The sequence below is a fragment of the Asaia platycodi JCM 25414 genome (assembly GCF_000614545.1).
GTDB lineage: Bacteria > Pseudomonadota > Alphaproteobacteria > Acetobacterales > Acetobacteraceae > Asaia > Asaia platycodi.
The window spans coordinates 1-57,671 of the sequence record NZ_BAKW01000015.1; the positions used below are offsets into that span (position 1 = coordinate 1).

At 59.1% G+C, this 57,671-nt stretch carries 38 protein-coding genes, 1 tRNA gene and 15 pseudogenes (1 of these 54 running past the window's edge); 23 read left to right on the top strand and 31 right to left on the bottom strand.

From position 1 onward, the window contains the following. Positions 1 to 112 precede the first annotated feature (112 nt). Positions 113 to 787: a TetR/AcrR family transcriptional regulator gene (locus JCM25414_RS11185; RefSeq protein ID WP_025841698.1), complete on the top strand. Its 675-nt coding sequence runs from the start codon at positions 113 to 115 to the stop codon at positions 785 to 787. 224 nt (positions 788 to 1,011) lie between these two features. Here the strand turns inward: JCM25414_RS11185 and JCM25414_RS26655 are convergent, their stop codons facing one another. Both JCM25414_RS26655 and JCM25414_RS26660 read right to left on the bottom strand, forming a co-directional pair. Next, positions 1,012 to 1,284, bottom strand: coding sequence for a discoidin domain-containing protein (locus tag JCM25414_RS26655; RefSeq protein ID WP_081775901.1), 273 nt, complete (start codon positions 1,282 to 1,284; stop codon positions 1,012 to 1,014). Between the two features lie 782 nt (positions 1,285 to 2,066). Next, positions 2,067 to 2,525, bottom strand: a pseudogene (locus JCM25414_RS26660) (glycosyltransferase family 2 protein); the annotation flags it as partial. A 407-nt stretch (positions 2,526 to 2,932) separates the two neighbouring features. On the opposite strand from JCM25414_RS26660, the gene JCM25414_RS11195 reads away from it, so the two are divergent. After that, a complete protein-coding gene (locus tag JCM25414_RS11195; protein ID WP_025841700.1) occupies positions 2,933 to 3,208 on the top strand; it encodes a hypothetical protein in 276 nt (91 codons plus the stop codon). 19 nt (positions 3,209 to 3,227) lie between these two features. On the opposite strand, the gene JCM25414_RS11200 is transcribed toward JCM25414_RS11195, so the two are convergent. The 4 genes and pseudogenes from JCM25414_RS11200 to JCM25414_RS19540 form a co-directional block, all read right to left on the bottom strand. Continuing rightward, entirely contained in the window at positions 3,228 to 3,473 is a 246-nt protein-coding gene (locus JCM25414_RS11200) for a thioredoxin domain-containing protein (RefSeq protein WP_159101756.1), read from the bottom strand. Positions 3,474 to 3,550: 77 nt separating this feature from the next. Further along, positions 3,551 to 4,327 carry a TlpA family protein disulfide reductase gene (locus JCM25414_RS21860; RefSeq protein ID WP_051535846.1) on the bottom strand — a complete coding sequence of 259 codons (777 nt, stop codon included), beginning with the start codon at positions 4,325 to 4,327 and terminating at the stop codon, positions 3,551 to 3,553. A 30-nt stretch (positions 4,328 to 4,357) separates the two neighbouring features. After that, positions 4,358 to 5,981, bottom strand: a pseudogene (locus JCM25414_RS19535) (ABC-F family ATP-binding cassette domain-containing protein). Continuing rightward, positions 5,978 to 6,439, bottom strand: a complete 462-nt coding sequence (locus tag JCM25414_RS19540; RefSeq protein WP_035443287.1) for a hypothetical protein — start codon at positions 6,437 to 6,439, stop codon at positions 5,978 to 5,980. Before JCM25414_RS19540 ends, JCM25414_RS19535 begins: the two are co-directional and overlap by 4 nt. Positions 6,440 to 6,474: 35 nt before the next feature. Here JCM25414_RS19540 and JCM25414_RS19545 point away from each other — a divergent pair, with 35 nt between their 5' ends. Both JCM25414_RS19545 and JCM25414_RS11220 read left to right on the top strand, forming a co-directional pair. Then, a complete protein-coding gene (locus JCM25414_RS19545; RefSeq protein ID WP_051535847.1) occupies positions 6,475 to 7,209 on the top strand; it encodes a zinc ribbon domain-containing protein in 735 nt (244 codons plus the stop codon). Between the two features lie 12 nt (positions 7,210 to 7,221). Next, positions 7,222 to 7,683: a GNAT family N-acetyltransferase gene (locus JCM25414_RS11220; protein WP_081775902.1), complete on the top strand. Its 462-nt coding sequence runs from the start codon at positions 7,222 to 7,224 to the stop codon at positions 7,681 to 7,683. Between the two features lie 6 nt (positions 7,684 to 7,689). On the opposite strand, the gene JCM25414_RS11225 is transcribed toward JCM25414_RS11220, so the two are convergent. The 9 genes and pseudogenes from JCM25414_RS11225 to JCM25414_RS19565 form a co-directional block, all read right to left on the bottom strand. Then, complete coding sequence (locus JCM25414_RS11225) at positions 7,690 to 8,178, bottom strand: YagU family protein (RefSeq protein ID WP_199897630.1); 489 nt, start codon at positions 8,176 to 8,178, stop codon at positions 7,690 to 7,692. A gap of 29 nt (positions 8,179 to 8,207) precedes the next feature. Next, positions 8,208 to 9,359 carry an L-dopachrome tautomerase-related protein gene (locus JCM25414_RS11230; protein ID WP_025841705.1) on the bottom strand — a complete coding sequence of 384 codons (1,152 nt, stop codon included), beginning with the start codon at positions 9,357 to 9,359 and terminating at the stop codon, positions 8,208 to 8,210. Next, the gene (locus JCM25414_RS11235) at positions 9,356 to 10,585 is read right to left on the bottom strand and encodes an SMP-30/gluconolactonase/LRE family protein (protein ID WP_025841706.1); all 1,230 of its coding nucleotides are present in this window, start codon (positions 10,583 to 10,585) and stop codon (positions 9,356 to 9,358) included. The genes JCM25414_RS11230 and JCM25414_RS11235 overlap by 4 nt, the downstream gene beginning before the upstream one ends. Before the next feature lie 749 nt (positions 10,586 to 11,334). Continuing rightward, positions 11,335 to 12,192: a zinc-dependent alcohol dehydrogenase family protein gene (locus JCM25414_RS19550; protein WP_242403531.1), complete on the bottom strand. Its 858-nt coding sequence runs from the start codon at positions 12,190 to 12,192 to the stop codon at positions 11,335 to 11,337. Positions 12,193 to 12,197: 5 nt separating this feature from the next. Then, entirely contained in the window at positions 12,198 to 12,341 is a 144-nt protein-coding gene (locus JCM25414_RS25170; RefSeq protein ID WP_242403532.1) for a hypothetical protein, read from the bottom strand. 355 nt (positions 12,342 to 12,696) lie between these two features. Continuing rightward, a pseudogene (gene glpK / locus JCM25414_RS19555) lies at positions 12,697 to 14,192 on the bottom strand (glycerol kinase GlpK). A 72-nt stretch (positions 14,193 to 14,264) separates the two neighbouring features. Beyond that, positions 14,265 to 15,161, bottom strand: coding sequence for an MIP/aquaporin family protein (locus JCM25414_RS11255; RefSeq protein ID WP_025841707.1), 897 nt, complete (start codon positions 15,159 to 15,161; stop codon positions 14,265 to 14,267). 48 nt (positions 15,162 to 15,209) lie between these two features. Then, a pseudogene (glpD, locus tag JCM25414_RS26665) lies at positions 15,210 to 16,775 on the bottom strand (glycerol-3-phosphate dehydrogenase). A 108-nt stretch (positions 16,776 to 16,883) separates the two neighbouring features. Beyond that, a pseudogene (locus JCM25414_RS19565) lies at positions 16,884 to 17,662 on the bottom strand (DeoR/GlpR family DNA-binding transcription regulator). A gap of 79 nt (positions 17,663 to 17,741) precedes the next feature. Here JCM25414_RS19565 and uvrB point away from each other — a divergent pair. From uvrB to gshB, 4 genes and pseudogenes are all read left to right on the top strand, one after another. After that, positions 17,742 to 19,959 (top strand): annotated as a pseudogene (gene uvrB, locus JCM25414_RS19570) (excinuclease ABC subunit UvrB). Continuing rightward, positions 19,956 to 20,849 (top strand): aldose 1-epimerase, encoded by an 894-nt coding sequence (locus JCM25414_RS11275; protein WP_025841708.1) that lies wholly within the window; start codon positions 19,956 to 19,958, stop codon positions 20,847 to 20,849. Before uvrB ends, JCM25414_RS11275 begins: the two are co-directional and overlap by 4 nt. Continuing rightward, positions 20,842 to 21,333: pseudogene (greB, locus tag JCM25414_RS19575) on the top strand (transcription elongation factor GreB). Before JCM25414_RS11275 ends, greB begins: the two are co-directional and overlap by 8 nt. 164 nt (positions 21,334 to 21,497) lie before the next feature. Then, positions 21,498 to 22,471 (top strand): annotated as a pseudogene (gene gshB / locus JCM25414_RS19580) (glutathione synthase). 29 nt (positions 22,472 to 22,500) lie between these two features. Here the strand turns inward: gshB and JCM25414_RS11290 are convergent. Beyond that, entirely contained in the window at positions 22,501 to 22,722 is a 222-nt protein-coding gene (locus tag JCM25414_RS11290) for a hypothetical protein (RefSeq protein WP_025841709.1), read from the bottom strand. 253 nt (positions 22,723 to 22,975) lie between these two features. On the opposite strand from JCM25414_RS11290, the gene JCM25414_RS11295 reads away from it, so the two are divergent. The 4 genes and pseudogenes from JCM25414_RS11295 to JCM25414_RS19585 all read left to right on the top strand — a co-directional run. Beyond that, positions 22,976 to 23,698 (top strand): class I SAM-dependent methyltransferase, encoded by a 723-nt coding sequence (locus JCM25414_RS11295; protein ID WP_242403533.1) that lies wholly within the window; start codon positions 22,976 to 22,978, stop codon positions 23,696 to 23,698. 34 nt (positions 23,699 to 23,732) lie between these two features. Next, entirely contained in the window at positions 23,733 to 24,047 is a 315-nt protein-coding gene (locus JCM25414_RS11300; protein ID WP_148301065.1) for a hypothetical protein, read from the top strand. Further along, entirely contained in the window at positions 24,047 to 25,006 is a 960-nt protein-coding gene (locus tag JCM25414_RS11305) for a hypothetical protein (RefSeq protein ID WP_025841712.1), read from the top strand. The genes JCM25414_RS11300 and JCM25414_RS11305 overlap by 1 nt, the downstream gene beginning before the upstream one ends. Beyond that, positions 25,003 to 25,914, top strand: a pseudogene (locus JCM25414_RS19585) (heme o synthase); the annotation flags it as partial. The gene JCM25414_RS11305 and the pseudogene JCM25414_RS19585, both read left to right, overlap by 4 nt. A 549-nt stretch (positions 25,915 to 26,463) precedes the next feature. Here the strand turns inward: JCM25414_RS19585 and JCM25414_RS19590 are convergent. The 5 genes and pseudogenes from JCM25414_RS19590 to JCM25414_RS21865 all read right to left on the bottom strand — a co-directional run bounded on the left by JCM25414_RS19590 (position 26,464) and on the right by JCM25414_RS21865 (position 32,648). Beyond that, positions 26,464 to 27,370, bottom strand: a pseudogene (locus JCM25414_RS19590) (Tim44 domain-containing protein). Positions 27,371 to 27,428: 58 nt separating this feature from the next. Continuing rightward, positions 27,429 to 28,769 (bottom strand): TldD/PmbA family protein, encoded by a 1,341-nt coding sequence (locus JCM25414_RS11325; RefSeq protein WP_025841713.1) that lies wholly within the window; start codon positions 28,767 to 28,769, stop codon positions 27,429 to 27,431. Further along, positions 28,766 to 30,029 (bottom strand): annotated as a pseudogene (locus JCM25414_RS19595) (M16 family metallopeptidase). Before JCM25414_RS19595 ends, JCM25414_RS11325 begins: the two are co-directional and overlap by 4 nt. Before the next feature lie 68 nt (positions 30,030 to 30,097). After that, positions 30,098 to 31,529: pseudogene (gene thrC, locus JCM25414_RS19600) on the bottom strand (threonine synthase). A gap of 81 nt (positions 31,530 to 31,610) precedes the next feature. Then, positions 31,611 to 32,648, bottom strand: coding sequence for an L-dopachrome tautomerase-related protein (locus JCM25414_RS21865; protein ID WP_206777959.1), 1,038 nt, complete (start codon positions 32,646 to 32,648; stop codon positions 31,611 to 31,613). A gap of 173 nt (positions 32,649 to 32,821) precedes the next feature. Between JCM25414_RS21865 and JCM25414_RS11355 the strand changes: the two genes are divergently transcribed. Beyond that, positions 32,822 to 33,172, top strand: coding sequence for a DUF3147 family protein (locus JCM25414_RS11355; protein ID WP_025841718.1), 351 nt, complete (start codon positions 32,822 to 32,824; stop codon positions 33,170 to 33,172). A 57-nt stretch (positions 33,173 to 33,229) separates the two neighbouring features. Next, complete coding sequence (locus JCM25414_RS11360; RefSeq protein ID WP_025841719.1) at positions 33,230 to 34,924, top strand: tetratricopeptide repeat protein; 1,695 nt, start codon at positions 33,230 to 33,232, stop codon at positions 34,922 to 34,924. Here the strand turns inward: JCM25414_RS11360 and JCM25414_RS11365 are convergent. From JCM25414_RS11365 to murJ, 3 genes and pseudogenes are all read right to left on the bottom strand, one after another. Then, positions 34,904 to 37,711 carry a [protein-PII] uridylyltransferase gene (locus JCM25414_RS11365; RefSeq protein ID WP_148301067.1) on the bottom strand — a complete coding sequence of 936 codons (2,808 nt, stop codon included), beginning with the start codon at positions 37,709 to 37,711 and terminating at the stop codon, positions 34,904 to 34,906. The genes JCM25414_RS11360 and JCM25414_RS11365 overlap by 21 nt on opposite strands. A 49-nt stretch (positions 37,712 to 37,760) precedes the next feature. Beyond that, the gene (mutS, locus tag JCM25414_RS11370; protein WP_025841721.1) at positions 37,761 to 40,406 is read right to left on the bottom strand and encodes a DNA mismatch repair protein MutS; all 2,646 of its coding nucleotides are present in this window, start codon (positions 40,404 to 40,406) and stop codon (positions 37,761 to 37,763) included. Between the two features lie 153 nt (positions 40,407 to 40,559). Continuing rightward, positions 40,560 to 42,118 (bottom strand): annotated as a pseudogene (gene murJ / locus JCM25414_RS19610) (murein biosynthesis integral membrane protein MurJ). 523 nt (positions 42,119 to 42,641) lie between these two features. Here murJ and JCM25414_RS11380 point away from each other — a divergent pair. Further along, positions 42,642 to 43,256, top strand: coding sequence for a LysE family translocator (locus JCM25414_RS11380; RefSeq protein WP_025841722.1), 615 nt, complete (start codon positions 42,642 to 42,644; stop codon positions 43,254 to 43,256). On the opposite strand, the gene JCM25414_RS11385 is transcribed toward JCM25414_RS11380, so the two are convergent. Then, a complete protein-coding gene (locus tag JCM25414_RS11385; protein ID WP_025841723.1) occupies positions 43,240 to 43,728 on the bottom strand; it encodes a glutathione peroxidase in 489 nt (162 codons plus the stop codon). The two genes, JCM25414_RS11380 and JCM25414_RS11385, sit on opposite strands and share 17 nt — an antisense overlap. 212 nt (positions 43,729 to 43,940) lie before the next feature. Between JCM25414_RS11385 and JCM25414_RS19615 the strand changes: the two are divergent. Both JCM25414_RS19615 and JCM25414_RS11395 read left to right on the top strand, forming a co-directional pair. Further along, positions 43,941 to 45,181 (top strand): annotated as a pseudogene (locus tag JCM25414_RS19615) (NupC/NupG family nucleoside CNT transporter). A gap of 84 nt (positions 45,182 to 45,265) precedes the next feature. Beyond that, positions 45,266 to 46,165 (top strand): MIP/aquaporin family protein, encoded by a 900-nt coding sequence (locus tag JCM25414_RS11395; RefSeq protein WP_025841724.1) that lies wholly within the window; start codon positions 45,266 to 45,268, stop codon positions 46,163 to 46,165. Between the two features lie 67 nt (positions 46,166 to 46,232). Here JCM25414_RS11395 and JCM25414_RS11400 read toward each other — a convergent pair whose 3' ends face one another. The 5 genes and pseudogenes from JCM25414_RS11400 to hemC all read right to left on the bottom strand — a co-directional run bounded on the left by JCM25414_RS11400 (position 46,233) and on the right by hemC (position 50,622). Next, positions 46,233 to 46,946, bottom strand: coding sequence for a TylF/MycF/NovP-related O-methyltransferase (locus JCM25414_RS11400; protein ID WP_025841725.1), 714 nt, complete (start codon positions 46,944 to 46,946; stop codon positions 46,233 to 46,235). A gap of 24 nt (positions 46,947 to 46,970) precedes the next feature. Further along, positions 46,971 to 47,935 (bottom strand): annotated as a pseudogene (locus JCM25414_RS19620) (NAD(P)H-dependent glycerol-3-phosphate dehydrogenase). After that, positions 47,935 to 48,768, bottom strand: coding sequence for a 23S rRNA (adenine(2030)-N(6))-methyltransferase RlmJ (locus JCM25414_RS11410; protein WP_025841726.1), 834 nt, complete (start codon positions 48,766 to 48,768; stop codon positions 47,935 to 47,937). The pseudogene JCM25414_RS19620 and the gene JCM25414_RS11410 overlap by 1 nt, the downstream one beginning before the upstream one ends. Next, complete coding sequence (locus tag JCM25414_RS11415) at positions 48,765 to 49,511, bottom strand: uroporphyrinogen-III synthase (protein ID WP_025841727.1); 747 nt, start codon at positions 49,509 to 49,511, stop codon at positions 48,765 to 48,767. The genes JCM25414_RS11410 and JCM25414_RS11415 overlap by 4 nt, the downstream gene beginning before the upstream one ends. Beyond that, positions 49,504 to 50,622 carry a hydroxymethylbilane synthase gene (gene hemC, locus JCM25414_RS11420; RefSeq protein ID WP_408734890.1) on the bottom strand — a complete coding sequence of 373 codons (1,119 nt, stop codon included), beginning with the start codon at positions 50,620 to 50,622 and terminating at the stop codon, positions 49,504 to 49,506. The genes JCM25414_RS11415 and hemC overlap by 8 nt, the downstream gene beginning before the upstream one ends. Positions 50,623 to 50,701: 79 nt before the next feature. On the opposite strand from hemC, the gene tsaD reads away from it, so the two are divergent. The 5 genes from tsaD (at position 50,702) to JCM25414_RS23055 (ending at position 53,640) form a co-directional block, all read left to right on the top strand. Then, on the top strand, positions 50,702 to 51,826 hold the full coding sequence (tsaD, locus tag JCM25414_RS11425) for a tRNA (adenosine(37)-N6)-threonylcarbamoyltransferase complex transferase subunit TsaD (protein WP_025841729.1): 1,125 nt from the start codon (positions 50,702 to 50,704) through the stop codon (positions 51,824 to 51,826). A gap of 45 nt (positions 51,827 to 51,871) precedes the next feature. Further along, positions 51,872 to 52,066, top strand: coding sequence for a hypothetical protein (locus JCM25414_RS23885; protein WP_025841730.1), 195 nt, complete (start codon positions 51,872 to 51,874; stop codon positions 52,064 to 52,066). Positions 52,067 to 52,179: 113 nt separating this feature from the next. After that, a tRNA-Ser gene (locus JCM25414_RS11435) sits at positions 52,180 to 52,269 on the top strand. Positions 52,270 to 52,841: 572 nt separating this feature from the next. Next, positions 52,842 to 53,096: a hypothetical protein gene (locus JCM25414_RS23050; protein ID WP_148301069.1), complete on the top strand. Its 255-nt coding sequence runs from the start codon at positions 52,842 to 52,844 to the stop codon at positions 53,094 to 53,096. Further along, positions 53,077 to 53,640 carry a hypothetical protein gene (locus JCM25414_RS23055; RefSeq protein ID WP_148301070.1) on the top strand — a complete coding sequence of 188 codons (564 nt, stop codon included), beginning with the start codon at positions 53,077 to 53,079 and terminating at the stop codon, positions 53,638 to 53,640. Before JCM25414_RS23050 ends, JCM25414_RS23055 begins: the two co-directional genes overlap by 20 nt. Positions 53,641 to 54,996: 1,356 nt before the next feature. Here JCM25414_RS23055 and JCM25414_RS19630 read toward each other — a convergent pair. Then, positions 54,997 to 56,247: a sulfatase-like hydrolase/transferase gene (locus tag JCM25414_RS19630; RefSeq protein WP_148301071.1), complete on the bottom strand. Its 1,251-nt coding sequence runs from the start codon at positions 56,245 to 56,247 to the stop codon at positions 54,997 to 54,999. A gap of 277 nt (positions 56,248 to 56,524) precedes the next feature. Between JCM25414_RS19630 and JCM25414_RS19635 the strand changes: the two genes are divergently transcribed. Beyond that, positions 56,525 to 57,671, top strand: partial view of a capsular polysaccharide export protein, LipB/KpsS family gene (locus tag JCM25414_RS19635; protein ID WP_159101757.1) — the 5' portion only. The gene runs 506 nt beyond the window's last position; the window shows 1,147 of its 1,653 coding nt (coding positions 1-1,147); its start codon is at positions 56,525 to 56,527; the stop codon falls past the right edge of the window.

The following is a 57,671-nucleotide window of genomic DNA, read 5'->3' on the forward strand; positions in this document are numbered from 1 at the left end:
AAGGCAGGGTGGCGAACTTGTTCAGGAGGGCTGACATCGCGGGGGAACTCCGATATCTAAGGTCAACACCTTAAGTTATATAAGGTGAATACCTTAGATTGCGAGTGTGAACATGCCCCGACCCGACTCAACCCGATCACGAATCCTTGATCAGGCGCGGCTTTTCGCGAACGAAGTAGGATTTGACCGTCTGACCACACGTGAGCTGGCCGCGCGTTGCGAGATCAACGAGGGCAATCTTTATTATTACTTCAAGACCAAGGCTCAACTGATCGAAGCGCTGTTTGCCCAGTTTGCTGAAGCTGCCCAGACGCTCTTCGTCGAGTTGCCAGAGGCAGAGACAATCGCGCCGCGAACCGAGCTGGTGGGTGGCGTGGCGCAAGGCGTATCGCTTTTGCGTGACTGGTGCGGTTTGAGCTGGCATTACCGTGCGCTGCTGCGCGATGGAAATGCGCTGTTTCGTCTCGCTCCTGCGCTGCAACCTCAGGCTATGAACCTTAACCTGGTTCTCTCGGCCCGGGTGACTGCACTGATCAAGCAAATGAAACGCATAAGAGCGCTGACCATCGGCGATGAGGCGATACCGGGTCTGGTTGCCAATATCTTCATCGTATCGACGCACTGGCTTGGCTATGTGATCCATCAGCGAGGCGTCAGCGATCCTGATGAAAAAGATCTGGAATGGGGTTTTGGCCAGATCCTCTCTCTCGTAGCCCCGTATCGTACCTGGCTGACCCGCCTTGCCATGCGTCTTCACCCACAGGCATTCGGATTTCACTACCGGTAAAGCCCCTCTGTCTTGATGAGCGGCCGACGGAAAGTGAATCCTGCCCGATCCGAAGCCATTGTCGGTAGCAGCGCGCAGAAACACGAGCTACCGAGCTGGTCTAGACTGCGGATTTGAGTGTTTGGGATCATGAGGTGGCACTGATGATCCGTGAACCCCGCATGCAGTGACCGACCGCCGACGACAGGACGATCGATCACCAGAGAAAAGCTGCTGCATTGGACTTAGCGTGGTCTGTAGACTTCGACCCGATCAAAATGGATGTAACCAGGTTCGTCCAGCTGGAAGCGTACATAACGACAATTTGCCTTGAGACCGTCGAGTATCAATGGACGGCCATCGATACCGCCGAAAGGGGCGTTCTTGCCCTGAACGATACTGTGCCAATCGGCACCGTTTCTTGAGTAGCTGATCGTGTAATTCTTGAGTTCGTGTTCCCGTTCGAGTCTGTGATAAAACCTGATCTCACTGACGGGTTCCTGTTGTCCCAGATCGATCTGCCACCATGGCTGCTCTTCATGATCCGTATGGTTTTTATGTTGCCCATTTGCGGTAGATCGACCACATTGGAGGCGTCATGCTCGGCGTCTCCGCCCCGTGACCAGTCAGATGTTGAACTCTGCGTGCAATGGCAGGCTTCGGATATGAGAAGATCTCTACTCGGGCGGATGAAGTACTCTTCGGGCCGGGGAACGAAGAATCCTTGCCACCGATCTCTGAGTGTGAAGTCTTCAACGGCATTGAACTTCTCGAGAAACGCCCCGATGCCGCCCTTTGACCCGGTTCTGGATGACCAGTCGCTCTGATTCGAGAAATTGCCCGATGTGCCTCTCTGGATACGCCTCTCGGCGTCAGCTTCCGATTTCATGAAAAAGTGGGAAACATAGGCCGTGTTGAAGACCTTGGCCTCCAGTTCACGAATTTCTGGTGAGCTTTCATCGGCGTGATGTAACCCCCACCATGATTCATAGAAAGTCGGGAAGTCGCTGCCAAAAGAGGTGACATTCTTGAGATTGTAATTGAATACATTGTAAGTGTTGGAACTGAGTCCATGCCAGAATGGACATGGATTTTTCTTCATGAAGTCAACATTTATAGAATCAGATCTGACAATAACTTTGGTAAGATGCGAAATATTTTCTGATCTCTTTGTATAGAGATCCAGAACGTTACCTGCCTGTCGTTCCTTCAGTCCATTATTGCCAAAATTGACCCAGTTGAAAAATATAACGTCCCAATCGGACTTATTCATGTCATGAATATAGTCGTTTATATTATGATGTTTTTTTATTGTTACGAATTCATCGACATCGAGAAAGCATAGGTTCTCGCTGTTCCCCTTAAAATTCTCGAGGAAATGGATGTACATTTTCCACTGTTCGCCCTGAAATGGGTAATGAAGAAAAGTTACCTTCGGATTCGCCTCCCGGCAGAAAATAGCTACCTCTTTGTACATGTCTTTTGGATCATCGTCATTGCAATAGAGGTATATATGATCAAATCCCAGGAACAGATGATACATCACCCATTCCTGTATATGGTCCGACTCCCATCTGGCACAGGCTACAATCGATGTTCTGTTCATTTTGTTTCGGTACACGATCATGTTCCTGAAGAGTTCTGTTAAAATAGTGATAACCCATGTTCTATATAAATAAAATATCTTATTGTTTTCTATTTTTCTTATAAATAATGATAAATATGTGATATTATACCGAAATATTCCGTGTATAATCATAAAAGTATAAATATTGTAGTGATTTATCCTATAAGTCTTTGAACTTTATCATTCTTTTCTACCGCTCTCATCACCCGGAGGGTCTCGCTCAACATTGTCGGGCATGTGCTCGGAGAACGTGTCAGCCAGGCCCGGTTGCTGCATACGGCCAACTCCTCAAAAAGACGGCCATCGCTACTGCACATAGAAAAAGTCAGACTTAACTCGACAAGAAATGCTTCATGCAAAATTGAACAGAAATCGAATTTTAGAATCGCCTATTGTTGCAAGCGCCTTACTCAGAGGTGCGATTTTGCGATGGCGGCTACCTTCCGCGATGATTACGTTCGTTCCATCAGAAAGTGCAGAACTGCATAAGGCGAAAGTTGTCTGAGGTTGGGCCCAATGGATCGACAAAGAGAAGACGCATGAACGATGATCGTGACGCGCCCTGGTTCAGGGCCAAGCGCTACGGCTATGGCGCCGGGCTTCCGATTGCATGGCAGGGGTGGTTCGCGCTCGGATTACTGCTTTTCGTGCTGATAGCACCGGGCTTCTGTGTTCCCTTATTCGCGCCGTCTTACAGGGTCATGGCAATGATCGTTTCACTACTCATCGATTTATGCGCGGCCGCTATTTTCCTTGCCCTGTGCAGGGCCCGTACAGAAGGCGGTTTCCGGTGGCGCTGGGGTGACCAAGACTAAGCCTTGGTCACCCTTCGGGTCAGGGCGCTTTTGCGAAGGCCGTTATCTTCTCTTCCACATGCGTGTCATCCGCGCCGATCATCTCGCGCAGATGACCGCTTGAATCGATCAGGGCGATAGCGGGGATCTGCCTTACGCCGAAACGCGAGAAGATCGAGGCATTTTTGTCCAGAGCTAGTCCGATATCGGGGCCGAGCAGTTTCTGGAAAGGCGGAAGATCGCTGTCTTCGGTCCAGAGGCGGCTCGCCATGGCGGTCCACTGCATCGCGTAGGTCGAGGCGCTGCGCTGGGCGATGGCGCGAAAGGCGGCACAGTTCCGGGCCGTGTGTGGCTCAAGATCTTTCAGATAGGATTCGCACCACGCGCCGTAAAAAGAACAGCCTGTTTGAGATGAGCCCGTACGGGGGGCAGAGGGCCGGAAGCCGTGGTCTCTGCGAAAGATGGAATGCTTTCGCCGATCTTGAGCGCGGTCTGCTGTTTGGGATCCGAGGGAGCAATGTGCCCGGTTGTTGGTGCAGACTGTGTGAGGCGGTCGAGCGCCGCATGCAGGGCAGGCCCGTCCTGATGCCCTGCATACGCGACGCGGCCCTCGCGATCGATCAGCACATGCAAAGGGGTGGCCTTGATCTGCAACCAGTTGCTCAGCCGTCCATCATCGATCACGACTGGCATGGTCAACCCGGCGCGCGTAACGAATGAAGCAACTTTCTCCTGCTTTTCGCCAAAGCCGATATCGACAGCCACGAAGGCAATGCGTTCGCCGTATTTCCGGTAAAGTGCCTCATAACCGGGCATCTGGGTGCGACAGGGAATGCAATAGGTCGCCCATAGCTTCAGATAGACCGGCTTGTGGCCGTATAGCGCGCCGAGGTCGATCGGATGCCCGTCGAGTGTTGTGAACCGCAATCCGGGGGCAGCACGACCGATCAATGCCGCAAGTGCAGGATCTTCGGCGACGAAGGCGGGGCTGTCAGAGGCGGGCTGCGCCGGCGATGGTCCGGAAGCGAGAGCCTGCGAGACAGCTAAAAACACGGTGCTGGTGGCAAAGAGCCCGGAGAACAAACGGTGCAAGAGAACCCCCATCGCAAGAAGGGTGGAGAGACCCGGCCTGTGTGCCATGGGGCATCGCAGCAGGCCGGAGAGATGAGATCAAACGTGCAGGCCGGGGGCTTCCTGACCCGTGGCAGCCACATATTCGTGATAGCCGCCCTCGTAGCGATGCAGGCCCTCCGGCGTGACTTCAAGCACGCGGTTCGAGAGCGCGCCTAGGAAGTGACGATCATGCGAGACGAAAAGCATGGTGCCCTCGTAGTCGGCGAGGGCACGAATGAGCATCTCTTTCGTGTCGATATCCAGATGGTTGGTCGGCTCGTCGAGAACCAGGAAATTCGGCGGATTATAGAGCATCAGTGCCATGACCAGACGCGCTTTTTCGCCGCCTGAGAGCACGCTGACATATTTATCGACGTCATCGCCCGAGAAGCCGAAGCCACCGGCCAGCGCACGAAGCGATCCTTGAGCAGCAAGCGGGAATTCGTGCTCCAGCGTTTCGAAAATCGTGCGGTTGCCATCCAGAAGATCCATGGCATGCTGGGCAAAATAGCCCATTTTCACACTGGCACCGATGGTGACACTGCCCGTGTCCGGCTCGCTCACTCCGGCGATCAGCTTGAGCAGGGTGGATTTGCCAGCGCCGTTGACGCCCAGAATGCAGCAACGCTCCTGTCGACGGATCTGCAGATCGAGGCCGTCATAGATGGTGCGCGATCCATAAGCTTTGCTGACCTGCTTGAGCAGCGCCACGGAATCGCCGGAGCGCGGTGCCGGAGCGAAATCGAAAGACAAGGTCTGACGGCGACGCGGCGGCTCGACACGGTCGATCTTGTCGAGTTTCTTCACGCGGCTCTGCACTTGAGCTGCGTGTGACGCGCGTGCCTTGAAGCGTTCGATAAAGGCGATTTCCTTCGCCAGCATCGCCTGTTGACGGTCGAATTGCGCCTGCTGCTGCTTCTCGTTCAGCGCGCGCTGCTGCTCGTAGAATTCATAATCGCCCGAGAAGCTCGTCAGCGTTCCACCGTCGATTTCCAGTATCTTGTTGACCACGCGATTCATGAAAGCGCGATCATGCGACGTCATGAGCAGGGCGCCGTCGTAATTCCGCAGAAACTGTTCCAGCCAGATCAGACTTTCGAGATCGAGATGGTTGCTCGGCTCATCGAGCAGCATGACGTCGGGTTGCATGAGCAGGATGCGTGCCAGAGCCACGCGCATTTTCCACCCGCCCGAGAGAAGCCCGACATCGCCCGACATCATTTCCTGTGAAAAGCCCAGCCCGTGCAGCACCTCACGCGCTTTGCTGTCCAGCCCATAGCCACCAAGCTCTTCGAAACGCGCCTGAACGTCGCCGAAGCGTTCGAGAATGGCCCTCCATCTGATCCATCTTGTCAGGGTCGCAGAGATCGGCCTCCAACTGGGCGAGTTCGCTGGCAATTTCGGCGACTGCACCTGCACCGTCCATGACTTCCGCCACGACGGAGCGTCCGTTCATCTCGCCGACATCCTGGCTGAAAAAACCGATGGTGATGCCACGATCCTGAAAAACCTGGCCCTCGTCAGGGGTTTCCTGCTTGGTGATCAGCCGGAAAAGTGTCGTCTTGCCCGCGCCATTAGGGCCGACGAGACCGATCTTTTCGCCTTTCTGGATGGCCGCGCTCGTCTCGATAAAAATGACGCGCTGGCCGTTCTGCTTGCTGATCGAATCAAGACGGATCATGGAACCTCTGGAACATCGGGAGAAGGAGGCGTTGATACGGGCTCGTTGGGCGTTGTGCAATTGCGATCACGAGGCTGCAATTTGACGCAATGCGTCGATCGCGCTTCCCTCAGATGACGCGGCTCGCCCGTATCAGTATCTTTGCGCGGGATTTCATAATGAAAAAAGGAAACAGATTGCCCGAGCGCCTCTACGCGCTGGCGATGTGGGGCGTGTCGGCAGTCTTTGCTGTATTCCTCGTTGGGCTGGGCGGGCTGGTTATCGACGATTTGCCTCGCAATAACGAGCAGGTGGCTTATGAGCCGACTTATCCTGCCGATATGCAGCGGCGAAAAGCCGCGCTTCTGAACACGCAGCGGGCAATCGAAGCCGAGCGTGACATCGACAAGATCAGGCTCGATGCTGCACGCAGTGCGGCCAGCAACGCCAAAGACAGTTTCCAGGCCTGGTCGATACACGCAGGGCTACCACCGATCCGCGTCAGGACAGCGAGTTGCTGGCCCGCACCCAGGCACTGGAGAGTCTCCAGAATGCGGCCCATGAAGCAGAACAGCGTGTCGAGGATCTCGACCGACGGCAGGTCGATAACGACCATGCGCGCAGCGCGCTCAATGATGAGCGTGAGGCGGCCAGAGACTCCTATCGTCCGATCTATGAGCGCCTCGTGTTCAAGGCGCAGCTCCATGTGTTCCTGCTGCGTCTGGCGTTCACGCTGCCGCTTTTGCTGATTTCTGCCTGGCTTGTCCTGCGTCAGCGCCAGACGGCTTACTGGCCGCTCTATCGTGGATTTGTCCTTGCCTCGCTCTATGCATTCTTCGTTGAGCTTGTGCCTTATCTGCCGAGTTATGGTGGCTATATCCGGTACGGGGTCGGCGCACTGCTGACCATTCTGGTCTGTGTGGTGCTGATCCGGAACATGCAGGCTTATCTGGCCCGCAGACGACTTGCTGAAGCGGAATCGGAAAAGGAGCGGCGCCAGCGGGTAAATCGTGAGCAGGCCTATGCCAGGATCGACCGTAAATTCTGCCCTGATTGCGATCGCCCGCTCGTTCTGGCCGAGGGGCTGGAGACAAATTTCTGCGTTCATTGCGGCCTGACACTCTACGAGCATTGCGGAATCTGTCAGACGCGCAATCTCGCATTCAATCGGTTCTGCATGAGCTGCGGCAGTGAAGGCATGGGCCACGCAGAAGGCGCATCACAAGCCCCTTCGATTGCTGCGAGTTGAGGAGAGAGCATCATGATAGAGCACATCCATATCGCGCGGATCACGACCGAAGCCTGTCTTCCGTTGCGTCGTGAAATTCTCTGGCCCAGCCTGACAGAAGAGGAATGCCGAGTGCCCCAGGACCCAGAAGCGACCCATCTGGGCGCGTTTCGGGGCGAAACGCTGGTTGGCTGCCTCTCACTCTGCCCGATTGATCCTGGTCTGATTCAGCTGCGTAAATTTGCCGTGGCGGCAGAGTGGCAGGGGAATGGGATCGGGGCGCAACTGATGCGTGAGGCGATAGAGACCTGTCGCGCGCTCGGGGGGCAACGTCTGGAACTCGACGCCCGAAGCAGCGCGCTTGGCTTTTACAGCAAGTTCGGGATGAGCCTGTGGGGGCCGTTTTCTTCAAGGGCCCCATCGAGCATCAACGCATGGGTCTCGTGCTTTAAGTTGCGAGCCCCAAGAACCGCCCGGCTTCGAGCGGGCGGATGACGGCTATCAGATTGATGCAGGTCTGAGCTGCGTTGCGGGTTTAGGCATCAACTCGCGACGCATAAGCTCGATGACCCAGGCCCACAGCATATGGCCGATCGTCTCGGAGAAAATCTCGGCGCGCGGGAGGTTCCACAAGGCCGGTGCCCAGTGCCCCGCCGGTAGCACCATACCGTGGAATACGACCGTCACGATCAGACCGAATACTACGCCCTGTCCCATCGAGATGCGCGGGAAACGTATCCAGAGTAAGCAATACATCAGGGCGAAAAAGATCGAAAACAGATGATGCACCATCAGGACGCCGCCCGGTACGATATGACCGGAATAGACATAGGCGAAATGGTCGACATTGATCCCGAAATCGCGAAGCATCTGTGCCGGCGGGCTGACGCGATCTGGCGTGCGGGGCGGCAAGGGAACTTCTGTGCCCCATTTGACGAAGCTGGAAAGATTTCCTCCGATAAATCCCGCCCAGAGGGCGGGAAGGAGCAAGGCCTTGTCCGTTTTGTTCTTGATGAATGTCATTTTTTCTTGGTCGGGCAGGGTGGAAGAGAAAGGCGATAGATCGTGGTCGTGCCGCGCAGAGGCCGGCTGTTTTTGAACACGATCTCGTCGAGACGTGAATCGGAGATGTAGAGCCAGTTATTGGCAATCGCGAAGCCATCTGCCCAGTCAAGCACATCAGGATTGTAGTAAACCTTCTGTGTCTCGGGTGTCTTCGCGCCTTCGGGAAAAGTCAGGGCATAGAGCCCGTGATTTTCGATATCACCGACCCAGAGCCGGTTGCAGGCATCCATTTCGATCCCGCCGCTCATGACAGACTGGCCGAGATACTGCGCCTTCTTGTCCAGCTCGGCGTCGGTCAGATGGGCATTGAGCAGATCGGCGGTTGCGATGCGCCAGTAATGATGGTCGGTAAGCGGGCGATAATACAGCCATGCACGGTCGGGGGAGAGGGCTATGCCGTCATCCTGCGTGACGGGCAGGCTGCCATCTTTCTTGCGGGCGAGTTCGCCATAGATATGCAGATGCTGGTCCGGGTCTGCCACGCCGGAACGTGTGTTGGCCAGCACCAGACGATAGGCGCCCGTATCGAGATCCATCACCACAAGGCCGCCGCGGCCCCACTCATTCGTAATATAGGCGGTACGCGTGCGCGTATCGACGCGCACATCATTGAGGGAGTCGGCGGGGGTGATATCCGGCCCGAAATGATAGATCTGGATCAGCCGTCCCGTTTCCGCGTCGAATTCGGCAAGTTTTGGCGGCAGTACCTTCTGATCGACCAAGGGGAGAGAAGAATCCAGCACCCAGAGATGATTCTGATCATCGACCCAGAGCGCAGGAACCGATACCCAGAGTTCGCGATCGGTCGGATTATTCTCGAAGCGATTCCAGTTCTTGTCGGGGAAGGGGATCAGTGCGCCGGTTTTCGGGTCGATGCGCACTACGCTGGCGCTATAGCGCTTCATCGTCGCCGGTGCCGAGGCATAGACGATGCCCGAACGGGAGACGCCGACGCCGATCATGTTGAAATCTGCCGGGAAGCGTTTGACGACTTCGAGCGTGGGCTGCGTCGTAATCGCAGTGGAGACAGGCTGGGGCGGTGCAGCCGCAAAAGCCGGAGCGGCAAGGCTCGCAGAGGCAAGAAGAGCAGTAAGCAGCTTTTTCATGATAGTCCGGCCCCTTGTGTCGCGACATCGAGAGTGAAGATCGTATTTTCGGCGCACATGAAAAGGCGATCGCGCTGCGTGCCGCCAAAAGTCAGATTGGACACGCTGCGTGGCAGGCGCAGCCGCCCGATCATCTTGCCTGCCGGATTGTAGACGAACACCCCGCAGAGCCCTAGTGGACCATTGGCGGCCACCCAGAGATTGCCAAGCCTGTCTGCCTTGATCCCATCGGGCATGAGTTTGTGACCGCCGAGCATCATGTCGGCAAAGACCCGCTGGTTCGTCAGCGCACCATTCTGCACGTCAAACGCGTAGATATTGCGGAACCCGCCGCCCTTGGGGCTGGCGGCGCCCTTTTCGCTCGAAACGATGTAAAGCGTCTTCTGATCGGGCGAGAAACACAGCCCGTTCGGGCCTGCCAGATCGGCACCGGTCAGAACGCTGGTGAGTTTCAGCGTCTGCGGGTCGAGATGGAAAACATGCGTCTGCTGATTATGCAGCCCGCCAATCTGCTCCGTGGCTTCGAGGTCGAGATTCCACGTCAGATTGCCTTTGCCGGGATTGCCATCGACCGGCGCATCGGGGTGCCCCTCCCAGAGACGGTCACCGTAAGGCGGGTCGGTAAACCAGATGCCGCCCTGCGCATCGACCACGATATCGTTGGGTGAGTTCAGACGCTTACCCTCGAAGCTTTCGGCGAGGATCGTGCAACGCCCGTCATGCTCCCATCGGATCACGCGTCGCATACCGTGTTCGCAGGTGATGAGGCGTCCGTCATGATCAAAGGTGTTGCCGTTGGAGTGATAGCTCTCCTTGCGGAACACACTCATCGAGCGCTCTTCCGGCAGATAGCGATATTGCGTGCTGCCCATCACGTCGCTGACGATCAGAAAACGTCCATCGCTCGACCAGGCAGGGCCTTCGAACCACAGCGTACGGCCTTTCCAGGCCTGAACCAGCGGGGCATTATCGAGAATGACGGTCGAGAATGACGGGTCGTAGAAAATGATATCCGGGTCCGGCGTGAAGGCGACGGGCGCATCCGGACCCCAGACACGAGCAGGCGTGCTGACGACGCTGGGCGGGGCAATGGCCTCGTCCTGACCAGCGGCTCGGGCCCCGGCTGAGGCAAGAACCGCGCCTCCCATGGCGGCTAAACCGATACCGAGCGCCGAGCGGCGCGAAAGGGGCGAAGGGCGGGCGCCTGGGGCGTCTGTCTGACTCATGGGCTAGGCTCGTCTCACTGTTCGTCTGGATGAGCCGCGCCAATTCCATCGGCAGTATTGCCTGGGAACCGCCGGCGCAAAACCAGAAATCGCACGCGAAAAGTAGTTGATGATAATGAGGCGGCGTCATGGGTCGCCTCATTAAAAAAATGTAACCAGAGTTATCGTGCGTTGTGAACTGCTAAAACGGCATCCCCCGATCAACAAAACCAATCGGCTGACCATACTATTTACACGGTCGATTTAACATCGATGGTGATTGTTGCAGTCACAGGCAATTGATCATTTCGGAAAGAAGCGACGAATGCGGTGATGCGCGAAGTTTTCAGGTGTTTCTCTACACCGGGTAGGCGGCATTTCTTTTGCAACCTCGCAGGGCGAGCGCGTTAAAACATGCAGGAGCGCGTAAGAAACAGCGCGACCGTCGCACCGACCCTGCTTTGCCTGTGCGGTAGAAACGCCAGCATCTTTCAAGCAGGACCTGTTCGGTAGCGAGGCCTGGGTCTTTCGAATACGCACCAAATTGCAATCTTCGCCCCTGCTCGCCTCCCGTGCCCCGTATAATCGCCGTATATAGCCCCCCCTCGCGCTTTAGCCTCGTGAGCCACTTATGTGGCGGCGCAGCGAAGAGGTGCACCCTATGACAAGGCGACCCGACCGGATCTGACTTTATCAGGCGACACAGGGGGGGGCTGCTGGGTCAGCGCAGAGAATCTGCCCAGCGATCTTTTCGAGGTTCGAGAAGAGGGTCAGAATTCGAGGCAGATCTTGCCGAAATGCCGGTTGCTTTCCTGATGGCGGAACGCCTCGACGATTTCTTCCAGCCCGAAAGAGCGATCGAGAACCGGGCGCATGCTGCTGGCATTCATCGCGCGTACCATATCGATCTGGTTCTCCCGGCTGCCAACCAGCACGCCTTGCAGGCGGAACTGCTTGAGCAGCATGGGCACGAGTTCGAGCTGCGCCGAGACGCCGCTTAGAATGCCTATCGTGGCGATATGACCGCCGACGCGCACCGCTTCCATCGACTGGGCGAGCGATGCGGCGCCGCCGACCTCGATGATATGATCGACACCACGCCCGTCGGTGATGTCCCAGGCGGTGCGGCCCCATTCCGGGTTGCTGCGGTAATTGATCAGATGATCGGCGCCGAGGTCGCGCAGCCGTGCCAGTTTTTCGTCGCTGGACGATGTTGCAATAACCGTCGCACCGGCCATCTTGGCGAATTGCAGGGCAAAAATCGACACGCCACCGGTGCCCTGCACCAGAACCGTGCTGGACGGGGTGATATGATCGTCCACAAACAACGAGCGCCAGGCTGTCAAACCCGCCGTGGTCAGCGTTGCGGCCTCTGCATGGGTCCAGTTCCTGGGTGCCAGGGTGAACGATGTTGCTGCCGTCGTGATTTCTTCACGGGCATACCCATCAACACCGTCGCCCGGGACGGTTGCAAAGCCGATGACTTCGGACCGCCCCGAGAGCCAGCTCGGAAAAAAAGTGCTGACGACGTGGTCGCCTGCTTTGAATTCGGTTACATTCGACCCGGTCTCAACGACTTCCCCGGCACCATCTGCCATGGGGATACGCGGCGAAGAGGGCCCCCACATGCCGCTCACGACCGCATAATCGTGATAATTGAGCGATGAGGCATGAAGCGAACCCGGATCTCGTCTGGACCCGGCGAGCGTGTCTCGAGCTGAGTGACAGAGACCCGATCGAAGCCGCCCGGCGGTGCCAAGAGAATTGCGCGTGTCATGATGGGGAATCCTTTTCTTATTTCGATTAATATCGAAATAAGAAAATCCGTTGCCTATTTCAAGGCCGGGATGCCCGAACTTCGACAATTCTGCTGTCTGACCGAGCCGCCGTAACTAGCGCTCTCCGTTCAGAGCTATGAAGACAGACGGGGATTTGACCGCGAGTTCTCGCTTCGCATTGACCTCCCTCGTAAGCGGAAATGACGCTTCAAACTGGGAAGTGAATGGTTTTTTCGAGCTGCGTGATCCTGTAACTGCTTCGCAATAATTGCGGGCATAGAAGGCAGCCGTTTCTGCCCCGATGATAGCGAACCCCCACGGCGCCAGAAAAATGTCCTTCTGACGCCGGCTTGGTTAGTTTGTTTGAGGTGTCAGCGTGCGCCGCACCGCGTCCTGCCAACCGCGCAGGAGTTCGAGGCGAAGTGTCGGCTCGATTTTTGGTTCGAAAAGCCGTTCCTGCTTCCAGATCGTGGCGATCTCATCGAGCGAGTTCCAGACACCCGTTGCCAGACCGGCCAGGAAGGCGGCGCCTAGAGCCGTGGTCTCGAGGTCGGACGGGCGCTGCACCTGGGTGTCGAGGATATTGGCCAGGAACTGGGAGAACCAGTCATTGGCCGACATGCCCCCATCGATACGCAGGGTCTGGGCTTGCATCGCCCCATCTTCACGCATGGCATGAGCCAGATCGAAGGTCTGATAGGCGACGGATTCCAGCGCGGCTCTGGCGATATGCGCTTCAGTCGAACCCAGAGTAAGACCGCAGATCAACCCACGGGCCTCAGGGTCCCAATGCGGCGCGCCAAGGCCCACAAAGCCTGGCACCATATAGACACCGTGACTGTCGGGTACGCGTGTCGCCATGTCATCGGTCTGCGAGGCGTGGGTGATGAGATGCAGCCCGTCGCGAAGCCATTTGATGGCGGCACCCGCCACGAAAATGGAGCCTCGAGCGCATAGATCGTCTTGCCGTTGATGCGATAGCCGATGGTCGTGAGCAGGCGATGATGCGAGGTGACAGGCTTGTCTCCGGTGTTGAGGAGCATGAAGCAACCGGTTCCATAGGTTGCTTTTGCCATGCCAGGTTCGAAGCAGGCCTGCCCGACGAGGGCTGCGTGTTGATCGCCTGCCATGCCGCCAATGGGAATGGACACGCCGAAAAGCTCTGGCGCCGTCATGCCGAGTTGCCCACTATTATCGCAAAGCTTCGGCAGCAGGGCCGCCGGGACGCGGAACAGCGCGAGAAGATCGGCGTCCCATTCCTGGGTATGGATGTTGAACAGGGCCGTGCGGCTGGCATTGGTGACATCGGTTGCATGAACCTTGCCGCCGGTGAGGCGCCAGAGCAGGAAGCTGTCGATCGTGCCCATGGCCAGCTCACCCGCTTCGGCACGGTCGCGGAGCCCGGTGACGTTATCGAGCAGCCATGTGATCTTGCTGGCAGAGAAATAGGGGTCGAGCAGCAGGCCGGTCTTGGCGCGAAGGATTTCTTCGGCACCATCGCGTTTGAGTTCGGCGCAGAAAGGGGCCGTACGACGGTCCTGCCAGACGATGGCGCGATGCACCGGCTTGCCGGTGGCGCGCTCCCACAGCACGACGGTTTCGCGTTGGCTCGTGATGCCGAGGCCTGCGATTTTCTCTATGCCGCCAGATTCAGCAATGGCTTCACGTGCCGTTTCGAGGGCGTCGCGCCAGATATCCTCGACATCATGCTCGACCCAACCCGGAGCCGGATAATGCTGGGTAAATTCGCGTCGCGACAGGGAAAGGGATTTTGCCTTGTTGTCGAAAACGATGCTGCGTGTCGAGGTCGTGCCCTGATCGATGGCGAGGATATGGGTTTTCTGGGTCATCTGTTGAAACTCCACCCGGCATCCGTGGGATGCGCAGGGATAATGAAACGGTATGGTGATCCGTCGGTGGATTCAGGGCGTGGGGGTGGCGCTGTTTGCGGCCATGTAGATCGGCTCGGCGCCTGGCTGGACTGAAGAGACTGGCGACCGTTCCGGGACGGGGGAGACAGGTAGGTCTGCAGTATAATTCGGCATGAAGGGGCGCAGCGTGAATTGATAGATGCCTGCACCGATCACGCCACCCACCAGCGGGCCTGCAATCGGCACCCACCAGTAATGCTGCGGGGACGGAAAGGCCGAGGCGCCCCAACCAGCGAAAAACGCGAAGGTACGCGGGCCGAAATCGCGCGCCGGATTGATGGCCCAGGCATCCAGAAAGCCGGATGACGCGCCGATAGCAGCGACAAGAAGCCCGATGATGAGAGCGCCGGAATTCGCCTGCGGGGCCATGGTGTTATACTGGCAGGTAATGGCGAAAATGCCGAAGACCAGCACACCTGTCAGCACGATCTGCACCACGAAGGAATGCATGGCCGTCACGGCAAGGCCCGGATGGGTGAAGAACACACCCGCCGCGCCGCCATCGCCCGCACGGGTGAAGTGATGGATCAGGTTGTAATGGTCGATGACGGGGTGAAAATTGAGATAGACCACCGCCGCCCCGGCAATGCCGCCCAGAACCTGAGCCGCGCAGTAAGGCAGAACCTTCTTCCATGAGAACCCGCGATAAAGCGCGAGAGCCAGGGTGACCGCTGGGTTGGCGTGGGTGCCGCTGACCGCCCCCGTGGCATAGATGGCGAATGTAACGCCAAGCCCCCAGACAATGGCCACGCCCCAATAGGCGTTCTGATAAGGGTTGGGATCGTAAAGGACGATCATCGCCGCGACGCTGTCGCCGAAAATGATGATGATCATGACGGCGATGAATTCGGCAATCAGCTCGCCGAGATAGCGTTTTCTTTCTGACATGAGAGTTTGTCCGTCAGCCAGAGTTGAAGGGGGAGGGGGCGGGTGAGGTCAGGCGACCTCTTTGTCGTCGGTTTTTTGGCCTGAGGCGTTCTTCTGAAGGCGGCGAGCCATGTAATCCTGCAATTTTGCTAGTGCTTCAGGACCAAAGCGCAGGCCGAGTTTTGAGCGGCGCCATAAAATATCGTCGGCGCTCCGGGCCCATTCATGCGCCATGAGGTAATCGACCTCACCTTCATGAAGATCGGCACCGATGAGTGCGCCCAGCGGGGCACCTTCGCTTTCTTTCGACAGCATGAGCGTCTCGACCAGCGTGCCGTAATTGCGCACCAGGCGTGTGGCCGTCTGTTGCGAGAGGCCCGCCACGCGGCGCTGGAGCGCTCCGACGCGTTTGTCGAAATCGGAGCGTTTGAAATCACCGCCCGGCAGCGGCGCCTCAGCCGTCCATGAGGTCGTTTTCAGCCCCTTGAGATGAGGCGCGAGTTTTTCGAGGGCGTGCTCTGCCAGTTTACGATAAGTCGTGATCTTGCCGCCGAAGACAGACAATACGGGAGCCGCGCTGTGGTCGATATCGAGGCGGTAATCGCGTGTGACCGCAGACGCACTGCCTGAATGATCGTCATAGAGCGGGCGGACGCTGCATAGCTCCAGACGACATCTTCCGGGGTGATCGAGCGTTTGAAATAGCGGTTCACGCTTTCGCAGAGATAGGTAATTTCGTCAGGCTGATGCTTACCGAACCGGGGTCCTGATCCCACGGAATATCCGTCGTGCCGATGAGGGTGAACTCTTTCTCGTAGGGAATGGCAAAGACGATACGTCTGTCGGGATTTTGCAGGATATAGGCCTGCTCGGTATCGAATTGCTCGGCACGACGATATGGCTGCCTTTCACGAGCCGCACATGATTGCGGCTGTCGATCGACAGTCTGTCTTTCAGTAATTCTGCCACCCAAGGACCCGCAGCATTGATCAAGGCGCGTGCGGTAACCTGTCGTGCTTCGCCGGTCTGGGTGTCTTCCAGAGTTGCCACCCAGTGGTCGGGGTGGCGTTCGGCACTCGTCAGTCTGGTGCGTGTGCAGATTGCCGCGCCGCGACGGGCGGCATCCTGTGCGTTCAGCACGACAAGGCGGCTGTCCTGTACCCAGCCGTCGGAATATTCGAAGCCTCGCACGTAGTCGGGGCGCAGTACGCGGCCCGCGGCTTCGTTTTGCAGGCGCAGGCTGCGCGTTTTGGGCAGTGTCATCGTCCGGCAGAGATTGTCGTAGAGAAAGAGTCCGGTGCGCAGGAGCCAGGCGGGGCGGAGAATGGCTGAGTGCGGCAGAATGAAGCGCATCGGCCAGATGATGTGCGGCGCAATTTTCATGAGGCGTTCGCGTTCGTTCAGTGCCTCACGCACGAGACGAAACTCGTAATATTCGAGATAGCGCAGCCCGCCATGGATGAGCTTGGTGCTGGCAGACGAGGTGTGGCTGGCGAGATCGTCTTTCTCTACCAGAAGAACCTTGAGACCGCGTCCTGACGCATCGCGGGCAATGCCTGCTCCGTTGATACCACCGCCTACGATCAGGAGATCGTAAGCGCCTTCGGCCTGATTTGAATCTGCGGGAGCCGTCATGAAAAGAGACCTTCGGTAAAAGCGACTACGAAGATCTTGGTAGAACAAAAACGAAAGAAAACGAACATAAAACGTTATTGATAACGTCCTTGTGTTAAATGTTGCCTGTTATGTGTTTTCTATCACATGCAGCGTCACATTGGCGCTGCTGAGCTGTGTTCGAAATTCTGCGGATGGCATCCGATCTGTGACGAAATCGTCGATCATGGTCAGGTCGCCGACACGCCCTACGGGCTTGCGAGTGAATTTGGTATGATCTGCCAGAAGAATGACCCGTCTAGCGTGACGCATGATCGCCCGTGCGCACTGGATTTCGTCGAGATCGAAATCGAGCAGCGTGCCATCTTCTTCCACACCGCTGATGCCGATCACACCGAAATCTGCGCGAAAGCCGGAGAGGGATTCCGTGGCGCCGGCGCCGATAATGCCTCCGTCCTGAGGGCGCACCAGCCCCCCGGCCAGAACAGTGCGAAAATCGCGTCTTGGCGACAGAGCGACGGCGACATGCAGATTATTGGTGATGACATGCAGATCGCGATGGCCGGTCAGAGCGCGGGCGAAGGCTTCGGTGGTGGTGCCGATATTGATGAAAAGAGAGCTGCCATCGGGAATGAGTGCCGCAGCGCAGGCGCCAATGGCGTCTTTGGCGCGGGAATGCAGCGTCTGTCGCTCACCATAGGCGATATTCTCCGTCGATGAAGTCGGGCTGGCGCCACCGTGATAGCGGGCGACATGACCGCTCTCAGCGAGGGCGTTGAGGTCACGCCGTATCGTCTGCACCGTGACGCCAAGCGCTGGGCAAGATCCTCGTTGGACATGAAACCATGCGCCTGAACTAGCGCGACGATCTGGCGGTGGCGGGGCGAGTTGAGCGCGACATGCATCATGAACCCCTGTCTGTCATGCTGCGTTGAAGCCTACAATCCTGCACTTGCGACGACGCTCTTGAAAGCCCATTTCCCAGCCATGGCGACAGCATCACGATCCACAATGGAAGCAATCCCCGAACACAGGCTCGTAGGGTTCAGGCCCGAGCGTCAGCCGGTCAAGGAGAAGCTGCGCCGCATGGTGGTCAAGTCTGATTACGATCCGGCAGGCGATCAGCCGACTGCTATTGCCGAACTGGTGCGCGGTGTCGGCGATGGCGAGGTCGATCAGGTGCTGCTTGGTGTGACTGGCTCGGGCAAGACCTTCACCATGGCAAAAGTCATCGAGGCAACGCAGAAGCCTACCTTGATTCTTGCGCCCAACAAGACGCTTGCCGCTCAGCTCTACGGAGAAATGAAGCAGTTCTTTCCCGATAACGCGGTGGAATATTTCGTATCCTACTACGATTATTACCAGCCGAGGCCTATGTCCCGCGTTCTGATACCTATATTGAAAAAGACAGTCAGATCAACGAGCAGATCGATCGCATGCGTCACTCGGCGACGCAGGCTTTGCTTGAGCGCAATGACGTCATCATCGTCGCGTCGGTATCGTGTATTTACGGTATCGGCTCGGTCGAAACCTATTCGCGCATGGTGGTCAGGCTCGAGACCGGAGGTAGCATCGATCGCGATCGACTCATTAAGGCGCTAGTCGAATTGCAATATCGCCGCAATGACGCAGCGTTCGAGCGCGGCACCTTCCGGGTGCGCGGCGAGCAGATCGATATCTTCCCGGTTCAGAACGAGGATCGTGCCTGGCGCGTCTCGCTCTTCGGCGACGAGATCGAGGCGATCATCGAGTTCGATCCGCTCACCGGCAACAAGACGGCCGAGCTGTCCGAGATCAGCGTTTACGCCAACTCGCATTACGTGACGCCGCGTCCGACGCTCAATCAGGCGATGATCGGCATCAAGGCGGAGCTGCGTCAGCGTTTGGATGAGCTGAATGCTGCAGGAAAGTTGCTCGAAGCCGAACGGCTCCAGCAGCGCACCATTTTCGATCTGGAGATGATCGAGACCACGGGCGCCTGCAAGGGAATCGAGAACTATTCGCGCTATCTTTCCGGTCGCGGGCCGGGCGATCCGCCGCCGACCCTATTCGAATATCTGCCTGAAGATGCCTTGCTGATCGTCGATGAAAGTCATGTCACCGTGCCGCAGATCGGCGGCATGGCGCGTGGTGACCATGCGCGCAAGTCAGTGCTGTCGGAATATGGCTTCCGTCTGCCCTCCTGTCTCGATAACCGCCCCCTGAAGTTCGAGGAATGGGAGGCGCTGCGCCCGCAGAGCGTGTTTGTCTCAGCAACGCCGGGGCCATGGGAGATGGCGCGTACGAGCGGCGTGTTCGCCGAGCAGATCATCCGTCCGACGGGGTTGATCGATCCTGTGACCATCGTGCGCCCGGTCGAAGGCAGGTGGACGATCTTCTTGCAGAGGCGCGCGATACGATTGCTGCCGGGGGGCGTGTTCTGGTGACGACGCTCACCAAACGTATGGCCGAAGATCTCACAGAATATCTCGGCGAGGCCGGAATCAAGGTGCGCTATCTGCATTCTGACGTCGATACACTCGAGCGCATCGAGATCATCCGCGATCTGCGTCTCGGCGCTTTCGATGTGCTGGTGGGCATCAACCTGCTGCGTGAGGGGCTTGATATTCCGGAATGCGCGCTAGTTGCCATTCTCGACGCCGATAAGGAAGGCTTCCTGCGTAGTCGCACCTCGCTCATCCAGACGATCGGGCGCGCAGCGCGTAACGTCGATGGGCGTGTGATGCTCTATGCCGATAAAATGACCGGCTCGCTCGAATTCGCCATTGACGAGACGGCCCGTCGCCGCGCCCGTCAGATTGCCTTCAACGAAGCCCATGGCATCACGCCGCAGACGGTGCGTTCGCGTATCGGCGATGCACTCTCTTCGGTGTTCGAGCAGGATTACGTGACCGTCGGGCCGGATGCAGCGGGTGACACCCAGGAATTCGTCGGCAAATCGCTCGGCGCCTCGATTCAGGATCTGGAGAAGCGGATGCGTGCTGCAGCTGCCGATCTCGATTTCGAGCAGGCAGCGCGACTGCGCGATGAGATCAAGCGTCTTGAGGCGATCGATCTTGGGCTTGAGCCCCCGCCCTTGCCGAGTTCGACGGCGGGGCGTAGCTCTTTCAAAAGCAAGGACAAGACGCCACGACCGCTCGGGCCGGGCGGTGGTGGCTACGACCCGGCGAAAAAGCGGGGCGGCGGCAGGAGGAAAGCAGGATGATCGACCTCAAGCTGGGCGAGGCCCATCTCGGATTGCTGCCAGCCCTTGGCGCTAGTGTCGCTTTCTGGCGGCTGCGCGGGCGCGATCTACTGGTGCCGACTGCCGACCCCAATCTGGCGGCGCAGAAGAACACGCCGGTTGCGGGATATCCTCTGGTGCCGTTCTCGAACCGTATCGGTGGGGGACGATTTTCCTTCGAGGGGGTCGATTACACTCTGGCGCAGAATTTCGGCGCCGAGCCCAATGCGATTCATGGCAATGGCTGGGAACGCGAATGGCAGGTTGCCCAGCACGATGCCGAACGTGCCGTCGTCTATCTCGATCATGATCCGGCCAAGGCTGACGATCCGGCTCAATGGCCGTTCGCCTATCGTGCCGTTCTGTCTTTCGTGCTGCACCGGGATGGGTTGAGCGTGGAGATGCTTATCGCCAATCGCGACATTCGCGCTCAGCCGGTAGGGATGGGTTTTCACCCGTTCTTTGCCAGAAGCGACGACATGACCATGCAGTTTGCGGCCAATTCCGTTTGGGAGAACGGATCTGATATGCTGCCGACTAGCCAGACGCCCTGCGAGGGTGGCTGGAGTTTTGCCGAGGCCCGTCGCGTCGGGGAGACGCGTCTCGATAACTGTTTTGCCGGATGGGGCGGAAAGGCGAGGCTGGCGTATCCGTCAGCGGGCTATGAAATGACGATAGAGGCGAATCCAGTATTCCAGCATCTTGTGGTCTTCACGGCGCCCGAGAAGCCTTTTGTGGCGGTCGAGGCAGTCAGTAACATGAATAACGGCGTCAATCATCCGGCTTTGCTGGAGAATGGTGTGCATGTGTTGGCGCCCGGCGCGAACATCTCGGGCATTATCCATTACAGATTGCGAGAATTGCGTGGCTGAGTCGCCCCAGACGTCGCTAGCGCTTTATCTTACCCCCCAAGGCGCTCGCGCATGCGCGAGGAATTGCGTGAGCTGATGCAGGTGGAGCGACCAAAGATTGTCGAGATCGTCTCATGGGCAGCGGGCAATGGCGATCGATCGGAAAATGGCGATTATCTCTATGGCAAGCGTCGCTGCGTGAGATCGATCGGCGGGCGCGTTTTCTCAGCAAGCGTCTCGAACATGCGTTGGTGATCGACCCCGCCGCCCAGACGACACGCGACCGTGTGTTTTTCGGTGCAAGCGTTTCCTATGTCGATGAGGACGACCTGACGCACGAGATCACTATTGTCGGTTGCGATGAGGCTGATCTGACACGCCGTGAAATCAGTCTGGTCTCACCGGTGGCGCGGGCGCTCATGCGTAGTCGGGTAGGTGATGAGTCAGTCTGCAAACGCCGAGCGGGCCGGTGATGCTGGAAGTGCTTTCCATTACCTACCCCTAGCCAGTCTCGCTGGCGCGACGGAAGCATTGCGGGGCCGATCCGACATAGGAAACACACGGGGGCTCTGCTAGAGCTTGAGCCTTGGATTGCCCAGATCATGGGATGTCGGGGCGGAATGCCGAGACGCCTCAGACAAGATTTTCAGGACCGAAAGGACAAAGTTGATGGCGCTCAGAATTGCCGTTCAGATGGACCCGCTCGAACACGTCAATATCAACGGAGATTCGACTTTCGCCTGATGCTTGAGGCGCAGCGCCGCGGACATGAGCTTTTCGTTTATCCGGTCGAGTCTCTCTGTCTGGGCGAGGGCGGTGCCGAAATGGGCGTGGGCCGCCTCTCCGCGCGGGCGCGTTCGGTCAAGGTGCGTCGCGTCCAGGGAGGGCATGCAAGCTTTGGTGAAGAGGCGCGTCTTGATCTTGGTACGACTGATGCTGTGCTGATGCGTCAGGATCCGCCTTTCGACATGGGCTATATCACGGCCACCCATATGCTCGAGCATGTGCATGGTGTCGGACCCGGCAAATCTCTGGTGGTCAACGACCCCAAATCGGTGCGTGACGCGCCGGAAAAGCTTCTGGTCACGCATTATCCTGATCTGATGCCCCCCACCCTCGTTACCTGGGATCGTGAGGCACTGGCTGAATTCCGTGTCCGCCATGGAGATGTCATTCTCAAGCCACTTTATGGCAATGGCGGCGCCGGGATCTTTCGCATCCGCGAGGGAGATGAGAATTTCGCCTCGCTTCTCGAACTGCATTTCAGCCGTTCGCGTGAGCCGCTCATGATCCAGCGTTACGAACCGCTGGTACGGAAGGGCGACAAGCGTATCATCCTCGTCGATGGGAAACCGGTCGGCGCCATCAATCGCGTGCCTGCAACAGGTGAGGCACGTTCGAACATGCATGTAGGCGGCAGGGCCGAGGCCGTGGCGTTGACGAAGCGCGATGAAGATATCTGCGAGCGTATAGGGTCACATCTGCGTGACAACGGACTGATCTTCGTCGGTATCGACGTGATCGGCGACTGGCTCACCGAAATCAACGTCACGTCACCCACCGGGCTTCAGGAGCTGGATCGCTTCAATGACATGAACAGCGCCGGGCTGGTCTGGGATGCGATTGAAGAGCGGATCGGCTGAGGTGACTAAGCGCAAGTCACTGCGCAGCATCAGTCTTTCTGGACCTCTGCTTCGTCTGCGGGCGGGGCAGGGGGCTCGTAACGAAAGGGGAGTGGCACGTCAGGTAAGCCGGTTTCGGGGACTTTGGGTGGCTGCTCGGGGCCGTAACGGTTCACATACCATTCACGTATGTCCCCTTTGAAGCGCACGAGGAAAATCGACGCCCACAGACCGAAAGCCAGAATGAAGAGGCTTATATTCATGAGCGACATTTTGCGCCTCCCTCCATATATATCTGCTTGAGCAGCTTTTCTGTATCTGCTCCATTTGCCTCGTGACATGACGAAATGCAAACCGCCCCTCGCCAGTCTTGGCGAGATGGGCTAAGAGCGATTGAGCAAGACGATGCCTGTCATGCTGTCTGATCATCAGGCGAGATGTCGAATGCCCTGGCCGAAAGCACGGGTTTCAAGCAGGTATCAGGACGGAACTTATGATTTTGCGCGACCAGACGAACGAAGCCTGATGACACGACCGGACCCCTTGATCGACCCTATCGCCTCCATGGATGACACCCATCCCCGGCCACGTTCCGCTCTCGATGCCGACGCGGTGCGCGCGGCCTATCGGCGCTGGGCGAGGGTTTACGACTCCGTATTCGGCGGAATCTCGGCCTTCGGCCGTCGTCGTGCCGTAGCGGCCGTCAATGCCCTGCCGGGTCAGCGCGTTCTTGAGGTTGGTGTCGGCACCGGTCTTGCGCTGCCGCATTATAACCGTGACAAGCATATCACGGGGATCGACCTGTCCGAGGCGATGCTCGAACGTGCCCGTCATCGCGTGATCAACCAGCAGCTCGGCAATGTCGATGATTTGCTGGAAATGGATGCCGAGGCGACGAGCTTCGAGGCCGGCAGCTTCGATATTGCGGTCGCGATGTTCGTGGCTTCCGTCGTGCCGAGCCCCCGCCGCCTGCTTGGCGAACTCAAGCGCGTGGTCAAGCCTGGCGGTCATATCCTGTTCGTCAATCATTTTCTGGCTACGGGCGGCGTGCGTCTGGCCGTCGAACGCGGTATGGCACGGGCCTCGCGTTCGCTGGGCTGGCACCCCGATTTCGCCATGGAATCGCTGCTTCCTCCCGAAGATCTCAGCCGTGCCCTGATCACGCCCGTGCCTCCCGCAGGGCTGTTTACACTCGTGACATTGCCGCTCGAGAGGGATAGTAAGGAAGAGACGGCCCTGGTTGCCTGACACGTACGTGCCGACAGTTCACACCAGACTGGCCTTGACGACGGGGTCCCCCGAGACCGTTTTGCGGTCGGGGCCTTCAGGACTGCATGAGGAACCGGGCTTGTTACACCAGTCGATCACCAGAGGCTCTCACGGCGTAAAGTTTCGCGCCGACGGCGCCGCCTTTCTCGGCCTCTCTCTTCTCTGCGGGCTTGCCGGCGGATTTCTGGGGGTTGTGTCGCAAAACGCAGGCCCTTTCCACGCTCTGAGTCACGGCCTGCTTCTCGATCTTTTCGTGCTCATTCCCGCTTTTCTAGGCGGGATGGGTCGCCTGGTTCTTCCCGGCGAATTGACGACCTGCCGGGCCTGATGGTGCGCTTCGATCGTCTTGCTTTCCTGATGCTTTTTGTCGGCGCGCTCAGTGCCATTTGCGGGGCGCGTGAGTCAGTCGCCTTTGTCACGGCGCTCACTTTGTGGGGCTTGGGCACGACGCTCCTGGCCCTTTCCACCATTGTCAAATGCCTCGAATGCCGTGTTGTGCGCTTTCGGGATCTCTCTCCTTTCGCGTGGTCGCAGCTTCTGGCGTCTCTCGGCCTGATTGTCGTGGCGCCTGTCTTCATGGCAGGGCTTCTTCACGACCTGGTTGCGGGCCATGCGTCTTTTGCCAGTGTGCAATACTGGCTTTCCAAATTGCAGGTGCCTGTGCTCGCGCTGGTGGTGCAGCTCGCTCTTGGGGCCATCGCCAATCTGGTCGCGTTTCACTCCACGCGCCTCAAGATCACGCTGCCCGCGCTGATGGCCGTACCTGGTCTGGTGGTGCCGATTGTCTGGGCGCATGGCATTACCGTGCCAGGTCTTTCCGATGACTGGCTGCTGGGCATCGGCGTGGCGCTGCCATCTTTCGGTATCATGGCGCTGATCTGTGCCTCGCTGTGGCGTCGCAGTTTCGCCCTGACGGCCGCTCTCTCCTGGAGCTTCCCGGCCTTGCTAATGCTCTCTGCCGGCTGGGTTCTGAGTCTCTTTCCTACACGGCCCGAGGCCTTCCATTCGGCGATGCTGTTTGGTGCCGTTTTCGCACTCTTCGGCTGCTATTATCGCTGGCAGGAGCAGATTCCGTCGATAGCTGCGCCGCATTGGCTCGGTCGTGTGCATCTGGTTGCCATGGGTGTATCGGCTTTGGCCATGATGCCCCTTTTGCCCTCGCTTCAGCGCTGCGGTGAGATCGGCATGATCGTTTCGCTCTTCTGTGTCGCAGCCCTCGGCGCACGGGCGCTTATGCCACGGCAGGCTCTGTCTGAGGCGTCAGTCGTCAAGGCCGATTTCTCATGAGCGCCACTCAGAGCCTTTCTGACACGCAGCGCAGTTTCGACAAGGAAGAAGGCGCCACGCTCAAGGACTGGCTTGCCCTGCTCAAGCCGCGTGTTATTTCGCTGGTGGTGTTCACCGGCGTGGCCGGTATGGCAGTGGCCCCTGTGTGGCCTTCCGTTCCGCTCGGGCTGATCGATATGCTCTGCATTTGCGTCGGGGCCGGGGCGGCTGGTGCCATCAATATGTGGTATGACCGCGATATCGACGCGATCATGAAGCGCACAGCCGTGCGGCCCATTCCTGACTCGCGTATGGATGCCGATGGTGCGCTGATCTATGGCATCGTGTTGTCGCTGGCTTCGGTCGCGTTGCTTTGGCTCGCCAGCAATGCATTGGCTGCCGGGATTCTGGCATTTTCGATTTTCTTTTACGCCGTGATCTACACCATGTGGCTCAAGCGCAGCACGCCGCAGAACATTGTGATCGGCGGGGCGGCTGGCGCCTTCCCGCCCATGATCGGCTGGGCCGCAGCGACTGGGTCGATGAGCGTTCTGCCCGTTGTCATGTTCGCGATCGTATTTCTCTGGACACCCCCGCATTTCTGGTCGCTCTCGCTCTACGCCTGCAAGGATTACACCAAGGCAGGCATTCCCATGCTGCCTGTGGTCAAGGGCGCGCGTCATACGCGTTGGAATGTTGTCGTCTACACGTTTATTCTGATGGCAGTCTCACTGGTGCCGTCCTTTCTGCATCTTTGCGGCATGATCTACACGGTCAGCGCCACGCTGCTCGGACTGGGGTTCATCTATTTCGCTCTGCGCGTGCTTTTGGACAAACAGGATGCGCAGGGTGTCAGTCTCACCGCGGACAAGCCGGCGCGTTACGCTTTTCGGTATTCCCTGGCTTATCTGTTCTTCCTGTTTTCAGCTGCTGATCGACCGGGTGCTTTTCCCATGAACAATCAAGAGGTCGCTTCGAAGCGTCAGGGGCGCATTCTGGGTTTGCTCGGCGGGCTCTCTCTGGTGATGATCTCGCTCTTCGCCCTGACCTATCTGCGTCTGTAACCGGGTGATCGGTCTGTAAGGTACACCGATTAGAGCGTCTTGATGGTGGATCATTGACGGGGCTTAGGTAAGTCTGTGCGTCGTTGCTGCCTGGCCTGCGGTTTGAACCTTTCGTGCAGGCCCCTATTTTTCCGCTAAAGCGCATACCCGAGCCACAATATCCCCGTGCCGTGTTTTGTCTTGGAACAAGAGACAGGACGGGCCACCGCACGGCCGCCGCACTGCCTAACCGTTTCACGTCTGTCTGGGGTGGAAACCATGATCGCCGCTGGGGCATTCGTACAAAAACTGCCCGTAGCGGAAAGGCCCATGATAGCCGCACCAAGCAGGGGTGCGGACAAATAGTCAGCTTGCATGACGAAGATGCGAGCCGGAACTAAAGGGGGCGGGCGTCAGGCCTCGCCCCGCCTGATATCAGCCGACCTGCTGGATGGCAGACAGGATCCAGTTGCCGCGACCGTCGGCGCGTACGAACGTCCAGAGTTCGGTGACAGCCTGACGTTCGGTCTTGCTGCCATCGATGACGTTGCCAAAGGAGTCAGTCGTCACGTCGTACAGCGAGTACTGCATGGCGACTGTGGCGTAGGTCATGTTGCCTTCTCGCCAGGCTTCAGACAGGTCCCCACGCATGAACTGCACGTCAGAGACGATATTGCGTGCGCCACGGCTGGCATAATCGGCCAGCTGTTCGTTGAAGTAAGACACCATCTCAGGCGTGGCCATGGTGGCCAGCGCGCGCATGTTCTGTGCGCTCCAGGCCGCCTGGATATCCAGCAACAGTTGCTGGAAATTCTGATAATCGCTGTTGTTCAGCGTTACGGCAGGCGTTCCGGCACCGCCTGAGAAGCCCGGGCGCTGTGGTGCTCCGGACGCACCGTTACGACGATTACCAAGCCAGCGCAGAACCATGACGATCAGGAAGCCGAAAATCGCGATCTGAAACAGCAATCCGATGAAGGACAGGAAGCCGCCGCCACCGCCGCCGAAGAAACCATGGCCGGACAGCATCCCGAACAGACCAGCCCCGATCAGGCCGCCCATGAAGCCGGTCATGAAAGGCCGACGCTGGGCAAAGCCGGGCTGCCCCATCGGGCGTGAAAACGGCGCATTCATCCCCGGCGAAGGCGTCGTCGGGGCGTAACTGCGCTCCATCGGGCGCGCAGCATAAGGTGCGGTCTGCGTCATGGGCGGGGGTGAATAGGGTGCGGCTGCCTCGGCTCCCCATGGAGCGTCCGCCGCCTGGCCGTGCGTCGGCAGGGGCTGCCAGAAGCGGGGCCAGAGCCAGGAGCAGGAGGGAGGCACGGAAAATGGGGCGGGACATGAAAACTCCTTGTGAGCCCATTGCGGGTTCAGTCCGTTGTGGCCGAACCGGAAACGTTTCAGCTTCCTGCAACGCTCATTGTGTCAATTCTGAGTGTCGGGGCGTCAACGCCGTGGCGGAATTCAAGATCATCCGCCGCGCGCAGCGAGGCGAACATATCGACGAGATTACCCGCAATGGTCAGCTCTGCGACGGCTTCGGCAAGTCGACCGTTGCGGATCATGTAGCCGGAGGCACCCCGACTGTAATCGCCGGTCAGCCCGTTGATGGATGAACCCATCATCTCGGTAACATAGATGCCTTCGACAATATCGGAGAGCAGAGCTTCACGAGACCCTGTACCACCGGTGAGAAAGAAATTGCTGACCGAGGGAGAGGGTGGCCCGCCAACGCCTCGCGAAGCTCTTCCGTTATTGGTCAGGCCAAGCTGCATTGCCGAGCGGCTATCGAGTATCCAGTCCTGCAGCATGCCGTCCTGAACGAACGCAAACGGGGCAGTCAGAAAGCCCTCAGCGTCGAAAGGCTTCGAACGTAGACCGCGCGGGCGCGTAGGGTCGTCGATGACGCTCAGAGTCTCGGGCAGGATACGCTTGCCGCGATGAGCGGAGAGAAAAGACGTGCCTCGAGCGATAGAGGCGCCATTGATGGCCCCCGCGAGATGACCTAGCAGGCTCGCCGATACGCGACGGTCGAATACGACCGGAAATGCACCCGTGCGTGGTTTGGTGGGATTCATGCGGGCCAGAGCGCGCTGTGCGGCCTCGCGGCCAAGATTTCCGGCTGACTCAAGATCGATCAGATGTCGGGTGCTGTGACCGGCATAATCGCGTTGCATGCTCGGCCCGTCGCCTGCCAGTACGCTGATGCCATTACTATGGCTGGTCTGAGCGTATCGGCCGGAGAAACCGCCGCTTTCGGCTAGTGCTATCTCGACGCGACCATAGCCTGCCGAGGCACCGTTGCTATTGGTGATGCCGGGAAAAGCCAGCGCAATATCCTCGGCTTCGCGCGCCCTTGCAAGGAGCGTTTCGAGGTTAGGGGCTTCTCCAGGATCGACAAGGTCGAGCGAGCCGATGTCGTAGATGCCCTGCTGGTCCGGCTCGACAAGGCTCGTATGGGCGTCTTCCGGGACGACGCGTGCCATGGCGACAGCTTGTTCAGCCAGCGCGCCGAAACGGCTCGGGTCAAGTGCCGTAGCGGAAACATTCGCCGCACGCTTGCCTATAAATACGCGTAGACCGAGCTGAATGGTCTCAGAATGCTCCAGCCCTTCGGGTACGCCACGGCGGCACATGGCCGACACCGAGCGCGAGGCTACCAGAAGCGCATCGGCCCGATCGGCCCCGGCGCGTTTTGCTGCGTCGAGCAGTTGGGAAAGGCGCTCCTGATTCTTGCTCATGCAACAAGCCTCTGGCTGATGGCGTCGAAAGACGGAATGGCGCCGACCGGGCCTATCGTGGCCAGGGTCGGGCGGGCGCGGAACAGGGTTTCGGCAGCGCGGATCATGGCAGCTTCATCGACAGCGTCGATCTTGGCGACCGTTTCGCTGGTGTCGATAATGCGCCCGAAAAGCTGCATCTGGCGGGCGATCTGCTCGCAGCGGCTGCCAGTGCTTTCCAGCGACATCAGCAATGACGATTTCACCTGCGCACGGCACGGGCGATTTCCTCGGCGCTGATGCCGTCGGACAGGCGCCGAAGTTCGTCGAGCATGACCGGAACCAGCTCGGCGGCTTCCTGCTCGCCTGTGCCAGCGTAGATACCGAACAGGCCGCTATCGAGGAAAGGCAGCGCGAAGGAATAGACCGAATAGACCAGACCGCGCTTCTCGCGAATTTCCTGGAACAGCGCGATGACATGCCGCCCCCCAACACGGTCGAAAGCAGCATGACCGCATGATAGGCCGGGTCGTTATAACTGACCGACGGGAAGCCGAGCACCAGATGGGCCTGATCGAGATCGCGGGATTCGCGATGTTCACCGCCAAGATAGGTGCAGCCTTCGCGTTCGGGCTGCTGATGGTCTGGCAGATCGCGGAAATGATCCTGCACAAGGTCGAGCACCTGCTCGTGATGCAGATTGCCAGCAGCAGCGATTACCATGTTGCGCGTAGTATAATGCGTCTGCATGTAACGCATCATGGTTTCGCGCTTCATCGTTGCGATGAGGCCCTCGGTGCCCAGTGTCGGGCGGCCCATGGGCTGATCGCGAAACGCCGTTTCCTGAAAATTATCGAAAATGATGTCGTCAGGCGTGTCATTGGCCTGACCGATTTCCTGCAGGATCACGCCGCGCTCACGCTCGACTTCCTGTTCCAGAAACGTGCTGTGGGTCAGGATATCGCCGATGATATCGATGCCCAGCGGCAGGTCTTCCTTCAGCAATTTGACGTAATAGGCCGTCTGCTCACGCGCCGTATAGGCGTTGATGTGGCCGCCGACATTCTCGATTTCTTCCGCGATGCGCGCCGCGCTGCGGCGCTTCGTGCCCTTGAAGGCCATATGTTCGAGAAAATGCGAAACGCCGTTTTCTTCGGCGGTTTCATTACGCGTGCCGGTGGCGACATAGGCGCCGAAGGAAACGGTTTCGACGCGTTCCATCCTTTCGGTCACGACGGTAAGGCCATTGGGAAGGGTGGTAACGGTGATCGGATCGGTCATCGAGCGGTGATGGTCCTGAAAACAGAAAGCGGGATCTGACCAGAGATGGCGTGTCGAGGGGGAGAATCCTAGCCCCCTCCCACGATTTGGTCGGGTTCAGGCGGTGCGCGTATGAGCTTGATGTGGCGGCGCACGGCGTCTTCAATGATGTTCAGCTCATTGGCGAGCGTCTCGTAGCGCTCTTCGCGCGAGAACAGATCGGCCAGATGGGGCGGCAATGCAGGGTCGATGCTGGTCGCCTTGCGCACGGCATCGGGGAATTTGGCCGGGTGCGCTGTGGCAGCGACGATCATTGGAATGCCCGGCTCCTGAGCCTTGCGCCCCGCAGCGAGGCCGATGGCTGTATGCGGGTCGGCAAGATAGCCAGAATTGTCATGGAGCGACTTCATTTCGGCCAGCGTCGCCTCATCATCGAGCATCAGGGCGCCAAAGCAGTCATTGGCGCGTGTCCAGACCGCCGGAGCGACGCTCATGCGCCCTGTCTGGCGGAAGCCGAGCATCGTATCGCGACAGGCTTGCGGGTCACGGTCGAGCATTTCGAAAAGCAGACGCTCGAAATTCGACGAAACCTGAATATCCATCGACGGTGACAGGCTGGGCTCTACGGCGCGCATCGACATGTCATTGCTGGTCAGAAAGCGCGTAAGGATATCGTTGCGGTTCGAGCCGATGCACAGGCGACGCACCGGAAGGCCCATCTGGCTGGCGGCCCAAGCGGCAAGCACATTGCCGAAATTGCCTGTCGGCACGGCAAAGGAAATTTCGCGGTCGGGTGCGCCCATCATCAGGGCGGCGCGCACGTAATAGGGGATCTGCGCTGCGATGCGGGCCCAGTTGATGGAATTGACCGCCGAAAGTCCGATTTCATCGCGGAAGGGCGTATCGGCGAACATCGCCTTCACCATGTCCTGACAATCGTCGAACGTGCCTTCGACGGCGATGTTCAGGATGTTGTCATCCTTGACCGTCGTCATCTGGCGACGCTGCACGTCTGAAGTGCGTCCCATCGGATGCAGGATCGCCACCGAAAGATGCGGGCTGCCACGGAAGGCCTCGATTGCCGCAGAGCCCGTATCGCCCGAGGTCGCGCCGACAATGGTGACGCGCTGGTTGCGTTCGGTCAGCACATGCTCGAAGAGCTGGCCCAGCAACTGCATCGCCATGTCCTTGAAGGCGAGCGTTGGGCCGTGGAACAGTTCCATCGAGAACAGTCCATTTTCGACCTCGACCAGCGGCGCGATGGCTGCGTGGGAAAACCCTGCATAGGCCTTGGCGCAAAGCCGTTGCAGTTGGCAGATCGATGCTGCCTGCTGCGAAGACCGACAGGATTTTCGCAGCCAGATCGGGGTAGGAGAGGCTGCGCATGGCGCGCCATTCATCGGGGGTGAAGCGCGGCCAGGTTTCAGGCATGTACAGCCCACCATCTTCCGCCAGACCGGCCAGCAGAATGTCCGAGAAGGAGCGCGGGCGCGCATCGCCGCGAGTGGAACGGTACAGCATGTTAGCCTTCATGGTTCAGAAACACGAATGGGAAGAATGACGCGATAGGGCGGGAAAGGCGAGGGGTGTCATGGGCGCAGCTCAGGGCAGGTCGATACGCAGAAGCGTATGACCTGCCGGCACCCAGATCTGCCCGGACCTGTCATTGTGACCGGCAGATCTTGCCCAGCCCGGACTGCCTGCCTGAACGAGTTGGGGAGCAACCAGCAGGATATGGGGGTGACGCGCCGTGTCGAAGCTCAGAAGCCTGCCATTATCGATATCTGTCAGATAGAGCGTCGCTTTGTCATCCAGCGTCATACCGCCCACGGTCGGTGTGCCGCGCCATTGCGTCACGCCTTCCATCTGTTCCGAAGGGGTGACCGAGGGGTCGGTCAGCAGGTCGGTAGAGAGGCGATAGATCGGACCGGTCGGAGCCTGCTCGTAAAGCCACTTGCCGTTGGTTTCGAGCGCAAGATAGGCGATATCGCGTGTAAGAGGATGGCCATCAGCACCCATGACCGCGTGATGGTCGATCGAGAGCGGTAGATGACCGCGTGACGTCGGGTAGCCTGCGAAGAAGCGTGTGGCCTGATGGCGCGCCATATCGATCATGGTGAGCGCTACCCCGCCCTCATCGGCCAGATAGGCTGTCTGGGCATGAACGGCGAGAGCGGTGAAAGCGGTGGTTTTCGTAATGCCCTCGGGGGGCAGGTTCTGCTCTGAGAGAACCTTGCCCGAAACCGGGTCGAGGTGGATCAGGCGAGGCGGGAACCCGGATGTGGCCCGATCGATCATCCAAAGGGCGCCATTTTCATCGCAGGCAAGGGCGGAGGGCGCGAAACCGGCTGAACCGCGCGTCTTGTCGGCTGTATCGCTCCAGACCGGTACGAGCGGCGTGGTCGTGCTGGCGTCAGGTGCCAGTCGAGCCAGAAACGGGGCGTTGTCGTCCGCGCCGGGCTCGCGCAAGAGTATCACGCTGCTATCGGCCAACGGCAGTGCCTGACGCCAGAAAGCCTTGCCCGGCAGATTTATGGTCCGAGCGATCCGTGCCGCGTCGGTGTCGGCAAGCCATGGGCGTTCATGGGCAGCCTGCGCGGGGGCAGGGCGCAATGTCATGGCGACTGCAAGCGCCATCATGCTGCAGGCGGACCAACGCAGCTTGGGAAAAAAAGCGACCATGCCTCCTTGTAAGCCCATTCGGACCCCGTGCAAGATTGACCGCACTTCCCGGTGCTGTTTTTGAACGCTTTGCCGATCCTTGCGTGGGGGGCGGGGCCGTTTCCTCTCTTCTCCCTCATGCGAGGTCCGCCATGCTCGCCCTTGTTTTCAAATCGGCCGTCTCGGGGGTGATGATCGCAGTCGCCTCTACATTGGCGCGTCGGTATCCGGGTTTCGGCGCGTTGATTGCGTCGCTGCCGCTGGTATCGGTTATGGGCATGATCTGGCTCTGGGCTGAAAAGCCTGACGCGGAAAACATGGCCAATCATGCCGGGGCGACGTTCTGGTATGTGCTGCCTTCACTACCGATGTTTCTGCTCATTCCGGCATTGCTGCGCCTTGGCGTTGGCTTCTGGCCCGCATTGGGGCTGGGCTGTCTGCTGACAATTGCACTCTACCTGATCGTCACATGGATCGGCCCCCGCTTTGGTCTGGTTCTTTGAATACGGGCGAGATCCCGCTCGGTTGATAGCTGCTCCGCGAGCCGTCATGATTGGCAGATGACCGTCTACACCTCGCGCATCGATACCGCTCTGGCCTATCTCGCAGGAGGCGACTCCGTGAGGGCGGAGGCTCTCTTCAGGGCCGTGCTGGCTGAGGCGCCCCATTGCGGGGCGGCCTGGCACGGTCTGGCTTGCGTCGCCCGCCATACGGATCAACCACGCCTCGCCATTGCTTCCGTGGCGCAGGCACTCACCCTTGCCGCAGATGATCGCGAAAAGGCCCAGTTTCATCTGACGCTTGCGGCAGCTCTCGATGAAGCCGGGCATCTGCGTGAGGCGATAGCAGCCTGTCGCGTCGTGCTGCTGCTCGAACCCCGCGAGTTCAGGGCCAAGGCGTTTCTCTCCGAACTGCTTTACCGAAGCGATCTGGAGAAGGAGGCAGCCTCTGTCTTTGCCGAAGCCCTGTCACTCGCAGCAGAGCCGGTGCCGCTTCTGATGCGTCATGGCACGTTTCTGATGACAGAGCGCCGCTTCGCTGCCGCGGTCGAAACCTTCGAAGTTCTTGCAGCGCTCTGTCCTCGTGACGCGATGGCTTACGCCAATCTCGGTGCTGCCCATTTCGAAAAGGGAGATATGGGGGCCGCTCATGATGCTCTCGAACGGGCCGCGGCTCTGGCCAGCCCGAGCGCGCAGACACTCAATAATCTTGGATTGGTATGTCAGGCACTGGGTCTTTTTGCCGAGGCCGACACGGCTTTTGCCCAAGCGGTCGCGCATGCGCCGGACGATCACGTTATAGCGGTCAACCGGGCGACGCTTCTGGCCGAGAGCGGCAGACAGGAAGAGGCAAAAACCGTGTTTCTCAGCGCGATGCAGTGTGGTGGCGCGCTGGCGGCGCAGGCGCGCTTCAATCTTTCCATGATCGATCTTGCTTCAGGTAATTTTGCCGAAGGTTTCAAGCATTTCGAATCGCGCCGAGAGGTGCTGGGCCTGAAGCCCTTCGCGACACCCTGGCAGGGCGAGGTTACGGAACTGCGCGTGCGGGTCGAGGCGGAGCAGGGGCTGGGCGACATGATCCAGTTTCTGCGTTTCGTACCGGAGGCCGCACGGCGTGCCCCGCTAGTGCTCGCGCTGCCCGAACAGATCAGGCCGCTGCTTGATTTCATGCCTTCAATGACGCCGTTGCTGCAATCGCAAAGGGTGCGGCTCGAGGGCGAGGCTCAGCTCGGTTGCTCACTGCTCAGCCTGCCCGCGCTTCTGGGCGTGACGCGGATCGATCCTGCGTCTTATCTCGATTTTGGCGGCGTCCGGGAGCCCGGACGGATCGGAATTTTCCGCGCGGGCAGCGCGAGCTATCGCTTCGATGCAAGGCGGTCTCTCACGCACGATTGTCTTGCGCCGCTCCTGACTGTGCCAGGTCTGGATTTTGTCAATTTTCAGCAAGGCGATGCCCCTGAGGGGATGGCGCAGGGGGTGGGGGCAACACTCATCGACACGGCGCGCGCCATGTCACGCTGTGAGATCGTGATAGGTGTCGACACGATGCTGGCCCATCTGGCAGGCGCGATGGGCGTGCCGCTGTGGTTGCTCGACCGTGAGGGCGGCGACTGGCGCTGGCAGGGGCCTGACTGGTATCGAACAATGCGTGTCTTCAGGCCAGAGGGGCTCTTACCTCCGGCTCAGGCATGGCCCCCTGTTATCGCCCGCGTCGCAGAGGCGTTGCACGCAAGATCAGGCTGCGACGGGCTTTGACGGGTGGTTGGTGTCGCCCCCGCTCAGCGTGGCAATGAGTGCGGTACGGATTTCGGCCATGCGGCTCTCTGATGTTACCTTCAGCCCAACCAGATCGCGCACATAAAAGACGTCGACGGCGCGCATGCCATAGGTGGTGATATGCGCTGAAGAGATCTGCAATGACTGCTCGCTGATGGTGCGGGTAATGTCATAAAGCAGACCAGGACGATCGCGCCCGTTGATCTCAATGATTGTGTGCCGCTCGGAGGCGCGATTATCGATGACAACTCGCGATGGCACGTGAATGGCACGCATGCGCCGCGCCGTGCGCTGATCTGACAGGCGGTCCAGTTCTTCGCCGATGGCGAGGCGGCTCAAGAGAGCTTGCTCGATCAGACTGTTGAGGCGGGCAAGCTGCAACGGCGTCTCGAAAGCGCGGCCATTACCGTCCTGCACCCAGAACGTGTCGAGAGCCATGCCGTCGCTGAGCGTGTGGATGCGCGCATCCACAATGGAAGCGCCAGCGACGGCGAGCCCGCCGGCGATCTGGGAGAAAAGTCCGGAATGATCGGCGCTGAAAATCGTGATCTCTGTCACGTCGCGCTGAGGGATGGGCGTGGCCTCGATCGTCAGCGGGGCCGAATGCACTTCGGAATCCAGCACCAGGCGCGCGTGGCGGATATGGGTGTCGGCGTCGAAGCCGAGCCAGTACCCCGCATAGCCGAGCGACAGAAAATGATCGGCCTGTTCGTCTGCAACACCTTGCTGCACGAGACCGTCGCGCACCAGCTCCTTGGCGTGGCTGACGCGCTCGTCGCGTTCGGTTGCCGCAAGGCCGCCTTCGAGCACTTCGGCCACGCGGGAATAGAGTTCACGCAGCAGCGTTGCTTTCCAGGCATTCCAGACATTGGGGCTGACTGCCCGCATATCGGCAATGGTCAGCAGCAGGAGCAGGCGCAGGCGCTCCGGCGACTGGATGATATCGGCAAGGTCGAGAATGGTGCGAGGATCGTCGATATCACGGCGGAAGGCCGTCTGGCTGAGCAGAAGGTGATGCAGGATAAGCCAGGAAACCGTCTCGGTTTCTTCGGCATCCAGACCGAGTTGCGGGCAGACCTGCTGGGCGACTTCGGCACCCAAAACAGAGTGATCGCCCCCGCGCCCCTTGGCGATGTCATGAAGCAGTGTCGCGACATACATGGCGCGGCGCGATTGCATGTCGCGTGCCAGTTCATAGACGAGCGGGATCTCATCGGCCATCGCGCCGGCCTCGATCCAGCCCAGCATTCGCACAGCCTCGATATTGTGCTCGTCGACCGTATAGATATGATAGGTGTCGAACTGCATCTGGCCGACGATGCGTGACCAGTCTGGCAACAGCGCGCCCAGGAAACCGGCATCGTTGAGAATGGTCAGCCAATCCGCCCCACTCGGGCGCGCATGCTCGCGGTTCATTTCCGTGGGCTGCATCAGCAGGGCGAGAAAGACCTGCATAGTGAGCGGGTCATCGCGCAGCGAGGCGATGCGGCGCTCGTTGCGAATGAGTTGCTGGATGGCTGTCGGGTGCAGCACCAGATTTTCGCGAAAAGCGACATCGAGCATCTTCACCATCAGGCGCGGCTCGCTGTCGAAGCACGCCGTATCGGCGGGGGCAATCTGCTCGTTGATCAGGCGAAAGTGACGCGCATCGTCGGTGCTCAGACCGGGGCCACGATAGGCGGCTTCGCGAATGGGGCCCTGCAGGCGCTGCATGATGCTGGGCTCGAGGATGCGGCTCAGGCGCATCACCTCACGCGTGGTGAGGAAATAATGGCGCATGAAGCGTTCGACGCCCTGCTGGCGCCCATGTCCCGCATAGCCCATGCGACCGCCGATGACGGGTTGCACGTCAAAGGCGAGGCGCTCATCGGCGCGACCAGCGATGTAATGAAGATGGAGCCTGATGGTCCAGAGGAAGTTCCAGGCGCGTCTGGCGCGGTTGGCTTCCTGTTCGGTCAGGAGACCGAGCGTGGTAAAGGCAGGTTCGTGGGGTTTGAGTGTCGAGGCCGGATTGAGGCCGTCATTGTCTTGCAGAACCCTGGTCATCCAGTTCAGGGTCTGGAGGTCGCGCAGGCCGCCGCGCCCTTCCTTGATATTCGGCTCGACCATATAAGGATTGTCGCCGAAACGTTTGTGACGTTTCTCACGCTCATCGATCTTGTCATGGATGAACGAGAGAGCCCCTTCCTCCCGTTTGCTGAACCGGATGCCGAAATCGCCAAAGAGCGTGTTATCGCCCACGATACGTCGCGCATCGAGCAGCGTGGTGCGAATGGTCAGGTCTTCTCGCGAAGCTTCCAGACAGTCGTCGATCGACCTTGTGGCATGGCCCACCCTCACGCCCAGATCCCACAGGAAATAGAGCATGTATTCCACCTGCGCGGTGGTCTCCGGAGCCGGGCTCTCGCTGGTCAGAAACAGGAGATCGATATCACTGTATGGGGCCAGCAGCCCTGCCCCGAATCCTCCGGTGGCGCAAAGACACAGCCCTGCTTCCGGCGCCCCGGTCATGATGCGTGCCAGAGAGAACAGGCTCGCTATGGCGCCGTCCATCAACTGCGCCAGCGTCGAGGCTGCCGCGATGCCCTTGAGCTGGCGCCCCTCGAACAGACGACGGATCTCGCCCTGGTGACGCCCGATATGGCGGCGGAAAAGACTGACGGCATCCTCGCGCGAAACAGTGCCATCTGCCTGACGTGCCCGGTCGAGGGCTTTGGCAAGGGCGGCCTGCATGTCGGTTTCTTGGAGGGAGATCGGGTCGCGCATTAAGATCCGTAACTATGGGGGCGTTGCAGAAAACCGGGAATGACCATCATCAGGTCAAATCGTTCTTTGTTTCAAGCGCAAGTTTACGCAGCGTATAAAGTGCTTCGAGCGCTGCCTTGGGCGAGAGTGAGTCAGGGTCGATCGCTTCGAGTGCCTCGCGCAGCTTGTCAGGCTCGTCACATTCGGGCGCGGCGGTTTTGAACAGAGGCAGTTGCGGCACGCTGCGGCCCTGATCGCGTTCGAGCGCTGCAAGCAGACGCGTCGCACGCTGTACGACCTGCATGGGCACACCGGCAAGCTGGGCGACATGCACGCCCCAGCTCTTCCTGGCCGAGCCCTTGCGGACCTCGTGCTGGAAAACGACATCACCCTGCCATTCGCGCACGGCCATCGTGTAGGGCGTCAGGCGCGGCATCGAATCAGACAGGCTGCAGAGTTCATGAAAATGGGTCGCAAAGATTGTTCGCGACCCGAGCTGGGAGTGCAATGCCTCGAGCGTGGCCCAGGCAATGGCGAGCCCATCAAGTGTGGAGGTGCCACGGCCGATTTCATCGACCACAACGAGAGAGCGCGGTCCGGCCTGGCGCAGAATGGCAGCTGTTTCGGTCATTTCGACCATGAAGGTCGAGCGGCCACGAGCGAGATCATCGGCGGCGCCCACGCGGGAAAACAATCGGTCCACGATACCGATTCGGGCTTTTTCGGCCGGAACGGGTAGTCCTGCCTGAGCCAGAATAACCGCCAGTGCCGTCTGGCGCAGAAAGGTCGATTTACCTGCCATGTTCGGGCCCGTCAGCAGCATGACCCGCTGTGACGGGGGAAGATGACAATCATTGGGAATGAAACGTGTCGCGCGACCGAGAGCCGCCTCCACGACGGGATGCCGGCAGGATTTGAGTTCGAATTCCTGGTCCTGCGTTATCTGTGGGCTACACCAGGCACCGCCCTGTGCCAGTTTTGCACAGCCGGTCAGCACGTCGGCCATGGCGAAGAGCGTGGCCAGTTCGGGCAGGGCGGGATGCGAGATGGTCTCGGTAACGAGGGCCGCGAACAGACGCCTTTCGGTCGCCGCTGCCCGGTCGGCGGCTTCGAGAATAGCGCGATCGAGTTCGAGCAGTTCGTCTGTCGTGAAACGTACCAAATTGGCCGTGCCCTGACGAAAGGAGAGTTCGGGCCGGTCGCGCAGTTTCGTCCCGTGCAGTGCAGAGGTTTCGATGATGTAGCCGAGCTGCGCGTGATGCTTGATCTTGAGCGTTGCGACATTGAACTGCTCGGCATAGCGCTGCTGCATCGCAGCAAGCGTGCGCTTGCTGTCGTCGCGCAGACCACGATAGCGGTCGAGATCGGCATCGAAGCCGGTTGCGATGGTGCCGCCATCCTCGATGCGGGCAGGCAGGCTTTCGGCGAGTGCCTTTTCCAGCGTGTTCAGCAGCGCATCGGCCCTGCCGTAAAGACCGGCAAAGAGCGAGCGGATCAGGGACGGTGTGGAATCGGTGCAGATCGGCTCCAGAACGGCTACCAGGGCATCGGCTGCCTGAAGCAGATCGCGCGTCGACGCCAGATCGCGCGGCAGGCCGCGACCGGTCGAGAGGCGACCGAGGGCGCGGGCAAGATCCGGGGCTTTCTTGAGAAGTGGTGTGAGGGTTTCGATCAGCCCTGGCTGCTGTGTAATCCACCCCCACGCGGCCTGACGCCCCTGAATGAGCGCGAGATCGGTCGAAGGGGCCGCAATCCATTGCGCCAGAAGCCGCTGGCCAGCCGCACTTACGCAGCGATCGACCGAGGCGAAAAGCGTATGGGTGGTCGTGCCGTCGCGCGCCTGGATCAGATCGAGACTGGCACGTGTCGCCGGATCGAGGCCGAGTGTTTCCGAATCGTCCTGACGCAAAGGGCGTGCGATGCGCGGCATCGCACCGGCTTGGCTGCGCCTGACATAGTCGAGAATAAGCGCCCCGGCGCGGATTTCCTCGTCGGTAAAATCCCCCAGAATGCTGATCTGCGCGACATCGAAAGCCTGTGCCATGCGAGAGCGGGCTGTTTCCAGCCCGGGTAGGGTGATGCTGGGCGCCACACGAGCGGAGAATGGATCTGGCACGAGCGCAGGATCGGCAAGGATTTCTGACGGATCGAGCCGCGCGAGTAATTCCTCGATCTGCTCATGGGAAAACGACGCCGTCTCGAACGAGCCGGTCGAAATATCGATCCAGGCCGCACCGCAAGGTGTCGACCCGCGCATTTTTTTTGTGGGGGTTGCCAGAGCAAGAAGCAGGTTCTGACGGCCTGCTTCGAGAAGTTCTTCTTCGGTCAATGTGCCCGGGGTCACCAGACGCACGATGGCGCGTGCGAGTGGGCCTTTCTGTGGCGCCTCTCCCGGTTTTCGGGCCTGCTCGGTCTGTTCGGCCACGGCAACGCGAAAGCCGCGACGGATCAGTCTTGCCAGGTAGGCCGGAGCAGCGGCCACCGGCACGCCGCACATCGGAATAGGGGTCTCGTTATGCTTGCCGCGCGTGGTGAGGCTGATATCGAGCGCCATGGCAGCAGTCTCGGCATCGGCAAAGAACAGCTCGTAGAAATCGCCCATACGGAAAAACAGAAGGGCATCGGGTTCCTGCGCCTTGAGCGCGAACCACTGCGCCATCGCCGGGGTTGCGCCCTCGGCAGATGGAATGATGCCGGTAATCTCCGGGGTCGTCATGAGGGGGAAGCTCGCCACATGAACGGAATTCTAGCGGCCCCGCGCCCGCCTGTGAACACCCTGTCACGATACGGGCGGCAATGCCGCTCGAGCCATGATAATTTCGCAACGCTTGACGCGTCGGTCAGGAAATTGGCGCTTATGAACGCGGCGTCATGGTTGCGAGGCGTGCTTACGCCGGAGCAGGCGGCGCAGCAGGCGTTCGGGATGGGCAACACCCAACGCCCAGAGCGCCGCTACATAAATGACGCCGGCAAGTCCCATCAGCAGACCGAGCATGGCGGCCCTGATCACCCCGTGCCACATCACGAGACCCGGTGCGATGAGGCGCGTGAGTGTGAGGGTCACGACGGCCATCAGCAACGACGCTGCCACTATGCGAAGCAGGCGCTGCATAAGGCTCGATCGGGGCTGAACACATCGCGTCGATGCAGGATGACAGCCAGAAAGCCGAGATTGACGAGAGCGGCAATCGTGCTGGCCAGCGGTGGCCCGACATGGGCGAGTGGGCGATAGAGCATCAGGTTGAGCGCGAGATTGAGGGCAATGGTGATGAACCCAATCCTGACCGGGGTCTTGGTGTCTCCATGGGCGAAAAACCCGGGAGACAGCACCTTGATCATGATGAAGGCAGGCAGGCCAAGCGCGTAGGCGCGTAGCGACTGCGACGAGAACAGCGCATCTTCTGTGGTGAATTTGCCGTAGCCGAAAAGTGTCGCCATGATTTCCGGGGCAAGCGCCAGAAGGCCGAAACAGGCTGGAAAAGTGAGGATTGCCGCGTAGTCGATGGCGCGGTTGAGCGTTTGCTGGCCACCCGCAGTGTCACGCGCAGCGGCATGACGCGTCAGAACCGGCAGCAGCGTCGTCCCTGCGGCGGCACCCAGAACGCCGAGGGGCAGCTGATTGACGCGATCGGCAAAATAGAGCCACGAGATCGAACCCGCCGGCAGAAGCGTCGAGATGAGCGTATCGACGGTCAGATTGAGCTGTGTCGCGCCCGAGCCGAGAAGACCGGGCCATAGACGACGCAGCATATCGCGCATCTCGGGTGTCAGGCGCGGCTTGGGCAGGGAAAGATGCATGCCCGCCCGCCTGACCGACCAGAGAAGCAATCCAAGCTGGACGAAACCGGAAACAGTGATGCCTATCGCTGTCCAGGTTGCTGTGTCCTTAAAGACGAGCGCACCGAGCAGAATGGCGGCGATGCCGACGATATTAAATGAGACGTAAGCGCCTGCAGCCATCGAGAATCGATGCAAGCCGTTCAGCACCCCGGCGACGAGAGCCGCCGTGCAGATCAGAATGAGATAGGGAAAGGTAATGCGCGTCAGGCGAACCGCCAGCTCGAAACGCCCGCCGCCGTGATCGAAACCCGGTGCGATCAGCTCGATGATCCAGGGCATGAAAACTTCGCCCAGTATCGTCACGCCGAGCAGCCAGGCGCTCAGGCAGCCCAGCGCCTGAGAGGCGAACCGCGTGGCATCCTCTTCGCCCCTGGTCGTCAGGCGCTCGGTGAAAAGCGGGACGAACGCGGCGTTGAAGGCACCCTCACCGAAGAGACGGCGAAACATGTTCGGCAGGCGGAACGCAATCTGATAGGCGTCCTGAACCGGACCGGCACCGAGAAACGCTGCAAGAAGCTGGTCGCGCACCAGGCCGAGGACACGTGACAGCATGGTCCAACCACCAACGGTGATCAGGTTACGGAGCATTCCGGGCTTCCAGTCGAAAAACAAACATCAGGAACGCGCCTGTTTAGACGCATGCGGGGTAATGTGCCATGGGCGAGCGAAAGCTTGTCGCATATTGGGAAGACGAGTCCGCAGCTCGGAAAACCGCGCGTCGTCAGGCAGTTATAAAACAAGGCAGATTATGGCGGATTTGCGTCTCTCTTTCTTGTGTCCGGGCTGCACGGTGGGGTTTTACCGAATAATCCGGGTGTAACTGTGCTTTCGGGCATGCTCATCGAGGCCACCCCCCTCATGATGCGCACCCGGTCTGGCCTCTTCACGGAAATTGCGATCCAAGCGGGTCTCTGGCAGAAAGCCTTATGTCAGGGCGCTTGCCGCGTCGGGCGCGCGCGTCTTCGTGCCTGTAAATGCGGGCGCGGGTCGTGTTTCGTTCGGTCGAAAGCGCACGGTAAGCTCCTTGCAAAAGAACTATCGAGGCACACGGCTATGAGCAATCATTCTCTCACTGACGAGTTTCATCCTCGCGGCGGGTGTCTTCACTCTGGTGCCGGGGCTCGATACGGCCTTCGTCCTGCGCACGAGCACCGTATCGGGTGTGCGTACCGGGTTTTGCGCCGCGCTCGGTATCACACTCGGGCTATTCGTCTGGGGGCTGGGTGCGGCTTTCGGCCTCACCGCTCTGCTTGCGGCGTCGACGATCGGCTTTCTGATCGTCAAATGGGTCGGCGCGCTTTATCTGTTCTGGATCGGACTGCGCCTTCTGCTGCGGCCCCGTCATGTGGGTCATGCGGTCGAAGCAGGCACACGGGTCAATCGCCTGTCGGGCGCCCAATGCTTCCGTCAGGGGCTGCTGACCAATCTGCTGAACCCCAAGGTAGGCATTTTCTTCATAACGTTCCTGCCGCAATTCATCCCGCACGAAGCGAATGTGGTGACGTTCTCCCTGCTGCTCGCGGGCATCCAGGTGCTGCTGACGCTTAGCTGGTTCTCCCTGCTCATTGTTATGACAGCGCCTCTCGGTGCCTTCCTGTCGCGTCCGGTTATCGTCAAGACGCTCGATCGCGCGACAGGCGGTATTTTCGTGGCTTTCGGCCTTAAGCTCGCGCTAGAGCGTCAGGCTGATCAGATCAGACACAAAGTAATTAACGATCCATCATAGCGCGCTTGACAGAGGCCTTCATCCGGCCTGAGTCGGGGGAGGTGAGGGGGGTGAACCAGTTTACAAGTTTGCCCTCGCGCGAAACGACGTATTTGTAGAAATTCCAGCGCGGCAGGGAGAGCATGCCCCCCTGCGCCGCGAGCCAGCGGAAAAGGGGAACAGCCTCCTTGCCCTTCACATGGGATTTGGCGGCCATAGGGAAGCTCACCCCATAATTGCGCGAGCAACTGGTCTGGATCTCGCTCGCCGTGCCTGGCTCCTGCTGCCCGAAATCGTTGCTCGGCACGCCGAGTACGACTAAGCCGTTCTTACCATAATGGCTCCAGAGATGCTGAAGTCCTTCGTATTGTGGCGTAAAGCCGCATTTGGACGCCGTATTGGCGATCAGGACCACCTTGCCCTTGAACTCGGCCATTGAGATCGGTTCGCCACAAAGGGCCGGTATGTCTAGATCGTAGAAGCTGCTGGTCATAATAATCCGTCGCATCGTGTCGTGAGCCGTTTTTTCAATGTGGCTTTCCACTAGACACTACGCAAGCATCTCGACAGAGTGCGTCTTTCCGTTTCGCCGGCGGTACGTCTCTCTCGCGAGGGAGATGACCTCCCAGCGCGTTGTTAAAAAAAGACATTTCTGTGCAGGAAGAAGTGCCTGCGACGAAAAAGTCAGAGAGTGAAGGCGCGTTGATGTCGCTGCGCGGTTTGATCGGTATTGCGGTGCTCGTGGCGCTGGGTGTTTTGCTGTCTAGTAACCGCAAAGCCATCAATTACCGCCAGGTGGCGATAGCGCTGGCGCTGCAATGCGCGATCGGCGCGCTGGCGCTTTTCGTCCCTTGGGGACGCCGGGTTTTCGGTATACTCGCAGAAGGGGTGGGGGAAGTTCTGGCCTATGGCCAGGTCGGCACGCATTTTCTGTTCGGCGGATTGGTCAGCCCGAAAATGGAGACGCTTTTCGGTCAGGAGAGCTTTGTCTTCGCGTTTCAGGTGCTGCCCGCCATTGTTTATGTCTCAGCCATCATCGCCCTGCTCTATCATTGGGGGGTGATGCAGGCCCTGGCGCGTGCCGTGGGGCAGGGGCTGCGTCATTTGCTTGGCACGACCGCGCTAGAATCCTTTTCTGCCGTCATGACCGTCTTTCTCGGTCAGAGCGAGATGCCAGTCGTTCTGCGCCCCTATCTGAGCAAGTTGCAACGATCGGAGCTGTTCACCATCATGAGCTCGGGCACGGCCTCGGTCTCGGGCTCGGTTCTGGCCGGTTATGCAGGGCTCGGTGTGCCAATGCATTACCTGCTGGCAGCATCATTCATGGCCATTCCGGGCGGTCTGCTTTTTTCCAAATTGCTCTGGCCGACGCCTGAAGACTCTCATGCCGGGCATGACCCCATGCCCAAGGCTGAGCTGGAAACAAGTGGCGTTTTCGATGCGCTTGCAGAGGGCGCCATGAGCGGGGCCCGTGTCGCTTTCGCGGTCGGCGCCGTGCTGGTTGCGTTTGTGGGAATCACGGCGCTGCTCGATGGCATGCTTCATGGGTTGGGTGCGTGGTGCATCTCCCGGGGCTCAGTCTCTCTACCGTTCTCGGTACACTAATGGCGCCGCTGGCCTGGCTGATCGGTATCCCATGGTCGGAATCGTTTTTGATCGGCGGCTTTCTGGGACAGAAGATCGCGTTCAATGAATTCGTCGCCTACGTGGGTCTCTCGCCGCTCATCCATGCCCACACGCTTTCCGGGCACGATCTGGCGATCGTTTCTGTCGCACTCTGCGGCTTTTCCAATTTCTCAAGCGTTGGCATCCTGATCGGCGGGTTCGGCAGTGTCGCGCCCGACCGTCGCGCTGAGATCGCCACAATCGCGTCGCGTTGCGTGATTGCAGGCACGTTATCCAACCTCATGAGCGCGGCCATCACGGGGCTGTTTGTTGCAGCCTGACGCCTGCTTGTTCAGTTACTGCGAGCGCCGATCGAACGGGTTACCGGCGCGATATATGGTATCGGACAGGAGTGGGGCAGGGTCATGGGTGAACGCTCGGTAGCTGAACAGGCGCCGCATGACCTCTATCCTCACCCCGAGGACAGGCCGCTTTCAGGCCGTCCGGCGCCGGGACATGCCCTTCACCCGAGGCTCTATGTCTGCGAATTCTGGGCAACCGCCCTGCTGCTGATCGGTGGCATCTGCACCGATGTCGCCATCGGGTCCCCTCTCAGCCCGATCGCAAGAGCGTTGGTGCAGTGGCCCAATCTTCTGACGGCGCTTGAAGGCCTTGCTTTTGGTTTGAGCGCAACGCTGGCGGCGCTCTCACCTTTCGGGCGCGTGAGCGGCGCGCATATGAGCCCCTCGATCAGTCTCGCCTTTTGCCTCGGTAACCGGCTCTCGGTGACCGATACGCTCTTCTATATGTTCGCGCAGCTTTCAGGTGCTGTTTTCGGTGCCGGGATCGTTGCCGCAAGTGGTCTGATCTGGCCCCATTGGGGGAGATGGTGTCTCGCCGATCATTTTGCAGCCACCATGCCGTCGCCTCTCGTGCCAGCCTGGTGGGCTTTTGTGGGTGAGATCAGCACCACCGCCATTCTGGTCGCTGTGGTGCTGACCTGCGGCGCCCGCCCGCTGCTACGCCCCTTTGCCGCCTGGGTCACAGGGCCGGTATTTTTCGTGCTCAACCCTTTCGAGGCCTGGCTTTCAGGTGACAGCACCAATCTCGCCCGCAGCGTCGGTCCGGCCCTGTTCTCCGGCGCCTGGCAGGATTTCTGGGTGTATCTATGCGGCCCCTTTGCAGGGGCCGTTATCATGCTGCTTCTGATACGGGTCGAAGTCTTCGGCCGTATTCACCTCCACGAGGCCCGTCTGGCCTATTTCGGGCATGACGGTCGCGCCCCCTTTTTCTGGCCGCGTCTGCTGAGGCGCTGGCTCGGATGAGATGGCATTGTCCGCGTCGTGCGGGGGCGCCTGCTACGGCATACGCAGGCGGATGAAGGCAATGCGGTCAGGAGGCCGCCTGTGCGCTTCGTATGATCATCGCCTGTGTGGTCGGGAGTTCGATGACATGCTCCGGTTTGTCTGCCAGAAATTCCGCGAAGGCCTGAGACACACCGTCGATGATCGAATAGTCATGGGTCAGGATAATGCCGCCAGGAATCATGCGTGGATAGAAATAGGCGAGCCCTGCCAAAGTCGCCTCATAGAGATCGACGTCGAGATGGACGAAGCTGTATCGCTCATTCCTCAGACCGGCGGCTGAATCCGGAAAAAAGCCCGGATGGAAAGCGACATTTTCATAACCGGACAGCTTGCGTTTGACGCTCTCAAGCGTGCCGCAGAATTCGCCTTTGACGAAAACCTTGCCCTCCTTGCCCTTAGGGTCAGGCAGGCCTTCAAACGTGTCGAAGAGATTCAGCGTGCGATGTGCTTTGACCATGCAGAGCAGTTCCGCCGACGCGCCGCGATAGACGCCGAATTCGGCCAGATCGCCCTCATAGACAGATTGGGCCTGAGCCAGCTCATGCAGTACGAACGCCTCGTCGCTGCTGAGCAGGGAGTCTGTGCCCGCGCGTGCCTTGCTAAGACGTCGCAAGGTCACCGGATGCTTGTGCCCGCTCAGAAGACGCATCTGCATGGCGCTATGCACCCCGAAGGTGAGGAATCGCACGAAACGGTTCCGGCTTACGAAACGGCGCATGGCCTCATTGCGCATCCACATGATCTTGTCCTTTTCGGCTTCTTGTTATTCGACCGTGATCGGCCGTTCGAGGAGCAATCGCCTTGCCCGACCGAGGTCTATGGCGCCGTCCAGAAAGGCGGAGACGGTCTCGACGATCGGCATGGAAATTCCGAGCTTTCTGGCAGTGGCGGCGAGGCTGGTGCGGTCGCAACGCCTTCGGCGACGGTACTGCGTGTTCTCAGGATATCGGCAAGGCTCGCGCCCTGACCGAGTTCGAGCCCGAGGCTGTAATTGCGCGAGCCCGCACCAGTGCAGGTCAGGATGAGATCGCCCAGACCGCTGAGTCCGGCAATCGTGGCGGCGCGCCCACCCAAGGCGGCAGCGAGGCGCCCGATTTCGACGATGGCGCGGGTGATGAGTGCGGCGCGGGCATTTTCGCCCAGCCCGGCCCCGATTGCGATGCCAGCTCCGATGGCCACGACATTCTTTGCAGCGCCGGCAATCTGCACGCCGGTCGGATCGTCGCTCGCATAGAGCCTGAAGTGAGAGGAGGAAAGCATCGAAACATAACGATGGGCATCGTCGAGCGACGCTGCGGCGATTGTTGCCGCAGCCGGTGCTCCATTGGCGACCTCGATAGCGAAATTTGGCCCTGAAAGAACGGCGCATAGGCGTCCCGGCTGCGTTTCGGCGAGGATGTCCAGCGGCAGGGCGCCCGTTCCGAGTTCCAACCCCTTGCAGCAGGCAATGAGCGGCGAGTTGCCAGGCAGTTTCGGTGCGATCTCTCGCAGGGTCTGCATAGGCACCACCACAAGCGTGAGATCGACCTGCTCAGGAAGCGTCGAGACGATATCGACCGCGTCGGGCAGTGTCACGGCGGGAAGGCGAGGCAGGGTGCGGCACCCAGCGGCAACTGGCGAACGCGACCAGAGCGACACGCGTGCCCCGGCTCTGGACGCTGCGCAGGCAAGGGCGATGCCCCAGGCCCCGGCTCCGATAACGGCGATATGGGGAGCTTTGAGCGACATTATTCCTCCACGATCCGTCTGATTTCGACGCTGCCTTCGCCACTCGGTGCGAGCACCGGCATGAGAGCATCGAGGAGGGCTCTCGCCTGTTCTTCGAAGCGATAAGGGGGGGAAGCCACCAGAAGCCCACAGCCATTAAGACGCGTCGGATCGGTGGGCGTGCGCAACAGCAGGCTGCAATCCAGCAGGTCGCGCAGCCCGGCATCGCGCAGCGCGTCGTGAAACTGCCGGACCGGCGCCCGATGCTTGATGGGGTACCATGCCGCGATAATGCCCATCGGGAAGAGCTTGCGACTGGTCTGGATGGCCTCGGCCAGTCTGGCGAATTCATCACCCTGTTCGAAAGGCGGGTCGATCAGGACAAGGCCACGCTTGAGGTCGCGCGGCGGCAGAAAGGCCCTGAGCGCGCCGTACCCGTCGCGTTCATGCACCGCGACCTGACTCTGATGGCGGAAATTACGCCTGAGCGTCGCAGCATCCTCAGGATGCAGTTCGCAGCAGATCAGCCGGTCCTGGGCGCGCAGCACCGAGGCGATGAGGCTTGGTGACCCGGGATAGCAGGCAGGCGCACCGAGCGTCTGAATGCTTGTCAGGTAATCCACCAGCTCTTCCGGACCTTCCGGTAATGTCTCGAACCGTCCGATCCCTTCGCGCCATTCGCCGGTTTTCTGGGCCTCGGCGGAATCGAGGTCGTAGACACCGCAGCCGGAATGCGTATCGAGCACGCAGAACCCAGCTGGTTTGCGCAGAAGGTGGCGCAGGATCACGAGTAGTAACCCGTGCTTCATCATGTCGGCAAAATTGCCCGCGTGATAGGCGTGGCGGTAGTTCAAGGCGCGATCTGCCTCCGTGCTGTGTCTGTGTCGCTTGTCGGAAGAGGGCCGAGAAGAGCGAGAAGGGCTTGTTGTTCAGGGCGGGGAGCGATGGCGATCTCGCCAAAAGGGGCTGCGCCGAGCGTCTTGCCGATAGAGGGAGAGAGCGCCAGCGCGCGAACCGAACCTAACAGGCCACGCTTCTCGCCGAAAGCGTCGAGAAAAGCGCGCGCCGTGGCAGCGGAATAGAAGAGGATGGCGGCGACGCGCTCCTGTTCGATCAGGCTGCGTGCGGTCGGCGCGAGAGTTCCCGTCGCTTCAGCGCGATACACGACGCGGCGTGTAACATGCCAGCCATTCATCCTGAGCTGCGCCGCGAGGTCGCCACCAAGTTTTTGACCGGTGGCGAGCAGCACTCTGTTGCGCCTGTCGGCTCTGCCGAGATGACCTACGAGAGACTGCGCCGTGCCGTTGGCGTAATCCACCATGGTGAAACCGAGCGTTCTGGCGCGTTCGGCCGTGCGGGCGCCGACAGCGGTAATCGGAGTCGCCGGGGGCAGGGCGGCGCGCAGCGCCTCAAGACTCTGGCCACTCGTCACGATGACGCGGTCTACCACTCCTGTCGGCTTCATTGGCAGGGAGTGAACCCGGAGCATCGGAGCGAGACAGGGCTCCCAACCGAGACGTTCCAGGGCGAGTCCGGTATCGCTCAGCCCCGGCTCGGGGCGCGTGACCAGAACCGTGCGGCGTAAGAGGTCAGCCATGGTCCTGAAAGATATCGTCAGGGGAATCGGCGCGCAGGGAGAGGCCGAGCTCACGCCCCAGGCGCAGCGCCTCGGTCGGTTCACCACAGATTTCGCGCTGTAGATGGAACGAGCCGTTTTCTCGTGCGACGAGCCCGGTCAGGACAAGCTCGCGATCGCCGAAATGCCCCCGGCCGCCCGGTTGTGCCTTCTTGCGCAGGCGCGCATAGCCGCCGATAGGCGTTCGGCATGAGCCATCGAGTACTTCCAGCAAGGCACGTTCTGCCGTGGCGACAGCGCGGGCCTCAGGGTCCTCTATAGCGGAAAGCAGATCGAGCAATTCGCGATCTTCCTCACGCACGGTTACGCCGACAATGCCCTGACCAGCGGCAGGAATCATGAAATCGGCCTCGAGAACAAGATCGGCCCGGTCTTCCATGCCCAGCCGGCGCAGACCGGCCAGAGCAAGCAGGGTCGCGTCGCAGGCACCGCCTGCCAGCTTGTCGAGACGGGTCTGCACATTCCCACGCAGCAGGCCAAAGCGCAGGTCAGGGCGGCGATGGAGCAGCTGGGCCTGACGTCTGACCGAGGCGCAGCCGATACGGGCTCCGAAGGGCAGGGCGTCGAGCGGCGAATGACCTTCGGCCACGAGTGCTTTCGCCTTCTCACGCAGGGCCGGGCTCAGGATCAGCACGTCACGCGCATCTTCGCGTTTGAGTGTGCAGGCAAGCGTCAGACCGGCGGGAAGGGTGGTTTCAAGATCCTTGAGGCTGTGAACGGCAAAATCGATCTGCCGTGCCAGAAGCGCCTCATGGATCTCCTTTGCGAACAACCCCTTGCCCCCGATCTCAGCGAGCAGACGAGACTGCACCTGATCGCCCGTCGTGTTGATCGGGTGCTCCTGAAACGCGCCCATGTCGCGCAGAAGCGGGCAGAAGCGTGTCAGACGCGTCAGAAAGGCGCGCGTCTGGACCAAAGCCAGTGGCGATCCGCGCGTGCCGACGCGTAGTGGCAGGGAGTGACGTGAGGTGGGCGGATGAGGCGAGGCCTGACGGCGCATGGCTTCGGCAGCGACCTGTTGTAATTGCAGGCTCTGGGACATGAGCGCTTCGGGCATCGTCATCTGTTTCATGGCTGATCTTGCTACTCCACCGCGTGATCCGTGAAAAGAGACGGCTCGCCTCATGCGTTCCATCGCGTTATCAGGAGATATGGCAATTTTTTCCTTAACCTCTCCCATTCTCGCGATCGAAACGAGTTGCGACGAGACGGCTTGCGCCATCCTGAGCCCGGACGGGGCTATTTTGGCCGAGACGGTTCACACCCAGTCAGGTCATGCAGCACTCGGGGGGGTGGTGCCTGAAATAGCCGCGCGGGCTCATCTGGCTCTTCTTCCCGGAATCGTGGCGGAAACATTGGATAAATCAGGCCTGACTCTCGACGAGATCGGGGCCTTTGCCGCGTGTACCGGGCCAGGGCTGATTGGCGGCCTGATCGTGGGGAGCAATTACGCAAAAGGGCTCGCTATCGCCAAAGATCGGCCGTTTGTTGCCGTCAATCATATCGAGGCCCATGCGCTGACCGCCCGCCTGCCTGGCGTGGCAGGTGATGAGATTAAATTTCCGTATCTTTTACTTCTCGTCTCGGGTGGACATTGCCAGTGCGTCGCTGTGCACGGCGTCGGCATATATGAGAAGCTCGGCGGTACGATCGACGATGCGGCGGGTGAGGCTTTTGACAAGGTCGCCAAGATGCTTGGTCTTGGATGGCCGGGCGGGCCTGCGCTCGAAAAGCTGGCGAGGGAGGGGCGCGCTGACGCTGTCGCCCTGCCTCGACCTCTGATGGGGCGCGAGGGCTGCGACTTTTCATTCTCCGGGCTCAAGACGGCAGTGGCGCGACAGATCGCTTCTTACGGTATGGCGGCGCTTCCCCGCGTTTTCGCCGCCGATATTGCAGCCAGTTTTCAGCAATGTGTTTGCGATGTGATGGCTGATCGGGCGCGTCATGCTCTGGCGCTGCTTCCCGATGCCAGAAGCCTTGTCGTTGCCGGGGGTGTTGCCGCGAATGAAACGATCCGCAAGGCGTTGGAGGAAGTCTCCACTCAGGCAGGTATTCCCTTCGAGGCCCCGCCTTTGCGTCTATGCACCGATAATGCGGTGATGGTGGGGTGGGCAGCAATCGAGACAGTTCGGTCTTATCAGGATGCTGCTCAGGCGATGGAAGATGGTATCCCGGCAGCACCACGGCCTCGCTGGCCGCTGACCGAGATCGTCGCAGCGGGGCAGATTGCGTTGAATCAGGCTGGCCAGAATAAGGTGTCTGGTTCTGGCGGCTAAAACCTGTTTATTTCGAGTCAATGTCGCAGCAGGGGTACGGCACACATGACAAAAGAAGATGATGCCTGGTTCAATGCTGATGATAAGGCTTCTGAACTAGAGAGGCAGGCCGGTATTGCAGAGCCGTCTCAGACCGTGAGCAGCTTCCTGTTATCGATCATTCTGCCGTGTCTCGCCGTGGGCGTACTTCTCATAGCGACACTCTGGGGACTGATTTACAAATTTCATCTTCTGGGGTGAAGTGGAATGGAGCCTTTGTGAGGATGCTCGCGGAAATGTCCCCTCTTGCAACGCTCTCTGAAACAGGGCAAAGAAGCGGCTCTTGCCGCAGGGGTGCTCCCTCGAGCGTTGCGGGAGAGGTGGCCGAGTGGTTGAAGGCAGCGGTCTTGAAAACCGCCGTGCGTGTAAGCGTACCGTGGGTTCGAATCCCACCCTCTCCGCCATAAAATCGTGAAAATACGTCATGAGTCATTATGGCAGCACTATGAACTTGTCGGTCTCGCGTTGCGCATGCTCTCCGAATTCGCAAAGAATCAGAGAAGCGAGTTTACTTCGAGGTTTAGCACTCACGTCGTCGCGACGACCACTTCGAAGGTCTGCCAGACTCCGAACGTGGTGTCTCCGCTGATAAATGCGGCTCGCTCATCTATTTATGTTTCTGGTTTTTATTAAAAGTGGAAATATTATTTGATATTCTGATTGTAATGTAGTTTATCTTTTTTCTATAGTACTCAATTATTGTAATAAAGTCGACAAATTTTGGGGGTTTTTATCCTGGGTTGTACGCCTACTGCGGATGCCGTGGTCATATTCAATGCCTTTTCCGCATATGTGGCCGCTGGAACGATCTGGATTTTCGGGGATAACATAAGCTTGCTTAAGGTAACTCTTTTGCCTCTGGAGTGCCTCTGTCACTCTGGGCTTTTAGCATGGGATCGACACGGGAAAAATTGCTTCTGAGAATATGAGAATTAGCCAAGTTTTCTCCAGTTCGTTGAGGAAAGATGTGGGAACTATGACGGAAAAGAATACGGATATAAAAAAAAATACTAATGTAAAAAGAGAAAAGAAGAAGTCAGAATTTGACGTCATTGAGCCGCTACTCGACAGGTTGTCGGGGGGGCGAGCAGTCGGAATAGCCAAACGCCTAAGAGAAAATCCAGAGGCGCTGGATGATATTGTTCGAGAGATCTCGACGGGCTCCGACGTCGAGACTATGTTGAAATTGGCAAGGACCCAAGCCCGCGATATTGCTTGGGCGACAAGCTGATTTTGACTATGTCGGCCTCCCAAGGGATGCCGAAAAATATCAATTCAGCGTTGCTTTTGAGAGATATATCAAACCTCTCCTTGGAAAAAGAGCAGACGGGTTTTCAGTGATCTTCGACGCACTGGATCACTGCAGTAACCCCTTCATCATTGAGACAGGGTGTCTGCGAATTCCTGAAAATTGGGAGGGAGATGGTCAGAGTACATTTCAATTCGACTGGTATGCTCGCGCGAAGAACGGTAGTGTTACAACCATTGATATAAACCCGATGAGTATAGACAGCGCCAGGCGGGCATGCAGCAGCGTTACGAGCACAATATTGAATGACTCAGTCGCTGCCCTCGCTGCAATAGGTGCGCGGACAAAGCAGACGGCTTCTCTCATCTATCTTGACTCGTTCGATCTCGATCTGGCCGACCCCATGCCTAGCGCTATCCATCACGCGATGGAGGTAATGGCAGCCAAAAACCTCATCGGCCCTGGCACGATACTGTGTATAGATGATTTCAATGTGTCTCCTCTTGGCCCTGGAGGTAAAGGCTGATTGTGGACAAGTTTATGTCCGCAGTTAATGCCGAAATATTGTATGAGGGTTATCAGAAGATTTGGCGAGTGGCGCGCTAAGCATACTCGACTTTAATCACCCGAAAGATTTTTTAATTTACTGCCTGGTGAAGCATCGGACGGCGGAATTTCGTTACGGCCTGACTCCCGGTCACCGATCAGATTGACGCTGCGGATTGCTTGGAAACAAATTCTGTCGGCCTATTTTGCCAGATTGATTATGGTTTTGGGTGATTATAAGACAATGTCTGCTCCAAAGCGCTGGGCACGGTTCGAATAATTAAGCCTTCCGTCATCTGTTGCGAACTGGCTGTATACGGTTCCATGGATGCAGTCTGGGCAGGGTTTTGTTCTCAATATTTGCGTAGACTTGTGGCAATCATTGATGAATATATGAACTGACTCGAGGTGGCGTTGACAGAAGCTCGAGCAGCCAGCGCGGCTCTGGCACCGGAAGGGGCAACGACATCAAGAGGTCTTTAGCTTTGTGGTCTGGAACCTGGCCTCCTGTGAAGGCAAAGCCGAAAGAACGTCCCTGATTTTCACATCACGTGTGGACTTCGCCCGTCAAGCCGCCGCGTGATCTACCAAAATCCTCCGAGCCAGCCCCATGCTTGCGCCTGTAGCCTATGACTGGGCTTTGATCACGGTGCCGGCGATCATGTGCTGCCGGTCATCGTTTCAGCCCCTGCTCTGCCAGTGTTGGCAGCGTGGCGTCTTGTTCAGTCCAATGCCGGAACCGGACACAGGCTGCGTTCTACTTACCGTAGCGCTCATGCATATCCCGCCACGGGCAGCCAGTTCGCGTAGCATGCAGCATACCATTGAGAAACTGGGGATTATCTCAGACCGGTCGAACCTAATACCGGCGTTCGGGTGGTAAAATCGGGACGATCAATACCCATTCCTGATCCGTAAGATCCCCCCCGCGCCATACCTGTTTCCTGAAACCGATATCTTGCAGACCCAAAGTGAGCCAGACCGTAAGCAGATCGTATAGGCCTATTAGCAATGTGACTCGAAGACCTTCTCATGTCTTGGGCAGGGCGCTGGGTATTATTCAGAGCGGTGAGACGCGTCATCGCTATCTGCTGGCATGCGCAGGATTGCCTCGAAAATGGCATGATGGAGCCCCGCTGGTGTGAGGTCCTGCTCGGATTGCGGCGTTGAAATTCCCCCCCGAATTCGCAGATAAGAAACGGTGTATGCCTTCCATTGCCGGGCCTGACCGCGTTCGGAATGGTGGGGCGATGATCGCCATAAAAGGCTAGAAGTGCAGGATGTCCGCATTTCGCCAGAGCGTCATGAATTACGCCGAGAAGAGCGTCCCCATGCGCTACGTGGTCCAGATAGGCCGACAACCCTCCAGCCATGGCCCGTGATTTTCTATGGTAACCGCGAAGATGAAGGTGCTCTGATTGTTGCGGATAGCATTTTCGATCAGGCCAACGAGTTGCTCCCCGAGGCTTCTGTCGCTTATATGCGGCCCACATTTTGCCTTGCCTTCGAATTCGTTAGCCCCGACCAGCGTTGTGAAACCACTGGCTGGCATAAGTCGGTCGCGTGCGTAAAACCTCATGTCGTGAGGATGCACGAAGATCCTGTTTTCAAAGAGGGATTCGAGCCTTTTCGGAAGCGCATCTTGAAAATGCGAGTGCGCACTCAGATAGGGATCGAAGCGTCTGAAGCCCAGTTCGGTCTCTTCATGGCCAAAGAGTACCCCGTATTCCGTACGCATCGTGTAAGCGCCAAAGCCCGACATATGCAGGCGGCCATAGTGTCGTGCTGTTTGGCGTAGCTGCTCCAGCTTGGGTAAGGGCGACAGACCCGCGTTCGCTGGCATGAGAGTCGTCGGATCGGCGAAGGACTCGCATTGTATGACGACGACGATCGGGGCTTTCTCCCGCGGCGGTTCTCTCCGCGCTGCCCGGCTGTGCGACGAGAGGGGACGGTGCCGATCCTGCAGCCAGAGTAACCAGCTGATTGACGTTGTCGCCAGAAACCCGTGCGTCGGCATCGCAGCGTTGTAATCAGGCAGGGGCATGAGGCGGCGGGGCAGGGACGTGCGTGCAAGTTCATGTAAAAGAAGTAACGAACTGACACCGAATAAGAGACCGATGATACGCAGTAAAAGGGTCGAACCACCGGCACGCGTCAGATGCGTGAGGTCGTAAACGAAGAGGGCTCCCACGGTCAGAACGGTTGCCGATAGTCCTGACAGAACTGCGACGCGAGCGGGAAGAGGCAGGGCATCAACATAGAAGCGCGGATGCTGGAAGCATGCTTTTACCAACACGGCATCGCTGAACAGCAGTGGCTCGTCGAGCAGGCCGCGTTTGAGATTCGAGCCAAGAACAAGAAGAGCTATTGCGACGATGCTGAGCACACCCGCACCGAGTACCCGCCCGGTCACAGCAAGAGCGCATCCAAATATCAGCAGGAGTGGAAGCACTCTGAACGGTAGCCCCATCGCGCGCGCCCGAAGAAACGTTGAACGATGCGTTGGGTATTTATTGGGCTGTGCCATGCGATCGAGTGACGAGGCTATGACCAGAACGGCGAAAAACGTGCTCAGGAGCAGGATCACGGCAAGGTGCCCTCTGGAAAAAAAGAGCGCACGCCGCCTTTTATCCAAGTCGATGAGGGTAGTTTCTGGGTCTCGAACGGGAAGAAAATGGAATTCGGTTCAGGTTGCATTGTCACTCTTATCGGTTGGCTCTCGTGTTGACAGCTCAGCCCTCACCTGACAAGCGTGCGGGGGCTATCCTTGCATATCGTTTTGTGGGCGTCGTTCTCTGTTCGAGTTTCTGAAACATTCCGGTCGACCAGGGGCGATCCGAGCAGATGCGAAAGCTCTCATGGATATGAGTTTGGCTCCCGCCCTGCTGTCGGTTCCTCCTTTTGCCGCGCGTCTGCCTGTTCTGGGTAAGAACGATTGCCTCTGGAACGACATCGTTCCACGACCGGTCGATCGCCTTAACGACCCTATCGTTCAAATCGTTTTGCAGGAGCAAATCGGAGGAACGTTCTGGGCTCCCGACTCACCCGTGCGACGCAGATGTCTCGTTTGTGCGCCTGGCAATCTGCAAGACGCTGAGATTCTATGGGCCGCGGTAAAAGTCCGTCGCCCGGCCGGTGATTTACTGCTGGTTTTGCCAGACACTGCGCCGCACTGGCGCAAATTGCGTGAGCGTGTCGTGGTCGAAGGCGGCGCCGCCGTGTGTCTGCCGGTCAATCCGTCATCTCTACTGGGTGCGGCACAGGAAGTGTTTGTGCTTGCTGGCATCGTTTCGTCCCTGGTCGCGCTGGCGGCTTTGTCCGGCCTGACGCTCTGGAACGTGAGCCGGTCGGGAGGCTGGCCCGATTTTCCCGACCCTGATGCGCATGGTAAAGCTGTAGCGCTTCTTCTGGATTATACGCATTATCAGTGCCCTTATACTGGTGCGCCTTTTCCGGTTGAAGCGGCTTCAACGCTTCTGATTGAGTGGCGAAACATATTGCGGCAGAATCGTGAGATAGCGGTCTGTTCCGGCATGGCTTGGTGGAAACGGAAAAGGATCGGCGAGTTCTTCTCCACCGCAGATTCCCGGCGTCCAAAGCCTGTCTTCAGACGAAGCGCGAAGGTGATCGTTACCGCCGCGCGCCGGGGCAGGGGCGGCATTGCAGTCTGGTCTACCAGAATGCCGCGAGGGCTCGAAACTGCTGCGAGGTCTACACATCTTCCTCTTTATCGCGTCGAAGACGGCTTTATTCGTTCCGCAGGTCTGGGGAGCGGAATGCTTCCACCTGCATCGATTATTGTTGATCGTCTGGGCGTCTATTATGACCCACGAACGCCGAGTGATCTCGAGTCAATTCTCGCCACACACCCTCTCGGGCCTGATCTGCAGACTCGAGCGGGGCGTCTCATAGAGACCATCGTCACCCTGGCTGTGTCCAAATACGCTCATGGCGGCGCCAGCCCCAGTCTCGAAGCGCCGAAAGGGCGCAAGGTCATTCTCGTGCCGGGGC

Coding starts and splice junctions, on each gene's coding strand:
- JCM25414_RS11185 (WP_025841698.1), top strand. CDS start 113: ATGCCCCGACCCGACTCAACCCGATCACGAATCCTTGATCAGGCGCGG.
- JCM25414_RS11195 (WP_025841700.1), top strand. CDS start 2,933: ATGAACGATGATCGTGACGCGCCCTGGTTCAGGGCCAAGCGCTACGGC.
- JCM25414_RS11200 (WP_159101756.1), bottom strand. CDS start 3,473: ATGCAGTGGACCGCCATGGCGAGCCGCCTCTGGACCGAAGACAGCGAT.
- JCM25414_RS21860 (WP_051535846.1), bottom strand. CDS start 4,327: ATGGCACACAGGCCGGGTCTCTCCACCCTTCTTGCGATGGGGGTTCTC.
- JCM25414_RS11220 (WP_081775902.1), top strand. CDS start 7,222: ATGATAGAGCACATCCATATCGCGCGGATCACGACCGAAGCCTGTCTT.
- JCM25414_RS11230 (WP_025841705.1), bottom strand. CDS start 9,359: ATGAAAAAGCTGCTTACTGCTCTTCTTGCCTCTGCGAGCCTTGCCGCT.
- JCM25414_RS11235 (WP_025841706.1), bottom strand. CDS start 10,585: ATGAGTCAGACAGACGCCCCAGGCGCCCGCCCTTCGCCCCTTTCGCGC.
- JCM25414_RS19550 (WP_242403531.1), bottom strand. CDS start 12,192: ATGTGGGGGCCCTCTTCGCCGCGTATCCCCATGGCAGATGGTGCCGGG.
- JCM25414_RS25170 (WP_242403532.1), bottom strand. CDS start 12,341: ATGACACGCGCAATTCTCTTGGCACCGCCGGGCGGCTTCGATCGGGTC.
- JCM25414_RS11255 (WP_025841707.1), bottom strand. CDS start 15,161: ATGTCAGAAAGAAAACGCTATCTCGGCGAGCTGATTGCCGAATTCATC.
- JCM25414_RS11275 (WP_025841708.1), top strand. CDS start 19,956: ATGATCGACCTCAAGCTGGGCGAGGCCCATCTCGGATTGCTGCCAGCC.
- JCM25414_RS11290 (WP_025841709.1), bottom strand. CDS start 22,722: ATGTCGCTCATGAATATAAGCCTCTTCATTCTGGCTTTCGGTCTGTGG.
- JCM25414_RS11295 (WP_242403533.1), top strand. CDS start 22,976: ATGACACGACCGGACCCCTTGATCGACCCTATCGCCTCCATGGATGAC.
- JCM25414_RS11305 (WP_025841712.1), top strand. CDS start 24,047: ATGGTGCGCTTCGATCGTCTTGCTTTCCTGATGCTTTTTGTCGGCGCG.
- JCM25414_RS11325 (WP_025841713.1), bottom strand. CDS start 28,769: ATGAGCAAGAATCAGGAGCGCCTTTCCCAACTGCTCGACGCAGCAAAA.
- JCM25414_RS21865 (WP_206777959.1), bottom strand. CDS start 32,648: ATGATGGCGCTTGCAGTCGCCATGACATTGCGCCCTGCCCCCGCGCAG.
- JCM25414_RS11355 (WP_025841718.1), top strand. CDS start 32,822: ATGCTCGCCCTTGTTTTCAAATCGGCCGTCTCGGGGGTGATGATCGCA.
- JCM25414_RS11360 (WP_025841719.1), top strand. CDS start 33,230: ATGACCGTCTACACCTCGCGCATCGATACCGCTCTGGCCTATCTCGCA.
- JCM25414_RS11365 (WP_148301067.1), bottom strand. CDS start 37,711: ATGCGCGACCCGATCTCCCTCCAAGAAACCGACATGCAGGCCGCCCTT.
- mutS (WP_025841721.1), bottom strand. CDS start 40,406: ATGACGACCCCGGAGATTACCGGCATCATTCCATCTGCCGAGGGCGCA.
- JCM25414_RS11385 (WP_025841723.1), bottom strand. CDS start 43,728: ATGACCAGCAGCTTCTACGATCTAGACATACCGGCCCTTTGTGGCGAA.
- JCM25414_RS11395 (WP_025841724.1), top strand. CDS start 45,266: ATGGGTGAACGCTCGGTAGCTGAACAGGCGCCGCATGACCTCTATCCT.
- JCM25414_RS11400 (WP_025841725.1), bottom strand. CDS start 46,946: ATGTGGATGCGCAATGAGGCCATGCGCCGTTTCGTAAGCCGGAACCGT.
- JCM25414_RS11415 (WP_025841727.1), bottom strand. CDS start 49,511: ATGGCTGACCTCTTACGCCGCACGGTTCTGGTCACGCGCCCCGAGCCG.
- hemC (WP_408734890.1), bottom strand. CDS start 50,622: ATGAAACAGATGACGATGCCCGAAGCGCTCATGTCCCAGAGCCTGCAA.
- tsaD (WP_025841729.1), top strand. CDS start 50,702: ATGGCAATTTTTTCCTTAACCTCTCCCATTCTCGCGATCGAAACGAGT.
- JCM25414_RS23885 (WP_025841730.1), top strand. CDS start 51,872: ATGACAAAAGAAGATGATGCCTGGTTCAATGCTGATGATAAGGCTTCT.
- JCM25414_RS23050 (WP_148301069.1), top strand. CDS start 52,842: ATGACGGAAAAGAATACGGATATAAAAAAAAATACTAATGTAAAAAGA.